The 56323-nt window shown below is 65.2% G+C and carries 50 protein-coding genes and 2 pseudogenes (1 of these 52 cut by a window edge); 24 read left to right on the top strand and 28 right to left on the bottom strand.

Features of this window, described 5'->3' with window-relative positions; genetic code table 11:
- On the top strand, window positions 1-135 hold the 3' portion of the coding sequence (locus tag AC3ITM_RS00260) for a cysteine dioxygenase family protein (protein WP_489267470.1). Its footprint begins 459 nt before the window's first position; the window shows 135 of its 594 coding nt (coding positions 460-594); its start codon lies beyond the left edge, outside the window; it ends in the stop codon at window positions 133-135.
- Window positions 136-265: 130 nt separating this feature from the next.
- A complete protein-coding gene (locus tag AC3ITM_RS00255) occupies window positions 266-1105 on the top strand; it encodes a PhzF family phenazine biosynthesis protein (RefSeq protein ID WP_489267468.1) in 840 nt (279 codons plus the stop codon).
- A gap of 46 nt (window positions 1106-1151) precedes the next feature.
- Here AC3ITM_RS00255 and AC3ITM_RS00250 read toward each other — a convergent pair whose 3' ends face one another.
- Together AC3ITM_RS00250 and AC3ITM_RS00245 are read right to left on the bottom strand one after the other, a co-directional pair.
- Entirely contained in the window at window positions 1152-4967 is a 3816-nt protein-coding gene (locus AC3ITM_RS00250; protein ID WP_489267466.1) for a LamG-like jellyroll fold domain-containing protein, read from the bottom strand.
- Window positions 4968-5172: 205 nt separating this feature from the next.
- Window positions 5173-7932: a TonB-dependent receptor gene (locus tag AC3ITM_RS00245; RefSeq protein WP_489267464.1), complete on the bottom strand. Its 2760-nt coding sequence runs from the start codon at window positions 7930-7932 to the stop codon at window positions 5173-5175.
- Between the two features lie 271 nt (window positions 7933-8203).
- On the opposite strand from AC3ITM_RS00245, the gene AC3ITM_RS00240 reads away from it, so the two are divergent.
- The gene (locus AC3ITM_RS00240) at window positions 8204-9220 is read left to right on the top strand and encodes a sugar kinase (protein ID WP_489267462.1); all 1017 of its coding nucleotides are present in this window, start codon (window positions 8204-8206) and stop codon (window positions 9218-9220) included.
- Window positions 9207-9845, top strand: a complete 639-nt coding sequence (eda, locus tag AC3ITM_RS00235; protein WP_489267460.1) for a bifunctional 4-hydroxy-2-oxoglutarate aldolase/2-dehydro-3-deoxy-phosphogluconate aldolase — start codon at window positions 9207-9209, stop codon at window positions 9843-9845. The genes AC3ITM_RS00240 and eda overlap by 14 nt, the downstream gene beginning before the upstream one ends.
- Before the next feature lie 19 nt (window positions 9846-9864).
- Here the strand turns inward: eda and AC3ITM_RS00230 are convergent, their stop codons facing one another.
- Window positions 9865-11739 carry a sigma-54-dependent Fis family transcriptional regulator gene (locus tag AC3ITM_RS00230; RefSeq protein WP_489267458.1) on the bottom strand — a complete coding sequence of 625 codons (1875 nt, stop codon included), beginning with the start codon at window positions 11737-11739 and terminating at the stop codon, window positions 9865-9867.
- 237 nt (window positions 11740-11976) lie between these two features.
- On the opposite strand from AC3ITM_RS00230, the gene adh reads away from it, so the two are divergent.
- The 4 genes from adh to AC3ITM_RS00210 all read left to right on the top strand — a co-directional run bounded on the left by adh (window position 11977) and on the right by AC3ITM_RS00210 (window position 15473).
- Window positions 11977-13506, top strand: a complete 1530-nt coding sequence (gene adh, locus AC3ITM_RS00225) for an aldehyde dehydrogenase (protein ID WP_489267456.1) — start codon at window positions 11977-11979, stop codon at window positions 13504-13506.
- 82 nt (window positions 13507-13588) lie between these two features.
- A complete protein-coding gene (adhP, locus tag AC3ITM_RS00220) occupies window positions 13589-14617 on the top strand; it encodes an alcohol dehydrogenase AdhP (protein ID WP_489267454.1) in 1029 nt (342 codons plus the stop codon).
- A gap of 147 nt (window positions 14618-14764) precedes the next feature.
- On the top strand, window positions 14765-15142 hold the full coding sequence (locus AC3ITM_RS00215) for a DUF779 domain-containing protein (RefSeq protein WP_228884803.1): 378 nt from the start codon (window positions 14765-14767) through the stop codon (window positions 15140-15142).
- Between the two features lie 49 nt (window positions 15143-15191).
- Window positions 15192-15473, top strand: coding sequence for a hypothetical protein (locus tag AC3ITM_RS00210; RefSeq protein WP_489267452.1), 282 nt, complete (start codon window positions 15192-15194; stop codon window positions 15471-15473).
- 105 nt (window positions 15474-15578) lie between these two features.
- Here AC3ITM_RS00210 and ligD read toward each other — a convergent pair whose 3' ends face one another.
- The 3 genes from ligD to AC3ITM_RS00195 all read right to left on the bottom strand — a co-directional run bounded on the left by ligD (window position 15579) and on the right by AC3ITM_RS00195 (window position 19455).
- On the bottom strand, window positions 15579-18047 hold the full coding sequence (gene ligD / locus AC3ITM_RS00205) for a DNA ligase D (RefSeq protein WP_489267450.1): 2469 nt from the start codon (window positions 18045-18047) through the stop codon (window positions 15579-15581).
- A 6-nt stretch (window positions 18048-18053) separates the two neighbouring features.
- The gene (ku, locus tag AC3ITM_RS00200; protein ID WP_489267448.1) at window positions 18054-18968 is read right to left on the bottom strand and encodes a non-homologous end joining protein Ku; all 915 of its coding nucleotides are present in this window, start codon (window positions 18966-18968) and stop codon (window positions 18054-18056) included.
- A gap of 91 nt (window positions 18969-19059) precedes the next feature.
- Complete coding sequence (locus AC3ITM_RS00195; RefSeq protein ID WP_228884807.1) at window positions 19060-19455, bottom strand: hypothetical protein; 396 nt, start codon at window positions 19453-19455, stop codon at window positions 19060-19062.
- Window positions 19456-19599: 144 nt separating this feature from the next.
- On the opposite strand from AC3ITM_RS00195, the gene AC3ITM_RS00190 reads away from it, so the two are divergent.
- Window positions 19600-19926, top strand: coding sequence for a hypothetical protein (locus AC3ITM_RS00190; RefSeq protein ID WP_489267446.1), 327 nt, complete (start codon window positions 19600-19602; stop codon window positions 19924-19926).
- 24 nt (window positions 19927-19950) lie between these two features.
- Here the strand turns inward: AC3ITM_RS00190 and AC3ITM_RS00185 are convergent, their stop codons facing one another.
- A complete protein-coding gene (locus AC3ITM_RS00185; RefSeq protein WP_489267444.1) occupies window positions 19951-22062 on the bottom strand; it encodes a TonB-dependent receptor family protein in 2112 nt (703 codons plus the stop codon).
- Between the two features lie 173 nt (window positions 22063-22235).
- Here AC3ITM_RS00185 and AC3ITM_RS00180 point away from each other — a divergent pair, with 173 nt between their 5' ends.
- From AC3ITM_RS00180 to AC3ITM_RS00170, 3 genes are all read left to right on the top strand, one after another.
- Window positions 22236-23438: an amino acid aminotransferase gene (locus AC3ITM_RS00180; RefSeq protein WP_489267442.1), complete on the top strand. Its 1203-nt coding sequence runs from the start codon at window positions 22236-22238 to the stop codon at window positions 23436-23438.
- 95 nt (window positions 23439-23533) lie between these two features.
- Entirely contained in the window at window positions 23534-24550 is a 1017-nt protein-coding gene (locus AC3ITM_RS00175) for a class 1 fructose-bisphosphatase (RefSeq protein WP_489267440.1), read from the top strand.
- Window positions 24551-24675: 125 nt separating this feature from the next.
- The gene (locus tag AC3ITM_RS00170) at window positions 24676-25386 is read left to right on the top strand and encodes a 2OG-Fe(II) oxygenase (protein WP_489267438.1); all 711 of its coding nucleotides are present in this window, start codon (window positions 24676-24678) and stop codon (window positions 25384-25386) included.
- A gap of 82 nt (window positions 25387-25468) precedes the next feature.
- On the opposite strand, the gene AC3ITM_RS00165 is transcribed toward AC3ITM_RS00170, so the two are convergent.
- On the bottom strand, window positions 25469-25825 hold the full coding sequence (locus tag AC3ITM_RS00165) for a hypothetical protein (RefSeq protein ID WP_489267436.1): 357 nt from the start codon (window positions 25823-25825) through the stop codon (window positions 25469-25471).
- 72 nt (window positions 25826-25897) lie between these two features.
- A pseudogene (locus AC3ITM_RS00160) lies at window positions 25898-26752 on the bottom strand (PA0069 family radical SAM protein); the annotation flags it as partial.
- A gap of 683 nt (window positions 26753-27435) precedes the next feature.
- On the opposite strand from AC3ITM_RS00160, the gene AC3ITM_RS00155 reads away from it, so the two are divergent.
- From AC3ITM_RS00155 to AC3ITM_RS00110, 10 genes are all read left to right on the top strand, one after another.
- On the top strand, window positions 27436-28629 hold the full coding sequence (locus AC3ITM_RS00155; RefSeq protein ID WP_489267434.1) for an acetyltransferase domain-containing protein: 1194 nt from the start codon (window positions 27436-27438) through the stop codon (window positions 28627-28629).
- A 169-nt stretch (window positions 28630-28798) separates the two neighbouring features.
- The gene (locus tag AC3ITM_RS00150) at window positions 28799-29593 is read left to right on the top strand and encodes an SDR family NAD(P)-dependent oxidoreductase (RefSeq protein ID WP_489267432.1); all 795 of its coding nucleotides are present in this window, start codon (window positions 28799-28801) and stop codon (window positions 29591-29593) included.
- A 23-nt stretch (window positions 29594-29616) separates the two neighbouring features.
- Window positions 29617-29958: a carboxymuconolactone decarboxylase family protein gene (locus AC3ITM_RS00145; RefSeq protein WP_057496160.1), complete on the top strand. Its 342-nt coding sequence runs from the start codon at window positions 29617-29619 to the stop codon at window positions 29956-29958.
- A gap of 95 nt (window positions 29959-30053) precedes the next feature.
- Entirely contained in the window at window positions 30054-30617 is a 564-nt protein-coding gene (locus AC3ITM_RS00140; RefSeq protein WP_489267430.1) for a TetR/AcrR family transcriptional regulator, read from the top strand.
- Window positions 30618-30729: 112 nt separating this feature from the next.
- Complete coding sequence (locus AC3ITM_RS00135; RefSeq protein WP_489267428.1) at window positions 30730-31413, top strand: DsbA family oxidoreductase; 684 nt, start codon at window positions 30730-30732, stop codon at window positions 31411-31413.
- 117 nt (window positions 31414-31530) lie between these two features.
- A complete protein-coding gene (locus AC3ITM_RS00130) occupies window positions 31531-32085 on the top strand; it encodes an OsmC family protein (protein ID WP_489267426.1) in 555 nt (184 codons plus the stop codon).
- A gap of 75 nt (window positions 32086-32160) precedes the next feature.
- Window positions 32161-33270 (top strand): alkene reductase, encoded by a 1110-nt coding sequence (locus tag AC3ITM_RS00125; protein WP_489267425.1) that lies wholly within the window; start codon window positions 32161-32163, stop codon window positions 33268-33270.
- Window positions 33271-33310: 40 nt separating this feature from the next.
- Window positions 33311-33640 carry a thioredoxin gene (gene trxA, locus AC3ITM_RS00120; protein ID WP_489267424.1) on the top strand — a complete coding sequence of 110 codons (330 nt, stop codon included), beginning with the start codon at window positions 33311-33313 and terminating at the stop codon, window positions 33638-33640.
- A gap of 22 nt (window positions 33641-33662) precedes the next feature.
- Window positions 33663-34061 carry a thioredoxin family protein gene (locus AC3ITM_RS00115; RefSeq protein WP_489267422.1) on the top strand — a complete coding sequence of 133 codons (399 nt, stop codon included), beginning with the start codon at window positions 33663-33665 and terminating at the stop codon, window positions 34059-34061.
- Window positions 34062-34176: 115 nt separating this feature from the next.
- Entirely contained in the window at window positions 34177-35619 is a 1443-nt protein-coding gene (locus tag AC3ITM_RS00110; protein ID WP_489267420.1) for a dihydrolipoyl dehydrogenase, read from the top strand.
- A gap of 91 nt (window positions 35620-35710) precedes the next feature.
- Here AC3ITM_RS00110 and AC3ITM_RS00105 read toward each other — a convergent pair whose 3' ends face one another.
- Both AC3ITM_RS00105 and AC3ITM_RS00100 read right to left on the bottom strand, forming a co-directional pair.
- Window positions 35711-36253 carry a HEPN domain-containing protein gene (locus AC3ITM_RS00105; RefSeq protein WP_489267418.1) on the bottom strand — a complete coding sequence of 181 codons (543 nt, stop codon included), beginning with the start codon at window positions 36251-36253 and terminating at the stop codon, window positions 35711-35713.
- A 132-nt stretch (window positions 36254-36385) separates the two neighbouring features.
- The gene (locus tag AC3ITM_RS00100) at window positions 36386-36979 is read right to left on the bottom strand and encodes a LysR substrate-binding domain-containing protein (RefSeq protein WP_489267417.1); all 594 of its coding nucleotides are present in this window, start codon (window positions 36977-36979) and stop codon (window positions 36386-36388) included.
- Between the two features lie 226 nt (window positions 36980-37205).
- Between AC3ITM_RS00100 and AC3ITM_RS00095 the strand changes: the two genes are divergently transcribed.
- On the top strand, window positions 37206-37919 hold the full coding sequence (locus AC3ITM_RS00095; RefSeq protein ID WP_489267415.1) for a hypothetical protein: 714 nt from the start codon (window positions 37206-37208) through the stop codon (window positions 37917-37919).
- Between the two features lie 25 nt (window positions 37920-37944).
- On the opposite strand, the gene AC3ITM_RS00090 is transcribed toward AC3ITM_RS00095, so the two are convergent.
- Together AC3ITM_RS00090 and AC3ITM_RS00085 are read right to left on the bottom strand one after the other, a co-directional pair.
- Window positions 37945-39072 carry a PA0069 family radical SAM protein gene (locus AC3ITM_RS00090; protein ID WP_489270143.1) on the bottom strand — a complete coding sequence of 376 codons (1128 nt, stop codon included), beginning with the start codon at window positions 39070-39072 and terminating at the stop codon, window positions 37945-37947.
- A gap of 113 nt (window positions 39073-39185) precedes the next feature.
- Entirely contained in the window at window positions 39186-39524 is a 339-nt protein-coding gene (locus AC3ITM_RS00085) for a hypothetical protein (RefSeq protein WP_489267413.1), read from the bottom strand.
- 80 nt (window positions 39525-39604) lie between these two features.
- Between AC3ITM_RS00085 and AC3ITM_RS00080 the strand changes: the two genes are divergently transcribed.
- Complete coding sequence (locus tag AC3ITM_RS00080; protein WP_350463323.1) at window positions 39605-39829, top strand: helix-turn-helix domain-containing protein; 225 nt, start codon at window positions 39605-39607, stop codon at window positions 39827-39829.
- A gap of 157 nt (window positions 39830-39986) precedes the next feature.
- Here AC3ITM_RS00080 and AC3ITM_RS00075 read toward each other — a convergent pair.
- The 15 genes and pseudogenes from AC3ITM_RS00075 to dnaA all read right to left on the bottom strand — a co-directional run.
- Window positions 39987-40223: pseudogene (locus AC3ITM_RS00075) on the bottom strand (PA0069 family radical SAM protein); the annotation flags it as partial.
- Window positions 40224-40634: 411 nt separating this feature from the next.
- Window positions 40635-41378: a pyridoxine 5'-phosphate synthase gene (locus AC3ITM_RS00070; RefSeq protein WP_489267411.1), complete on the bottom strand. Its 744-nt coding sequence runs from the start codon at window positions 41376-41378 to the stop codon at window positions 40635-40637.
- Window positions 41379-41382: 4 nt separating this feature from the next.
- Window positions 41383-41640, bottom strand: a complete 258-nt coding sequence (locus tag AC3ITM_RS00065) for a hypothetical protein (protein WP_489267409.1) — start codon at window positions 41638-41640, stop codon at window positions 41383-41385.
- Window positions 41641-41708: 68 nt separating this feature from the next.
- Window positions 41709-43169 (bottom strand): cardiolipin synthase, encoded by a 1461-nt coding sequence (gene cls / locus AC3ITM_RS00060; protein WP_489267407.1) that lies wholly within the window; start codon window positions 43167-43169, stop codon window positions 41709-41711.
- Between the two features lie 112 nt (window positions 43170-43281).
- A complete protein-coding gene (locus AC3ITM_RS00055) occupies window positions 43282-43695 on the bottom strand; it encodes an ExbD/TolR family protein (protein WP_228884822.1) in 414 nt (137 codons plus the stop codon).
- Between the two features lie 3 nt (window positions 43696-43698).
- Entirely contained in the window at window positions 43699-44124 is a 426-nt protein-coding gene (locus AC3ITM_RS00050) for an ExbD/TolR family protein (protein WP_228884823.1), read from the bottom strand.
- Window positions 44125-44181: 57 nt separating this feature from the next.
- Window positions 44182-44946, bottom strand: coding sequence for a TonB-system energizer ExbB (gene exbB, locus AC3ITM_RS00045; RefSeq protein ID WP_228884824.1), 765 nt, complete (start codon window positions 44944-44946; stop codon window positions 44182-44184).
- 85 nt (window positions 44947-45031) lie between these two features.
- Complete coding sequence (locus tag AC3ITM_RS00040) at window positions 45032-45700, bottom strand: energy transducer TonB (RefSeq protein ID WP_429000319.1); 669 nt, start codon at window positions 45698-45700, stop codon at window positions 45032-45034.
- Between the two features lie 146 nt (window positions 45701-45846).
- Entirely contained in the window at window positions 45847-47040 is a 1194-nt protein-coding gene (locus AC3ITM_RS00035) for a tetratricopeptide repeat protein (protein WP_489267404.1), read from the bottom strand.
- Between the two features lie 132 nt (window positions 47041-47172).
- A complete protein-coding gene (locus AC3ITM_RS00030) occupies window positions 47173-47979 on the bottom strand; it encodes a M48 family metallopeptidase (RefSeq protein WP_489267402.1) in 807 nt (268 codons plus the stop codon).
- Window positions 47980-48104: 125 nt separating this feature from the next.
- Window positions 48105-48956, bottom strand: coding sequence for a CPBP family intramembrane glutamic endopeptidase (locus tag AC3ITM_RS00025; RefSeq protein ID WP_489267400.1), 852 nt, complete (start codon window positions 48954-48956; stop codon window positions 48105-48107).
- 73 nt (window positions 48957-49029) lie between these two features.
- On the bottom strand, window positions 49030-51489 hold the full coding sequence (gene gyrB, locus AC3ITM_RS00020) for a DNA topoisomerase (ATP-hydrolyzing) subunit B (protein WP_489267398.1): 2460 nt from the start codon (window positions 51487-51489) through the stop codon (window positions 49030-49032).
- Between the two features lie 114 nt (window positions 51490-51603).
- Window positions 51604-52701 carry a DNA replication/repair protein RecF gene (gene recF / locus AC3ITM_RS00015; RefSeq protein ID WP_489267397.1) on the bottom strand — a complete coding sequence of 366 codons (1098 nt, stop codon included), beginning with the start codon at window positions 52699-52701 and terminating at the stop codon, window positions 51604-51606.
- 910 nt (window positions 52702-53611) lie between these two features.
- On the bottom strand, window positions 53612-54712 hold the full coding sequence (dnaN, locus tag AC3ITM_RS00010; RefSeq protein ID WP_228884830.1) for a DNA polymerase III subunit beta: 1101 nt from the start codon (window positions 54710-54712) through the stop codon (window positions 53612-53614).
- A 276-nt stretch (window positions 54713-54988) separates the two neighbouring features.
- Window positions 54989-56323, bottom strand: coding sequence for a chromosomal replication initiator protein DnaA (gene dnaA / locus AC3ITM_RS00005; protein ID WP_228884831.1), 1335 nt, complete (start codon window positions 56321-56323; stop codon window positions 54989-54991).

Here is a 56323-nt window from a genome sequence, read left to right as displayed (position 1 = left end):
ACCAGCGATGAAGAACTGGCCATCTCGGTGCATGTCTACCAGGGCGAGATGACCTGCAGCGCGGTGTTCGAGCCGGAGCAGGACGGCCACTGGTACCAGCGCCGCGTGCAGGCCCTGGAAACCGACGCCGCATAGCCCCCGGCGCTGCCCTGCGGCAGGCACACACACAGGGCGGCCACGCCACCGCATGCGTTGGCGGCCGGGCACGTATCGACGCGACCCCGTCCGGCGCGCATCATGCCGCCGATTGCCGGGAGACCCCTCGATGCCGCTTTACCCGTTCCTGCAGGTCAATGTGTTCAGCGCCGATCCCCTGCTCGGCAATCCGCTGGCGGTGGTGCTGGACGCGGCCGGCCTGGAGGACGCGCGCATGGCCGCGTTCGCGCGCTGGACCAACCTGAGCGAAACCACCTTCGTACTGCCGCCGACCGACCCGCGGGCGGACTACCGGGTGCGCATCTTCACCACGCTGGAAGAACTGCCGTTTGCCGGGCACCCGACCCTGGGCAGCTGCCATGCGTGGCTGGCCTGCGGCGGCGTGCCGCAGGGCGGGGAGATCGTGCAGGAATGCGGCATCGGCCTGGTGCGGATCCGCCGCAGCGATGCAGGGCTGGCGTTCCTGGCCCCGCCGCTGTTGCGCGCTGGGGCACTGGATGCGGCCCTGCGCGAACGCGTGCGGCGTGGGCTGGGCCTGGCAGCGGAGGCGGTGGTGGATGCGCGCTGGGCCGACAACGGCACCGGCTGGCTGGCCGTGCGCCTGCGCGACCGCGCGGCGGTGTTGGCGGTACAGCCCGACTACGCGCAACTGGAAGGGCTGAAGGTCGGCGTGTTCGGCCCGTGGCTGGCCAGCGACGGGACGGCGGCGCAGTTCGAGAGCCGCGCCTTCATCGCCGGCGATGGCGCGCCGGAGGATCCGGCCACCGGCAGCCTCAATGCGGGCATCGCACGCTGGCTGCTGGAGGAAGGGCAGGTGCCCGACCGCTATGTGATCAGCCAGGGCACCGCGCTGGGCCGCGCCGGGCGGTTGCAGGTGGAGCGGGTGGGGGAAGCGTTGTGGATCGGCGGCGACTGCGTCACCTGCATCGAGGGGACAGTGGCGTTGTAGACGGCGTCGGGACGCACGCTGCGTTCGGGGGCATGCCGACACCACCTCAGTCCAGCACCACCGCGTTGTTGCGCTGGGTCACCTCGCTGCCGCCATCGGCCAGCATCACCCGCACCCGCAGGCCGCGATGGTTGCCGGCCGGCAACGGCAGGCCCACGGTGGCGGTCTTGGGCAGCAGGTCGCGCGGCGCGGCCAGTGCGGGTACCTCGATGCGCGCCAGCTCGCGCCCGGTGGCATCTTCCAGCACTGCCGTCCCCGGCCCGGTGCCGACATGGCCCAGGCTGTGCACGGTGACCTGCAGCTGCCGCCCGTCCACGCGCACGTCGCCGCGGCCGATGCCCAGGTCCGGGCGCTGTTCCACCGGCGGCCCGGCCCGCACCAGTTCGAACTCGAACACCTGGCTGCGCCCCGGGGCGAAGCGCAGCGTGGTGGCTGCACTGCGCTCCAGGGCCAGCTCCCGCACGCTGGGCTTGCCGTCGATGCGGTCATCGCCATCGCGGTCGATGCCGCTGGTCATCCGCCATTGCCCGGCGGTGACGTTCCACGTACTCATCTGCGCATCGACCGCCCGCTTGCCCAGGTTCCAGCCGATCACTTTGAAACGTTCCGGCGAGGGCGCATGCACCAGCAGTGCCACCTGTTCGGCCGCCTCGGGCCGGTCGAAGCGCCAACTGACGGTATGCCCGGGCCAGCTCTGGTTGCGCTTGAGCGCGATGCCGCCCAGGCGCGCGCGCTGCAGGAATTCGCTGGGCGCTTCGACCCGGTCGGACCACCAGTGGCCCTCGGTGTTCATGTACTCGCGCTGCGCCTTGGCCTGGATGCCGTCGGCATGCAGGGCTTCCAGGTAGGCCTTGTCGCCGGTGGCCTGCCAGGCCATCAGGCTGGCAAAGCCGGTGTTGCCGGCATCGGCGTCGGCGATCAGGCGTGGGTTCCACTGCGCGCCACGGCCCAGCACTTCCACGTAGTTCTCGCCCAGGTTGGCCAGCGCACCCGGGCCGCCACGTTCAACGCGGTAGTCCAGCGCCTTGAGGTACCTGGCATCGCCGCTCCAGCGCCATGCGGCCCAGAAGGTGTGCATGACATCGCCAGCGCCGGAGCCCGTGTTGAGCTCGCCACCGCGGGTCTTGCCGGTGGCCCAGTGGATCTCGTTGGGCAGGGTCCAGCGGCCCTTGTCGTCGTTGTAGGCGTGGGCCAGGTAGCTGTCGGCCAGGCCGGTGACCAGCTTGCGGCTGGTCGCATCGGCGTTGTACTGGCCGACCAGGAAGGCCGGGTGCAGCGCCGGGAACGAGTACGGCTTCTGCCACTGCCAGTTCGGTTCGCGGTAGACCTTGTTGCCGCCGTACCAGTTGCTGGAGAACAGCCGCTGGCCCTGCGCGTTGGGCAGGATGATGCGCTCATCGAAGGCCTTCACCGTTTCCATCAGCCGCTCCAGGGTGAGCGGGTCGCCCCAGTTGAGGTAGAGCATGGCGCTGTTGGTGTTGATGCCCTCCTCGTAGGCATGCAGCTCATCGGTCTCGATGGTGCTCAGGCCGTTGCTGAACATGCCATTGCGGTACACCGCATCGGACAACGCGGTCAGCGAGGCGTTGAGCCGGTCCGGCTGCACGCCCATCAGCGCCAGCCCCGGCCATTGCTGGGTCAGGTCCGAATCGTCGGAGATGCCGCCGCCGAAGTCGCCGTAGGCGATCTGCCGGTGGTCGATCCACCAGTCCACGAAGCGGCGCACGTACTTGAGGTCTTCGGTCTGGGCGAACGCCCACTGCGGCACGCCCCTGGGCGCGACCGGCTGGGTGAACGGCGGTTTGCCCTGGCTGTTGTAGCTGATGTAGTTCCAGTACAGCCGGCCCAGTTCGTGGTCCGGGTCGACCCGCAGCAGGTCGGTGAGGTCGGCATACACGCGCGCATACAGGCGCTGGCGCTTGGAGGTGGTGTGTTCTTCGACCAGGAAGCCCCAGTTGTCGCGGGCCTGGTTGAAGCGGTCGGCCAGGTGTTCCTGCTTTGCCTGTTCGCGGTCCTTGTAGACCATGCGCAGCTCGGCGCCATCCAGCGAGGCGGCATTGAAGCCGGGCGCGGCCGAGGCGATCGAGATCCACAGGCTGTCGGCGGTAAGGATGCGGTCACGCAGGTCCAGCCACAGGGTGCGCTTCTCGCCAGGCCTCACCGACACCGACACGTCGATCATGTCGCGCGCCGGCCAGATCGGGTCCTTGATGCGGATATTGAGCGGGATCACGCCGTCGTGCGTGGCCGGCAGGTCCAGCGCGGGCAGGTCGATGGCCACGCCATCCAGCCCGTCATGCATGTTCTCCCAGCTGTAGGCCCAGCTGCGGATCAGCGGCTGGGCGGCCGGGGCGTCGCCCACGCCGGAGGGAATCAGCACATGCACGATCGGCAGCGGATGGGCGGGCAAGGTGTCAGCGCCGCGCCTTCGCGAACCGGCGCCCTTGGGCAGCGCCATCACCGTGCTGCGCTCGGCCACCGGGTAGCGGCCGTCGATGTAGTCGCGCAGCGTGGCGATGTTGAGGTAGTCGGGCAGGGCCTGGCTGTCGATCAGGTAGCGCTGCTTGACCGTGCCGGCGGGTTCGGGGGCATCGCTGACCTGGTAGGCCCAGATTTCCTGGATCGGCGTTTCCTGTTCGGTATTGTGGAAGTGCAGCACGCCACCGCGCTGGGCCGGAATATCGTCGACGCTGCGCACCACGCCCTGCCGGCGCTGCAGCAGGGGCGTCGCCGGCTGGCCGTCGCCGCTGGCGCTGAGCTGGCCGAACGCGGCGCCGCGTATTTCGATGCGGTTGACCGTCTGGCCATCGGGCACGGTCAGGTCCAGCTGCTGCCCGCCTTCCACATAGGTGTTCCAGTCCGGCAGCTGGAAGTAGTCGTTGCGGCCGGGCAGGCGCGAGCGGTTGTAGACGCCGGGCCAGGTGGTCTCGGCGATGCCATCGGTGGCCTTCCACATCCACTGCTTGTGGTCGCGGGTGTCGGCGAACTCGACCTTGCCGATGCTGGTGGTGGGCGTGGCCAGTACCGGCGGTGCGGCGCTGTCCCAGCCGAAGCGATGCCGCCACGCCCGCAACGGGTCTGCGGCAGCCACGGCGCTGGTGGGCGTTGCATTGCGCGCCAGCGCGGCCATGCCGGCCGGATCGAGCAGGCGGTCGTAGACGCGGATTTCGTCCAGGTCGCTGCCCCGCAGGAAGTTGTAGCGGCTCTGCACCTGGTAGGGCGCCATCACCCGGCCGGCCAGGCCGAGCTGGTCCAGCGCGGCATCGTAGTCGGCCGTGGTGTCCTGGCGTGCCACCTCCTTGCCGTCCACGTACAGGCGCACGCCATGGTCTTCATCCCAGCCGAAGGCGATGTGCTGCCAGTGCTGCGGCGCGGGATTGCGGTCCAGCGCGAACGACACCCGCGTGCGCGCCAGGTTGGCGTCGGTGACGAAGGCATCGAAGCCGTGGCCGTTCCAGTCGATGCGCAGCCAGGCCATGTCCCAGCTGCTGTGGTCGGCATAGCCCACGCGGAAGATCACGAACGGCGCTTCACCCACCGCGTAGCGCGGGCGCCAGAAGAAGCCCAGGGTGCCGCGCTGGGCCTGGATGTTGCCCGGCGCGTTCCAGGCAAGCACGCCGTCGTCTTCCCACTGGATCGCCGCCCCGCGCGCGCCATCGGGCACGCGTTTGACCTTGTCGAGGAAGTTGGGGACCGCATCGCCCTGCGCGGTGTCGGCGTTGAAGCCGGCGTCGGCGGAAACGTGGAACAGCAGCTGCGGCGCGTCCCCTGCCCAGGCGCCGGCGCTGCCCCCCAGCAGCAGCAACAGCAGGCTGGCAGAAAGGCGGGTGCGGCGGGGCGAACGGACAACGTGCAGCGGCATGGCAGGTTCCTTTCAACGGCTCAGCGGTGCAACGGTGGCGCAGGGAGCCGGAGGGAATGCGATGCCGGTGCGCTGGGTGCAGGCACGCAGCCTCCCCGCCACGTGCCAGGCACGCAACGCACGCTAGCAAAGCCGCCGCTCCCCAACATCTTGCGACGCAACAGCGGCGGCGCGATTGCCCGCGCCGCCGCGTGCTGGTGGCAGGTCAGAACTTGTAGCGCGCGCCGAGCATGAACTGCCGGCCGGTTTCGGTGTACTGCAGCGGCAGGCGACCGGTAGCCGGCGAGTACACCCACTCGTCGCTGGCTTCGTTGGTCAGGTTCATGCCTTCCAGGCTCAGCTCCAGCTTGTCGTTGATCGCGTAGCGGATCGAGGCATCGATGAAGGTGGTGCCGGTCATGCCGTGATAGCCGTCCAGGTTGAAGCCGGCTTCGGTACCGGTCACCTGGGTCAGGTAATCGTCGCGGTTGGTGGCCGACACGCGCCCGGAGAACACCTTGCCTTCATAGAACAGCGTCGCGTTCCAGGAATTGCGCGACAGGCCGGTGAGATCGGCCTTCAGCACCGGCTGGCCGCTGGAGTTGATGTACTGGATCTGCGAGTCGACCCAGGTGTAGTTCAGCTGCACGCCCAGGTTGGACCAGTTGCCGGGCAGGAAGGTGAACGGCTGGGTGTAGTTGACCTCCACGCCCTTGAGCTTGCCACCCGGGGTGTTCACCGGCTTGGTATAGGTGAAGTCGCTGTCCGGGCTGGCGCCGGTACCGATCAGCAGCGCATCGGGCAGGCCGCTGAAGCTGTACGGATGGGTCTCGCGCGTGGTCTGGATGAAGGTGTCGATGTCCTTGTAGAACAGCCCGACACCGGCCATGGCGCCTTCGGCGAAATACCATTCGAAGCCGAGGTCCACGTTGGTGGCGCGGATCGGGTCGAGGTCCGGGTTGCCGGTGGCGATGGTGCGCGCCGCGCCGGCCACGGCCACGGTGGAACCCGGGGTCAGGTTGCCCAGGCCCGGACGGCTCATCACCTTGGCCGCGCCCAGGCGGATCAGGAAGTCCGGGGTGATTTCGGCCACCAGGTTGAACGAGGGCAGGGTGTCGTCGTAGGTGCGGCTGGCGGTGGTGGACACCGTGGTGGTGGTCAGCGTGGACAGGCCGGTGGCGGTCTGCTTGGTGCGCACATAGCGCACGCCGAAGTTGCCCGAGAACGGGATGCTGCCCAGCTCAGTGGAGAACTCACCCATCAAATAGCCGCCGCGGTCCTCTTCTTCCACGCTGCGCACGTTGTTGGCGCGCGGGGCGACGGCGAAGGTGCCGGTGTTGCTGTAGATGTCGAACTGGTCGGCGATGGCGTCCAGGTTCGGCACCACCCAGTTGTTGGGGCTGCCGGTGATGCCCTTCAGGCCTTCCTGCTGGGTCATGTTCCCCGGCACGATCTTGCTGCCGTTGGGGAAGTTGGGCACGGCCAGTTCGCTGGCGCGGCGCAGCTCGACGGTCTTGAACGTGTAGTCCTTGGCCAGCACGCCACCCTTCAGGCGGAAGCCGGGACTGATGTTCCAGTTGAAGTCGATCTGGCCGGTGTCGAAGTCGTTGTCCACGTACTGCGGGCGCAGGCGGATTTCGGCCAGCTCCCAGCCCGCCGGGTTGGTCGGGTCGATGCCGTAGTTCAGCGTCGGCGCACGGCTGTTGCCGCGGTAGTCGTAGCTGTACCCGTCGACGTCGTACTTGTCCATGATGATGGTGGTCTGCACCGGGTTCTCGTGCTTGGAGCGCGAGATGCCGACCTTGCCGGACAGGGTGAACGCATCGCCGAAACGGTGCTGGCCGTTCAGCGCGATCTGCTTGAATTCGGTGCTCCACTCGTCATGGCGGTTTTCGGTGCGGATGTCGACGTTGTCGAACTCGCCGTAGACCAGCGCGTTGTCTTCGATGACGCCGTTCTTGACGACCATCGCCGGCTTGCCGACCAGGCGCGGGGTGGTGCTGGTGCCGCGGCTGAAGGAGATCGCCTCGATGTAGTGCTCGTCGCGCTCGGCGTCGATCTTGGAGTACAGCGCGTCCAGCGAGATCTCGGTGGCGTCGGTGGGCTTCCACTGCAGGGTGCCGGTCACGCCCAGGCGCTTCTGCTCGTGTTCCATCTGCACATAGCGCGGGAAGCGCGGGTGGTAGACGTTGGCGCCGCGCGCGGCCGTGAACGGCGAGGAGGCGCTGAAGTTGTTGTTGCTCGTACCGTTGGCCCAACGCCCGGTGTTGGAGCCTTCTTCCAGCGCCTGGCGCTCGGAGTAGGCCACCGACAACAACGCACCAAAGGTGCCGTCGGCGAAGGTGTTGGAGATCAGCGCGGCCACGCGCGGGTCGGCCTTCTCGGCCATGGCGTTGTAGCTGGCCTGGCCGCTGGCGGCAAAGGTGAAGCCGTCGTAGTCGAACGGGCGCCCGGTGCGCAGGTCCACGGTGGCGCCCAGCGAGCCTTCCTCGACGTCGGCCGAGGCGGTCTTGCGCACCAGCAGCTGCGAGAACAGGTCCGAGGCGAACACGTTGAAGTCGAAGCCACGGCCGCGGTTGGTGCCGCCGCTCTGGTCGCCGGCGCCCACGGTGGTCAGCGCCTCCATGCCGTTGATGCGCACCCGGGTGAAATCCGGGCCCAGGCCGCGCACCGAAATGTTGCGGCCTTCGCCGGCTTCACGGGTGATCACCACGCCGGGGATGCGCTGCAGCGACTCGGCCAGGTTCAGGTCGGGGAACTTGCCGATATCTTCGGCGACAATGGCATCGACCACGCCGGCTTCGCCGCGCTTGATGTCCAGTGCCTTCTCCACGCTGGCGCGGTAGCCGGTGACGGTGACCGTATCCAGATCGGTGGCGGCAGTGGCCGGGGCGTCCTGGGCCAGCGCGGTACCGCTCAGCGCCAGGCCGATCGACAGGGTGAGCAAGGTAACCGGTGTCTTTTTCCGCATGTTTCGAGATTGCATGTTTTCCCTCTCCCAAGGTGCTACATGAAACAGCTATCCGGCGACATGTCAGTGCAATGACACCGCTGGTCAGGGCGGACGTTAACAGCCCCTTGGAAACGGAGCATCTTGCACCGCAGCAGATTTTCAATGTCCCGTAGACGCTTGCAGGACAATGGCTTCGACAATCGGGCCAGGTACAGGGGAGGCGCTGCGGGGCTAGAATGACACCGCTGGTCAATAGATTCGGCCGTGGCCACCCGGGACACGGCCTCCACAAGGATCCACCACCATGAGTCGTGTCGTCTGTTTCGGAGAATTGTTGCTGCGCATGAGCGCACCGGGCCGCGAGCTGCTGCTGCAGACCCCGCAGCTGGCGGTGCATGCCGGTGGCGCGGAGGCCAATGTCGGGGTCTCGCTGGCCCACCTCGGGCATGAGGTGGCCATGGTCAGCACGCTGCCGGACAACCCGCTGGGCCGGTTCGTCGGCGGGCAGCTGCGCCAGTACGGCGTGGATACCGGCCACGTGCAGGTGCGTCCGGGCCGGATGGGCCTGTACTTCCTCACCACCGGGGCGGTGCAGCGCGCCAGTGAAGTGGTCTACGACCGCGCCGATTCGGCCTTCGCCAGCGGCAGCGCGGCCGACTACGACTGGGACACGCTGCTGGATGGTGCGCAGTGGCTGCACCTGTCCGGGGTCAGCCCGGCGCTCAACCCGGCGATGGCCGAGGCCACCCTGGTGGCGGCGCGCGCGGCCTGCGCGCGCGGGGTGCGGGTGTCGTTCGATGGCAACTTCCGCCCATCGCTGTGGGCACGCTGGCAGGGCGATGCCGCGCGCATCCTGCGCGAATTGTTCGACTGCGCGCACGTGCTGTTCGCCGACTACCGCGATATCGGCGTGGTGCTGGGCGGCAGCTTCGAGCAGGCTTCCCTGCACGAACGGGTCGATGCGGCCGCTGCGCAGGCGTTTGCCGCGTTCCCGCGCCTGCAGTGGATGGCCTGCACCCAACGCACTCCGCACAGCGTGGACAACCATGCGCTCGGCGCGATGCTGCTGGGCCGCGACGGCACCCGCGCGCTGGCCCCCACCCGCGAGATGGTCGGCATCGTCGACCGCATCGGCGGCGGCGATGCCTTCGCCGCCGGCGTCCTGCATGGCATGATGCGCGGCTTCGCACCGGAGGCGATCGTGCGCTTTGGCCTGGCCGCCGCCTGTCTCAAGCATTCGATTCCGGGCGACTTCAACCCTGTCGGCGAAGCCGACGTGATGGCCCTGACGGGCGAGGAGCGATTCGATGTCCGGCGCTGATCCGCGTGTACGCGCAGTCCTGAAACTGGCCCCGGTGATTCCGGTGTTCACCCCGGAGAGCGTGGAGGACGCGGTGCAGGTGGCGCGCGCCCTGTTCAACGGCGGCCTGCCGGTGATCGAAGTCACCCTGCGCACGCCGATGGCGATGGACGCCATCGGCGCCATGGTCGAAGCGGTGCCCGACGCCGTGATCGGTGCCGGCACCGTGCTGACCGCCGCGCAGATGGAACAGGTCAAGCGGGCCGGGGGGCGTTTTGCGGTGTCGCCCGGGGCCACCGCGCGGCTGTATGCCGCCGCGCGCGATACCGACCTGCCGTTCCTGCCCGGCGTGGCGACCTCCTCCGAACTGATGGCCGGCCTGGAGCATGGCCTGGACACCTTCAAGTTCTTCCCGGCGGTGCAGGCCGGCGGCACGGCGATGCTGTCGGCGTGGAACGGCCCGTTCGGCGATGTGCGGTTCTGCCCGACCGGTGGCATCAGCGCGCAGACCGCGCGCGATTTCCTGCACCTGCCCAACGTGCTGTGCGTGGGCGGCTCGTGGCTGACCACGCGCGCGCTGCTGCAGGCCCGCGACTGGGCCGGCATCGAGCAGCTGGCGCGCGATTCGGCGGCGCTGGTCGGCTGAGCCGGCACGGCCTGCCGCGTCAGTGGCGGCGGGCCGTGGCGCCGACGCGGCGATACAGCGTGCTGCGGCTGATGCCCAGCGCGCGCGCCGCCTGGGCGACGTTGCCTTTGCTGGCGCGCAGCGCAGCGCGCATCGCCGCTTCCTCCATCGCTTCCAGGCCTTCTGCGATGGACGGCATGGCGGCTGCGGGCGGGGCCTGCAGATAGGCCGGCAGCATGCCGCGCTGGATCACCTCGCCAGGCTCGCTGAGCGCCACCAGCGTGCGCAGGCACGAGCACAGCTGCCGCACATTCCCCGGCCACCCGTACGCGGCCAATGCTGCCAGCGCAGCGGCATCGAGTTGTCGGCCCTGGCCAAGCCGGTCCCACAGCCCCCGCACCAGCGCCGCACGGTCGGCATGCTCGCGCAATGCCGGCAGGCGCACGCCATGGTCGGCGATGCGGTAGTAAAGGTCGCTGCGGAACTGGCCGGCCGCCATGGCCTGGTCGAGATCGCGGTGGGTGGCGCAGATCAGGGCGAAATCCAGCTGTACCGGCTTGCCGCCGCCCAGTGGTGACAGTGTGCGCTCCTGCAGCACGCGCAGCAGGCGCGGCTGCAGCGCCAACGGCATGTCGCCGATCTCATCCAGGAACAGCACGCCGCCCTGGGCCTGACGCAACAGGCCGGTGTTGCCGCTCTTGCGCGCACCGGTGAAGGCGCCTTCCTCGTAGCCGAACAACTCCGCTTCGATCAGGCCTTCGGGCAGGGCGGCGCAGTTGACCGCGACGAAGGGCTTGTCGGCGCGCGCGCTACGCCGATGCAGTTCGCGCGCGAAGACCTCCTTGCCGGTGCCCGTCTCGCCCTGCAGCAGCACCGGCAACTGCGCGTCCAGCACGCGGCAGGCACGCTCCAGCACCTGCTGCTGCGCCGCGTCGAACAGCGGCGTGGCATCGGCCCGCATGGTGGCGGGGCCTCGCACCGGTGCCACTGCCGGGGACCGCGCCGCCGAGCGTCCCGTGCCACCACTGGCCGCCCCCAGCTGCCCGTATAGCGCGCGCCCCTGGCGGTCGATCAGTGCGCCATCGTCGTGCAACCGCGACAGCGGGCCATCGAACAGCGCCTCGTAGGGCGCCCGACCGATGTCGCCATGGTCCAGCCCGAACAACGCCAGCCCGGCCCGGTTGGCCGCGACCAGGCGGCCATTGCGGAAGCCCAGCACGCCCTCGCGCGCGGTACCGAGCAGGCCGGCGTCATGGTGCAGGCGGACCACCTCGCAATCGCCCAGCCCGGCCTCGAAGTAGCGGTGTTCGATATGCGCCACCGCCTGCCTGGCCAGCACGCGCGCATGCAGGTGCTGCTGGCGCGCATCACCGGAGATGTCGAGCACGCCGACACGCTGGCCATACGGATCGAAGATCGGTGTTGCCGAGCAGGTCAGGATTCCGTGCGGGGCGAAGTAGTGCTCGCCGCCGCGCACCTCCACCGAGCGGCCTTCGACGATCGCGGTGCCGATCGCATTGGTGCCCACCGTGGTTTCGTCCCAGCGCACGCCCGGCATCAGCGCCACGCGGCCGGCCTTGTCGAGGAAGCCCGGGTTGCCTTCGGCATCGAGGATCCAGCCGGCCTCGTCGGTGAGCAGGACGATGCTGCCGGTGGCGGCGATGTCGGCCGCCAGGCCGTCCAGCTCCGGCCGGGCCAGCCGCCACAGCGTTTCCTGGCGCTGGCGCAGTTCGCGCAGGCGCGCGTCCGGCAGCGGCTCGACCTCCGGCTGCGCGTCCACCGACAGCCCGCCGCGCCGGCAGCGCTGCCACGACTGCAGGATGGTGTCGGGAACGATGCCGACCGGCGCGGCACCCCGCTCGAAGAACGAGCGGCGCGCGTTGCCGACACGGTGCTGGAGCGGAAGCTGGGACACCTGGATTCTCCAGTGTCGCAATCTGCGACAGTTGTAGCGGGGCCTGTTCCGATAAACACCACACCCGGGGCCACCACGCAATGACCGGCCGTTGTGCGCCGCATCAGTTTGCGCGAGCGCACCCAATCCCCGTACCGGGCCACGCCATGCGGCACTGCACCACAGCAAACTTGGCACCGTCCTTGCGGCAGGGAACAGACCCCTACGGGGCTCGTCCCGCCATCCGGAGCTGCACACATGAATGCCGTCACGTCCGCCAAGCCGCATGCCACCGATCCACAGTCCATCTTCAAGCCGCGCTACGGCAATTACATCGGCGGGGAGTGGGTGGCCCCGCGCAGCGGGCAGTATTTCGAGAACACCACACCGGTGACCGGCAAGGTATTCACCGAAGTGGCCCGCTCCAATGCCGAGGACATCGAGGCCGCCCTCGACGCCGCCCACGCCACCAGGGCCGCCTGGGGCCAGACTTCCACCACCGAGCGCGCCAACATCCTCAACCGGATCGCCGACCGCATCGAGGAGAACCTGGAACTGCTCGCCCATGCCGAGACCTGGGACAACGGCAAACCGATCCGCGAAACGCTCAACGCCGATGTACCGCTGATGGCCGACCACTTCCGCTATTTCGCCGGCGCGGTACGCGCGCAGGAAGGCAGCCTGTCGGAGATCGACAAGGACACCATCGCCTACCACTTCCATGAACCGCTCGGCGTGGTCGGGCAGATCATCCCGTGGAACTTCCCGATGCTGATGGCGGCCTGGAAACTGGCGCCCGCGCTGGCCGCCGGCAACTGCGTGGTACTCAAGCCGGCCGAACAGACCCCGGCCTCGATCCTGGTGCTGATGGAAGTCATCGGCGACCTGCTGCCCAAGGGCGTGCTCAACGTGGTCAACGGCTTCGGCGTGGAGGCCGGCAAGCCGCTGGCGTCCAACCCGCGCATCGCCAAGATCGCCTTCACCGGCGAGACCACCACCGGCCGGCTGATCATGCAGTACGCCAGCCAGAACCTGATCCCGGTGACGCTGGAACTGGGCGGCAAGTCGCCCAACATCTTCTTCGCCGATGTGATGGCCGAGGACGATGATTTCCTCGACAAGGCGGTGGAGGGCTTTGTGCTGTTCGCCTTCAACCAGGGCGAGGTGTGCACCTGCCCGTCGCGCGCGCTGATCCAGGAATCGATCTACGAAGAATTCATGGCGCGCGCGCTCAAGCGCGTGGCCGCGATCAAGCAGGGCAACCCGCTGGATCCGGACACCATGATCGGCGCGCAGGCCTCTTCCGAGCAGCTGGAGAAGATCCTGTCCTACTTCGACATCGGCAGGCAGGAAGGCGCGCAGGTGCTGATCGGCGGCGAACAGGCCACGCTGGAGGGCGACCTGGCCGGCGGCTTCTACGTCAAGCCCACCGTGTTCAAGGGCCACAACAGGATGCGCGTGTTCCAGGAGGAAATCTTCGGGCCGGTGGTCTCGGTGACCACGTTCAAGACCGAGGAAGAAGCACTGGAGCTCGCCAACGACACGCTGTACGGCCTGGGTGCCGGCGTGTGGAGCCGCGACGCTTCGCGCCTGTACCGCATGGGCCGCGGCATCCAGGCCGGGCGGGTGTGGACCAATTGCTACCACGCCTATCCGGCGCATGCCGCCTTCGGGGGTTACAAGCAGTCGGGCATCGGCCGCGAGAACCACAAGATGATGCTCGACCACTACCAGCAGACCAAGAACCTGCTGGTCAGCTACTCGCCGAAGAAGCTGGGCTTTTTCTGAACGCCGGGTTTGATCCCGATCATGGCGCCGTCATGGGGCTGGCGCCACTGTGTGGTCATTGGTATTCCACGGAGATACACGCATGAACAAGACCATGAAGGCCGCGGTCGTCCGCGAGTTCGGCAAGCCGTTGCGCATCGAGGAGGTGGCGGTGCCGCGCCCCGGGCCGGGCGACATCCTGGTGAAGATCGAAGCCTGTGGCGTCTGCCACACCGACCTGCATGCGGTGGGCGGTGACTGGCCGGTCAAGCCGAATCCGCCGTTCATCCCCGGCCACGAAGGCGTCGGCCACGTGGTGGCGGTGGGCGCGGGCGTCAGCCATATCCGCGAAGGCGACCGCGTCGGCATTCCGTGGCTGTATTCGGCGTGCGGCCACTGCGAACACTGCCTGGGCGGCTGGGAAACGCTGTGCGAAACCCAGCAGAACACCGGTTACTCGGTGAACGGCGGCTTTGCCGAGTACGCGCTGGCCAATGCCGACTATGTGGGCCTGCTGCCCAAGGGCGTGGGGTTCATCGAAATCGCGCCGATCCTGTGCGCCGGCGTCACCGTCTACAAAGGCCTGAAGGTCACCGATACCAAGCCCGGCCAATGGGTGGTGATTTCCGGCATCGGTGGGCTGGGCCACATGGCGGTGCAGTACGCCAAGGCGATGGGGTTGAACGTGGCGGCGGTGGATATCGACGATGGCAAGCTCGCCCTGGCCGAACGGCTCGGCGCGACGATCACCGTCAACGCGCGCAACACCGATCCGGCCGCGTTCCTGAAGAAGGAGATCGGCGGTGCGCATGGCGCGCTGGTCACCGCGGTCTCGCCGAAGGCCTTCGAACAGGCGCTGGGCATGGTCCGCCGCGGCGGTACGGTCTCGCTCAACGGCCTGCCGCCGGGCAACTTCCCGCTGGACATCTTCGGCATGGTGCTCAACGGCATCACCGTGCGCGGTTCGATCGTCGGCACCCGGCTGGACCTGCAGGAATCGCTGGAGTTCGCCGAACAGGGCAAGGTGGCCGCCACGGTCACCCGCGATTCGCTGGAGAACATCAACGAGATCTTCGCGCGCATGCAGGCCGGCAAGATCGAAGGCCGCGTGGTGCTGGATCTCAACGCGTAAACACCGCACGTTGCCGTCCTGCGCCGCTTCTCCTCTCCCGGTGGCCGCAGGACGGCAACGCCGGTTGTTGTCTGTCCACGTGCCCCCTTGCCAAGGGGGCTACCTGGAACCCTCATCCTGTTGGCCTGCCTCCCCGGACTCACCGCCATGACCGACATCCCGCTCCAGGTAATGGCCACCCTGCCGGCGCTGCAGCTGATCGAGAAGCTGCAGGCCCGCCATGGCGACCTGCTGTTCCACCAGTCCGGCGGCTGCTGCGACGGTTCCTCGCCAATGTGTTTCGCGCAGGGCGACTTCATCATTGGCGACCGCGACGTTCGGCTGGGCGAGATCGGCGGCGCGCCGTTCTACATCAGTCCTTCGCAGTTCCAGTACTGGAAGCACACCCAGCTGATCATCGACCTGGTACCGGGGCGCGGCGGCATGTTCTCGCTGGAGAACGGCGAGGGCGTGCGCTTCCTGGTGCGCTCGCGGCTGTTCAGCGAGGCCGAGTTCGCCCAGCTCAAGGACGCCGGCAAGGTCTGAACCGCCGCAAGCGTCCATAATGGGCACCGTCCCGTTGCCCAGGATCGCCATGTCCGCGTTGTCGCTTGCCAAGACCGTCGTGTTGTCCGTGCTGTGCGTGGTGGTGGCGTTGTTCGTGCTCGGCATGGTCAGCGGCGCCGCCGGCTGGATCGCGCCGTGGCTCGGGCTGGGCGGCGACGGCCAGGCACGGCTGGCCTGGGACCTGGGCTGGACCATCGCCGGCGGAGTGGCTGCCACCGCCTTTGCCGCCCGCTATGCGCCGGCCTGGCCGTACCTGCACGGCGGCGTGGTGTGGGCGGTGATCGCGGCCGCCTCGGTCTACGCGGCCTGAGACCTGGGCAGCGACTTCCCGTTCTGGTTCGTGGTGGTGCTGCTGGTATCGCTGCCGTTCCAGGCGGCGGGCATCTGGTTGGGATCGCGGTACCGGGCGAGGTGATCAGCTGCCGGGCAGCACCTGCTGCACCTGGTCGATGCCCTCCCACGGATCCTGCTTCAACCGCTGCGCACGCTGCAGTGCCTTGGCCAGCGGGAACGCGGCGGCGGCGCGTATCCGCGCCAGCTCTTCCCAGCGCAACGGTACCGCCACGCCGGCACCGGGCCGCGCACGCAGCGACCACGAGCAGACACTGGTGGCGCCACGCGCGTTGCGCAGCCAGTCGATGAAGATCACCCCGTTGCGCTTGGCCTTGCTCATCGTGGCCACGTAACGCTGCGGCGCCTGTTCGGCCATCGCCTGGGCGAAGGCCTCGCAGAAGTCCTTGGCCTGCGCCCAGTCGGCCTTGGGCTGCAACGGCACCACCACGTGGATGCCTTTGCCGCCGGACAGCCGCACGAAGCTGCGCAGCCCGGTTTCCAGCAGCCGGTCGCGGACATCGCGCGCGGCCGTCTTGACCTGCGCCCAGCTGACGCCCGGCCCAGGATCCAGGTCGAACACCAGCCGGTCCGGGTGCTCGGGGTCGGCCACGGTTGCTCCCCAGGGATGCAGCTCCAGGGTGTTCATCTGCACCAGCTGCAGCAGGCCTTCGGCGTCATCGATATACAGGTAGTCCTCGCGCCCGCTCTTCTGCTCCAGCGGTATCGCCTTCACCGCATCGCCCAGGCCGTTGCCGTGGTGCTTCTGGAAGAAGCAGGGTTTGTCCACGCCGTCGGGGCAGCGCAGCAGCGACAACGGCCGGCGCGCCACCTCGGGCAGGATCCAGCGCGCCATCTGCCGGTAGTAGTCTGCGACCTCGCCCTTGGTGATCTTCGCCTTGGCGAACACCACGCGTTCGGGATGGGTGATGGTCACGGCGTTCGCTTCGGGCGCAGCCGCTGGCTTCTTCCGGCCGCTCGCGCTGGCCGGCGCGACCGCAGCGGCTGCGCCCAGGTCCCCCGGCTGTTTGTCCTCGCGCAGGCGCTTGAAGCTGGCCTGGCGCAGCAGGCCTTCCTTCGCCCAGCCACGGAAGGCGACCTCGGCCACCAGCACCGGCTTCACCCAGTGCACGCTGCGCGCGTTGAACGGCACGTGCGACGGCAGCGCAACGACGGCATCCTTCACCATCAACGGGGCGAGCTGCCTGCTCAGCGCGCCCAACGCGGCGTCATCGAATCCGGTGCCGACGCGGCCGACATAGCGCAGCCCGCCCTTGTCCGGCGTGGCCATCAGCAGCGAGCCGAAGCCGCTGCGCGATCCCTTGGGATCGGTGTGGCCGACGATCAGGAACTCATCGGTGTTCTCGTGCTTGACCTTGATCCAGTCGCGGGAGCGCGCGTTGGCGTAGGCGGCGTCCACGCGTTTGCTGATGATGCCTTCGAAGCCGGCCTCACCGCTGGCGGCAAATACCGCCGGGCCGTGGTCGCGTACGTGGTCGCTGTAGGCCAGGGTGCCCACCGTGCTGCCGAGCAGATCCTTGAGTAACGCCTTGCGTTCCAGCAGCGGCGCATGGCTGATGTCCACCCCGGCGATGCCCGGCATGTCGAACACCACGTAGCGCAGCGGTTGTTTGGCGGTGCCGTCGATCACCTTCTGCAACGCGGTGAAATCGCTGTGGCCCTGCGCGTCCAGCACCACCAGCTCGCCGTCCAGGCGCAGGTCGCGCACCGGCAGCCGCTGGATGGCCTGGACCACTTCGGGGAAGTCGTCCGTCCGGTTCAAGCCACCGCGCGAGCGCAGACCGACCTGGCCGTCGGTGACGTCGGCCAGCAGGCGGTAGCCATCCCACTTGATCTCGTGCAGCCACCCGTCGCCGTCGGGCGCGGTGGCCCGGTGGTCGGTCAGTTGCGGCTTGAAGCCGGGGGGATAGGGCCGGTCCCGTGCGTCCTGCAACGCCAGTGCACGCTTGCGCCAGCGCGCGTCGGCCTTGCGCGCGGCCGGAGGAGTGCTGCGCTTGCCTGCCCTGGGCTTGGCGGGCGCTGCATCGAGCAGGTCATCGGCCTCGGCATCGCGCGCCTCTTCATCATCGCGCTTGATCAGCAGCCACTGGCGCTGTTTGCCCTTCATCGCGGTGCGCACCAGCTTCCAGCCTCCCGTGAGCCGTTCGCCATGCAGGACCAGGTCGAGCTTGCCGGCGGCGATCGCTTCCAGCGGATCGCCGTCGCAGGCCCAGGTACCATGGTCGTAGACATCGACGTGGCCGGCGCCATAGTGCCCCTCGGGAATGTCGCCGGCGAAGGTCGCATAGGACAGCGGATGGTCTTCCACCTCCACCGCCAGGCGCTTCTCGCCGGCGCGCAGCGACGGTCCCTTCGGTACGGCCCAGCTCTTGAGCACGCCATCGGCTTCCAGGCGGAAATCGTAGTGGCGTGAACTGGCATGGTGCAGCTGCACCACGAAGATCGGGCGGCGCGCCGGTGCGCCATGGCGCTCGGCGTCGGGTTCGGGGGTGCCGTCGAAACGGCGTTTGCGGCGGTATTCCTGCAGCGACATCGGCGCCTACCCGGCCTTGCGCGTGGCGGCGCGCTTGGTGGTTTTCTTGGCCGCCTTCTTGCCGACCTTCTTTGCCGCGACCGGCTTGGCCTTGCGGTCGGTGCTTTTCCTGGCCGGCGTTCGCTTCTTGGCGTCCAGGCTCTTCTGCAGCAGGGACATGAAATCGACCACGTTGGTGGCATCGTGCTCGCGTGGCGCCGGTTCCTCCTCCACCCTGGTGGTGCCGCCCTTGGCCTTGATCCGCTTCTTCAGCAGCGCCTGCAGGCGTTCGCGGAACTCGTCGTGATAATCCTCCGGCGTCCACGTGCCGGACATCGAGTCGATCAGCTGTTCGGCCATCGCCGTTTCCTTGCTGCTGATGCGGTATTGCGCCAGCGTACCGGTGGGAAGCTTGTAGTCTTCCGGGTCCACCAGTTCCTGCGGGTAACGCAGGATCATCAGCACCAGGGCATCGCCGTGGGGCATCACCGCGCACAGGTATTCGCGGGTACGCACCACCACCCGCGCGATGCCGACCTTGCCGGTCTTGCGCAGCGTCTCGCGCAGCAGGACGTAGCCCTTCTCGGCCTTCTTGGCCGGCACCAGCAGATAGGGTTTTTCGTAGTAGCGCGGATCGATGCTGGCCGCGTCGACGAAGGTCTCCACCTCGACCGCTTCATGGCTTTCCGGCGCGGCCGAACGGATGTCGTCTTCTTCCAGCACGACATAGCTGCCCTTGTCGTACTCGTAGGCCTTGACGATCTCTTTCCAGGGCACTTCCTCGCCGGTATCGGCGTTGACCCGTTCGAAGCGGATCGGCTTGCGGTCGCGCGAATCGAGCATGCGGAACTGCAGGTCCACCTTGCGCTCGCCGGACATCAGCGAGACCGGGACATTGAGCAGCCCGAATGACAGGGTACCGGTCCAGATCGGTCGGGCCATGGTCGGGCCGCTCCAACGCAGAAGGGAGGGCAGCTGTACCGCGGGCCACGTGAAACAGCCGTGTCCGCCCTGTGCAGGCGCCCTTTACACGCTACTGCAGCAGCCCATGCACGGCCGCAGCCGGCATGTGGTCCAGCGCCAGCCAGGCGTCCTCGACGACGCTGCGCGCCTGAGGCCAGCCCAACCGCGACTGCCCGCGCATCTGCTCCCAGTGTTCGGCCAATTCGCCATCGGTGTCATCGTTGCCACGCGGCCAGTCCGCGTAGTGGGTGGTCAGCGCGAACGCATAGGCCGGGTACAGATCGCGCCAGCTATGCCGGCTGTGGCTGCGGCGTTGCTCATAGTCGCTGCGCATGTACTGCAGGTAATCCTGTGCCACTGCCTGCGGTTCGGCGGCGCGATCGCGCCGGGCGCTGCGGCCGCTGCGTTCGGGCTGCAGGTAGGCGTTGAACAGCGCCGGTACGGCGCGGCGGTCCAGGCGGGGCATGGCATGACTCCGGCAGCAGCAGGGGCAGGCAGGAATAGCCCCGCCGCCGTTAGCCAGCCGTGACAGATCCGTTCAGTTCAAGGGATTCGCAGCAACTTCACCATCGCCGCGCTGTAGTGGTGCTCCCGCTCCGGAGAGACTCCCATGACCCGAGACCCCCTGCGCGAAGCCACCCCCCCGGTGCCCGGCGAACAGCGCGCCAAACACGACCTGCAGGACGCCGAGGACCGCGGTGCCGGCATGTCCACGCCGGACGATCCGGACCACCTGCCGGTGGTGGCCGGACCGTCGCATGGCTCCCGCGACCGCAAGGACCTCACCGGCACGCCGCTCCCGGGCGGCCGGGAAAGCGAGCACCAGCGTCGCCAGCGCAAGGAGCACGCCAGCGACAACCAGGACGAGGCGTTGGAAGAGACCTTCCCGGCCAGCGACCCGACCTCGCCGTTCGTGCCGGCCAGGGTGCCGCGCTAGCTCGGTAGACACCGCCACCGCGCCTTACGGCATCCACTGCCATTGCACGCCCACGCTGAGCCGGCGGTCCGGGCCGGGCTCGAAGTACCGCTGGTTGCCGTCGTTGACGATCACCGAGCCGATGTAGCGCTGGTCCAGCACGTTGTCCAGCCGCGCGAAGGCGCGCAGGGTGCCCTGCGTGGTGCGCCAGCGCCGCGCCGCCTCCAGGTTGAGCAGGGCATAGCCCGGGGCCGATTCGGTGGCCAGGTCGTTGACCACGGTATCGCTGCTGGCCACCAGTTCGGCCGCCCACTGCCACGGCCCCGGCCGGTACTGCAGGCGGGCGTTCCATTGCTGCTGCGGCACCCCGGGCAGGCGGGCGCCGGCACGCACCATGCCGCCGGGCAGCGGATAGGCATCGCGCACGGTCGCCTCGATCCGGGTATAGGCCAAGGCCAGGTCGGCCTGTGCGCCCAGCGGTTGCAGGTAGTTGGCTTCCAGGCCCTGGCGGCGGGTACGGCCGATAGTCCGGTAGGTGGCGCGGCCACCGCTGTTGCTGGCCACCGCCAGTTCGTCATCGGTGTCGGCGCGGAACAGCGCGGCCTCGATCCGAGCACCGCCGGCCTGCCATTTGCTGCCCACCTCCAGGCTGCGGCTGCGCGCGGCCGACAGGTCCAGCGCCAGCCCGGCCTGGCCGTCGGCGCGGTAGCCCAGTTCGTTGAAGGTGGGGGTCTCAAAGCCACGCCCGGCCGAGGCATACAGCCGCCAGGCCTCGCTGGCGCGGAATACCACCCCGGCCACCGGAGTGGTGGCTTCATAGCGGCGCGCACCGCTGTCATCGGGATTGCGCGCGGTGAGGTAGTGGTCGCTGGAGCGGAACCGCACCGTGCTGTGGCGCAGCCCGAGCAGCAGCGACCAGCGTGGCGCCCACTGCCACCAGGCCTGGGCGAACTGGTCCAGGTTCTCGACCCGGTCGCGCTGATCGCGCCGCAGCCGGCCGCGGACGCCCAGCGCATCGCCGACGAAGTTCTCGTAACCGCGGCGATCCTGCTGCTGTCGGTCGGCATTGGTGCCGATCGTCAGCTCCAGCGGTCGCCCGGCCCAGTCGCCTTGCCAGGCCCAGCGCGCGTCCACCCCGCCATAGCCGCCATCCAGATCGATCACCCCGCCGGCATGCAGCGGGTTGGCCTGCGGCGCCGGCGGGATCGCCAGGTACTGCTCCACGCTGCGCTGGCCGGCGTAGCCCATCGCGCGCCAGGTCTGCGCGCCGTCGGTGCGGGTGAACACCAGCCCGGCCTGGGCCTGGCGCACCGATTTGCGGGTGTTGTACTGGGTGGCTACCGCCGTGGCCTGGCGCGGGTTGTCGCGCACCTGGGCACGGGTCAGGCCGAGCGGGTCCTGCGCGTCGGGCGCATCCAGGTAATTCAGCACCAGCTCCAGCTGGCCGCCGCCCAGATCGGTGCCCAGCCGCGCGTTGACCGATTCGCGGCGGGCGCGGCTGTGCGCACGCCAGCCGTCGGTGCGGAAATGGTTGGCGGCCAGGTTGTAGCGCAGCGGCCCCTGCTGGCCGCGCAGCTGCGCGCCGGCGGTGAGCGTGTTGTCAGCGCCGGTATCCAGCCGCAGCCGCCATGGGTCGCCCGCGGCGCCCGCGGCGCTCCATACCTGCACCACCCCGCCGGAGGAATTGCCGTACACCGCCGAGAACGGCCCGCGCAGCACTTCCACCCGCTGCGCGGCGAGCAGGCTGGCGTGCGACAGCTGGCCCTGGCCGTCGGGCATGGTCGCCGGCACCCCGTCGACCAGCACCCGCACCCCGCGCACGCCAAAGGTGGACCGCGCGCCAAAGCCGCGGATCGACAGCTGGGTGTCCTGAGCGTAATTCTGCCGGTCGCGCGCCACCACCCCGGCAATGCCCGACAGCGCCTCGGCGATCTGCGCCTGCCGGCCATTGCCTTCATCGTCCAGCCAGACCGTGGTGATGGAGGCGGGCAGATCCGCGTCGGCCAGCTGCCGTACCCGCGCGGCCTGTACCTGCACCGCCGGCAACCGCGCCACCGCCGCCGGTGCAGCGGCAGCGTCCTGGGCCTGTGCCAGGTTCGGCAGCAACACGGCCGAAAACAGCGCACTGCGGCGGGCCAAGCGGGTCAGGCAACGCATGCGGGCAGAAGTCCTTGGGCGGAAGTGGGCCGGACGCCATGGTACGGAGGCGAACGTGACGGCGGGCGCCACGCGCGCGGCGTGGCTTTGTTAGGATGGCTTGGTTTTGGCTGATTCTGCCGCAACCTGCGTCGCGCCATCCTCCCCCTTCCGTCATCCGAATGAGTACCGCCGTGTCCTTCTTTGCAAATGTGGAACTGGTCCCAGGCGACCCGATCCTGGGCCTGACCGAGGCGTACAACGCCGACAGCCGCTCGACCAAGGTCAACCTGGGCGTGGGCATCTACTACGACGAGAGCGGCCGCATTCCGCTGCTGGCCGCCGTCAAGCAGATCGAACAGCAGCTGGCCAACGAAGCCAAACCGCGCGGCTACCTGCCGATCGACGGCCTGCCGGCCTACACCCAGGCCACCCGCGAGCTGGTGTTCGGCAAGGATTCGCCGCTGCTGGCCGCCGGCCGCGTGGCCACCTCGCAGACCATCGGCGGCAGCGGTGCGCTGCGCGTGGGCGCGGACCTGCTGCACAGGCTGCTGCCGCACGCCACCATCGCCATCAGCAACCCGAGCTGGGAAAACCACCGCGCGGTGTTCGGCGCGGCCGGCTTTGAGGTGGTGGAATACAGCTACTTCGACCCGGCCACGCACGGCGTGGACTTCGCGGCGATGCTGGCCGACCTGGGCAAGCTGCAGCCGGGCACCGTGGTGCTGCTGCACGCCTGCTGCCACAACCCCACCGGCGCGGACCTGACCGTGGCGCAGTGGAAGCAGGTGGCCGAGCTGTTGAAGGACCGCCAGCTGTTCCCGTTCATCGACATGGCCTACCAGGGCTTCGACAAGGGCATCGACGAAGACGGCGCGGCGGTGCGCATCATCGCCGAGGCCGGCATCGACAGCTTCGTGGTCGCCAACTCGTACTCCAAGTCGTTCTCGCTGTACGGCGAGCGCGTCGGCGCGCTGTCGGTGGTGGCCCCCGATGCCAACGCCGCCAAGGCCGTGCAGTCGCAGGTCAAGCGCATCATCCGCACCATCTACTCCAGCCCGTCCAACCACGGCGCTGCGCTGGTGGCCGGCGTGCTCAACAGCACCGAGCTGCGCCAGGTGTGGGAAGCCGAGCTGGCCCAGATGCGCAAGCGCATCCACGCCCTGCGCCACGGCCTGGTGGAGAACCTGGTCGCCGCCGGCGCACCGCAGTTCGCCTTCATCAACGACCAGGCCGGCATGTTCTCGTACTCCGGCCTGAGCCGTGCGCAGGTGGACCGCCTGCGCGACGAGTACGGCATCTACGCGGTCGGCACCGGCCGCATCTGCGTGGCCGCGTTGAACCAGGGCAACCTGGAATACGTGGCCAAGGCCGTGGCGACCGTCGCCAAGGGCTGATCGTCGCAACCGCAACACCCGGGACGGCCGCACTTGTGCGGCCGTTCTGCTTTTTGGCGACAATACCGACCCCATTGCCCAGGCAGCCAGATCCCATGTCCCGTTCGTCGCTTACCCGGTACCTGATCGAAGAGCAGCACGCAGGCCGCATCAATGCCGATCTGCGCCAGCTGATCGCCGTCGTTGCCCGCGCCTGCACCAGCATCTCCATCGCCGTCAGCAAGGGCGCACTGGGTGGCGTGCTGGGCGAAGCCGGCACCGGCAACGTACAGGGCGAAGCGCAGAAGAAGCTGGATGTGATCAGCAACGAGATCCTGCTCGAAGCCAACGCCTGGGGCGGCCACCTGGCCGCCTGCGCCTCCGAAGAGATGGACCACTGCCAGCCGGTGCCGGACACCTACCCACGCGGCGACTTCCTGCTGCTGTTCGATCCCCTCGATGGCAGCTCCAACATCGACGTCAACGTCTCGGTCGGCACCATCTTCTCGGTGCTGCGCTGCCCGCCGGGCACCGAACAGCCCAACGATGCCAGCTTCCTGCAGCCGGGCACCGCCCAGGTCGCGGCCGGCTACTGCATCTACGGCCCCAGCACGCAGATGGTGCTCACCGTCGGCCACGGCACGCACGCCTTCACCCTGGACCGCGAGAAGGGCGAGTTCGTGCTGACCACCCCGGACATGCAGATCCCGGCCGACACCCAGGAGTTCGCCATCAACATGTCCAACCAGCGCCATTGGGAAACCCCGATGCAGGGCTACGTGCAGGACCTGCTGGCCGGCAAGGAAGGCGCGCGTGGCAAGAACTTCAACATGCGCTGGATCGCCAGCATGGTCGCCGACGTGCACCGCATCCTGACCCGCGGCGGCATCTTCATCTATCCGTGGGACAAGAAGGATCCGTCCAAGGCCGGCAAGCTGCGCCTGATGTACGAAGCCAACCCGATGGGCCTGCTGGTCGAACAGGCCGGCGGCGCGGCCACCACCGGCCGCGAACGCATCCTGGACATCCAGCCGGACCAGTTGCACCAGCGCGTGCCGGTTTTCCTCGGCTCGCGCAACGAAGTGGAGCAGGCCACCCGCTACCACCGCGAGCACGACGACGCGCAGGGCTGAACATCGGTCACGGGACCGGTGCGATGCCGGTCCCACTTCGGCGCAACAGGAATCCAACGTGGCAACGGCGTGACAGCGGCCACAACAGCGGTCACCATCGGGGCCAGATGCCCACGGATGCCCCCATGACAGCCGACCCGCCGCGCGACTTCATCGAAGTAATCCACAACGCCGTCCCCGCCGAAACCTGTGCCGCCATCCAGGCCAGGATGCGATCGAGCGCACAACTGCAACCGGGCGAAGTTGGCAGTGGTGTGTTCCCGGAACTCAAGCACAGCAAGGATCTCCGGATCAGCGGCCAGCCCGAGTGGCGCCAAGTGGAAACCCAGCTGCAGCAGGCCGTTTTCAGCGGCATTCTGAGTTATCTACGTCGTTATCCACAGGCACTGATCTCGCCGCTGATGTTGCAGGTGCAAGACAGCGACGGTAGGCCACGTCGATTGGCTGCAGAGGATTTCGCAGGCATGGACGATGCATCCCTGTCCGAACTGGCCCGTACCTGCCTGCGCCCCGGTGCCATCAATCTGCAATGGTATGCAGCGGGCGAGGGCGGCTACCCGTACTGGCACTGCGAGCTGTATCCGCGCGATCCGGCCGGCGAGACCCTGCACCGCCACCTGCTGTGGACGCTCTACCTCAACGATGATTTCGCCGAAGGCGAAACCGAGTTCCTGTTCCAGCAGCGCAAGATCGCCCCACGCACCGGCAGCCTGCTGATCGCCCCGACGGCATTCACCCACACCCACCGCGGCAACCGCCCGGTCGGCGGCGACAAGTTCATCGCCACCAGCTGGGTGTTGTTCCAGAACGCGCAGACGTTGTTTGGGAGCAACTGACGTGGACATTCCGCTGCGCCGGGCAGCGCACAGGTAGTGCCGGCCGCTGGCCGGCTCCCCGGCAAACTTCGACCGGGCGCGCTCAGCGCGACGCCGTAACCGCCACCACCAATGCGACGGCCACGGCGATCAGCACCGGCACCAGCACGGCCAGCGCAATGCGGCCGCCCTTGGCCAGCTTCTTTTCATGGCTGAGCAGTGCCGCCGCATCGAGATAGCTGTGGGTGTCGTCGCGGTCCCTGATGATCCCCTGCGCACGCAGCTGGTCGACCGTGGACTGCAACGATGGGTCCAGCGTAGCGCGCGCGATCGCCGTCTCGGGTGAGAGAGCGTGCTGGTCGTTGAACTGGGCCAGCGCCCTGCGCCGCTGCTCCTGCACCACCGCGATGATCGTCGCATTGACCGCCGTGGTGACGGCGGTGGTCGCACCTGCATTCATGCCCTTCTCCCCTGGTGCCCCTCATGGGCATGGCCGATTGTTGGCCGGCGCCGGGGGCCACGTCCAGTGGAATCAGAACAGGCTGCCCTGCGGCGAATCCACCCGCGCCGGCAGCGGCCGCAGGAACCGGGTGCAGTCCAGCTTGGGCCAGTGGCTGTTCTGCGCGTCGAACCCAAGCCGTTTGCGGGCCAGCTTGAAGCGGTTGGAGAGCAGGTCGGCGTAGACGCCCTCGCCGCGCATGCGGCTGCCGAATTCGCTGTTGTAGTCCTTGCCGCCGCGCAGCTGGTTGATGGTGCTCATCACGTGCGCGGCGCGGTCGGGGTGGTGGGTGTCCAGCCAGTCGCGGAACAGCGGGGCCACCTCCAGCGGCAGGCGCAGCAGCACGTAGCCGGCACTGGATGCGCCGGCATCGCGCGCCGCTTCGAGCACCGCTTCCAGTTCGGCGTCGTTGATCCACGGGATCACCGGCGCGACCATCACCCCGACCGGAATGCCGGCATCGCGCAGGCGATGCATCGCGCGCAGCCGGGCGTGCGGGGCCGAGGCGCGCGGTTCCAGGCGGGCCGACAGGTGCGGGTCCAGCGAGGTCACCGAGAAGTGCACGCTGACCAGGTTCTGTTCGGCCAGCGGCGCGAGCAGGTCGATGTCGCGCTCGACCAGCGCGTTCTTGGTGATCAGCGAAAACGGGTGGCGGGTTTCCAGCATCACTTCGATCAGCTGGCGGGTCAGCTTGAGCTTGCGCTCGATCGGCTGGTAGGCGTCGGTATTGATGCCCAGCGCGATCGGCTGCGGCACGTAGCCGGGGCGCGAGAACTCCTTGCGCAGCAGCTGCGGCGCGTTGGTCTTGGCGAACAGCTTGGTTTCGAAGTCCAGTCCCGGCGACAGGTTGAGGTAGGCGTGCGAAGGACGGGCGAAGCAGTACGAACAGCAGCACTATATGTGTTTGCGGAAATGTGTTCATTGCAGCACCGGCAAGCACGTCAGTACCTCTAGCCTAGCGGGCCGCGAGAGGAACATTGCCTCGTAGCTCGGGGCAGTGAGGGGCAGGTTGGCGTCAGCAGTGAGCTACAAACTGTGCTTAGTGCCAGAGCCATCGAGGTTAGACTGATGCTCGCGCGCAGCGAGGAGGGCCAAGGCCGCGACTATCGGCCAGCCGCAAGCGTATCCCGTCGGGACCTCAATGACGTCGTCGGGGCCCTGCGAGACAGAGAGGGCCGGCCGGCAACAAAATGATCAAACAAGGAATCTGAGACGCCGGCTTACAAGACCAGCGCGGTGCGACGTTGCTATTCGCCTCATGTCCGCTTCTGACCGACAGCGGGCGCCTGGTCGCACGCACCATCATGCTCAGAAACTCACCAATGGCCAGCTGTTAGGCAGCAGGCTGACGTCCTGAACCAAAGCAGTCCGCGGCGTCTCGTTCCCCGGTGTCACTAGGCGGCAAACGTGGGCGATTAGCTCTCCATCTACACAACGAGGGAACGTCAAGAGCGGTCAACGTTTGCGGCATTTAGGGCTACGTTATAACATCTCACCCCATGGCACGGTGCCGTCACCGTGCGCGTAGCGAAAGCTTTCGGCCTGCTGGTGTGGAGATCGTTGGAGAAGAAATGTCTGTCATGCCCAATTCAAGCCTAGAGGGTCTCCATTCTTCTGTGGGTGTTCGGCAGCGCACTTTCCGCCTACAGAGCATCGATACGCTGCGCGGCTTCGTCATGGTCGTCATGTTGCTCGATCACCTCCGCGAGACCTGGTTCCTACACGTACCGGTTGCAGATCCCATAGACGCCAACACAGCGATGCCACTGCTGTATCTGGCTCGCTTGGCCGCCAGCCTCTGCGCACCAATCTTCGTTGCGCTGACCGGCATTTCGGCCTACTTGTTCAGCACGAAGCACACGCTCGCCGAGACACGGATGTACCTAGTCAAACGCGGTCTGGTGCTGATGGCGCTAGAAGTCCTTTTTATCTCCGAGCTTTACTGGGGCGTCGCTAGCCCCACGTTCTGGCTCCAGGTGATCTGGTGTATCGGTGTCTGCATGATCGTCCTGGCCATGCTGATCGGCTTACCGCGGAAGCTTCTGCTATTGGCCGGGCTAACCGTGGTCTGCGGGCACAACTTGCTTGATGTCGTTCGTCTGGAACAGGGCCAGCCGTTATTCACCTTTTGGGCGCTGATGCACCAGCGCGATGTGATCGAGCTGCCTTTCGGCTTCGTTGGCAAGACGACGTATCCGGTTCTGCCGTGGATCGGAGTCATTGTCCTAGGGTACGTGATGGGTCCCTGGTTCCATCCGAGCGTTGATACCGCAACCAGAACGCGACGCCTGCTTGCACTTGGTGGCGTGATGCTGCTCGCCTTTTTCCTGCTGCGCTCTTGGAATGGCTACGGCGATACGCCTTGGTTTGTTGTCGAGGGCGACCTCATGCGCACGACGATGAGCTACCTGGCTCTGACCAAGTATCCGCCTTCACTCCTGTTCCTGTTGCTCACCCTAGGAGTGGGGGCCTTGCTACTGGCAGGGGCTGAGCGCCTGCGCGAAGGACGCCTGACAGCCACGCTGGCGGTCTTTGGCGCTGCGCCCATGTTCTTCTATCTGGTCCACTTGACCGTGCTACGGCTGCTCTATCACTCGGCCTTGGCGATATGGGGACCCACGCAGGGAAGTGTCTTCGGTGTGCAGAACTACGGTTGGGTGCTCGTTTGGTATGTGGCGCTGATCATCCCGCTCTACCTCCCCACGGCCTGGTTCTCCAGATTCAAGGCGGCGCGGCGCGATATCACCTGGTTGAAATACTTCTGAGCAGCAGCTTTCAGTGATTTCTGGACCCCAGTGGCGCCTGCTTTCCCGAGCACCCAAAGCGCCCCCCCTTTTAGCTGAACGACCTGAATGAAACGGGCCACGGCGCCTGTTGACTCCTCAAAGAACCGGGCGTAGCCTACCTACTAGTCGGATGTCTAATGGGCATGTAATGAACACGAACGAATTCTCAGGTCGCAAGCTCTTGGTTGTAGGTGGCACCAGCGGAATCGGGCTGGAGGTTGCACAGATGGTCGCCCAGCAGGGCGGTGCGGTGGTGGTCGTGGGCAATCGCCCCGAAAAGGCGGAGGCTGCACGGCAGCAGCTTGCAGCTGTAGCCGGTGAGGACAAAGCGTCGGCGCTCGCCGCAGATCTGTCGAACCCGGAAAGCGTGCAGACGTTGCTTGCAAAGCTGGCCGCGGAACACAGTGACATTGACCTACTCCTCAACACGGCAGGCATCTTCTATCCAAAGGCGTTCTTGGAGCACTCAATTGAGGACTACAACAACTTCCTCGATCTGAACCGCTCGCTGTTCTTTATCACCCAGCAGATTGCAGCCTCGCTGGTCGCGCAGAAGAAGCCGGGCTCCATCGTAAACGTCACTGCTGTGGCGGCACGCCAAGCGATCGAGACGGTAACAGCCCCTGCTTACTCGATGGCCAAGATGGGGTTGGATGCAATGACCAGGCACGTTGCTGCAGAGCTGGCGGAGCACGGCATCCGCGTGAACGCAGTCAGCCCCGGCATGGTGGAAACCAAGATCTTTGAGCGCTTCATCCCCGGCGAGCAACTCACTGGGGCTTTGGATGCATTCAAGAGCTTCCACCCACTGGGTCGCAATGGCACACCGCGCGACGTTGCGGAGACCGTCATCTTCCTGCTTTCTGACAAGGCTTCCTGGGTTACCGGCGCGGTCTGGGACGTAGACGGCGGCGTCATGGCTGCTCGCAAGCTCGGCAATTAAATCAACATACAAAGGTGATCGAAATGGAAAAGAAGTGGACCGAAGAGCTGAAGTCGCTCATCAAGCGTGTCAGTGGCTTCAACAAGGCTAATGCCCCTGTGGCCAGCGCCTTCCATAAGCTGGAGCTCGCCACCCGTGAGGGCAACGTGCTGGACGCCAAGACCCATGAGCTGATCTCGCTCGCGGTGGCTGTGACCACCCGTTGCGATGGGTGTATCGCTGCACATGCCGGCGCGGCTAAGAAGGCCGGGGCGACCAAGGAAGAAATTGCGGCTGCCCTGGGCACCGCCATCGCACTCAATGCCGGCGCCGCCTATGTCTACTCCTCGCGCGCTCTTGAGGCGTATGACGAGATTGGTGCGTAAACCGCAGCCCAACGACGGCAATGAGGTTGTCGTTGGGTATTGACGAACTACCATGTGGTAGGTAGAGTTGATCTCATCAAAGTGGAGGTATCGAGATGGCCGTTGGCACACGCGACGCCCTGGTTCACACGGCTGAAAACCTGATGCGAACCCGCGGCTACAGCGCCTTCAGTTACGCGGACCTCGCTGAGGTTGTCGGCATTCGCAAGGCAAGCATCCATCACCATTTCCCGACCAAAGAAGACTTGGGCGGGGCAATCGTGGAGGACTACATTGAACGTGTCCGCACCGAGTTCGATCGTGTTGAGGTTCAGCACAGCGATGTGGTTGCCCGCCTTGAAGCCTTCTTCCAGATCTTTAAATCTGGTGACGACGGCAAGTTGCTCCCTCTATGCGGGGCGCTGGCTGCAGAGATGTCCGCGTTGCCACCGAGCATGCAGCAATTGACTCAGCGGTTCTTTGAGATGCAGCTGACCTGGCTCAGCCGGATGCTTGAGCAAGGCATCAAGCTCAAGCAAATCCCCAAAGGCAGTGGCGCCAGGCAGAAAGCATTCCTGCTTCTCAGTGTTCTGGAGGGCTCCAGCTTCATCAACTGGGCCACCAAAGACGCCGACTCGTTGCAGCCAAGTGTCATCAGGCTCATCGTCGAAAACGCCTGACCTTATCGCGGTGCTGCCCTCAAGCAGTGAGGGCTCGCACGGCATTTTTTACAGATGCTTAGCCTACCGACTGAATGGTAGTTCGCATCTACTCGGATTAATGGAGAGCTTCATGAAAACGGTCAAGGTGGACATCTGGTCGGACTACGTCTGCCCGTGGTGCTGGATTGCGAAGAAACGCTTTGAAAAGGCGGTTGTCTCGCTCGCAGGGCAGGTCCCGGTTGAGGTGACTCACAAGGCCTATCGCCTTGCGCGAGGGGTCAAGCCCATGGACTACAAGACCGCGTTGTATCAGAAGCTGGGCGGTCCGGCGGGCGCAGATCGGATGATGGCGGCCGTCAGCACGAATGGCATCTTGGAAGGCCTCGTCTACAACTTCGACACCATGCGTTTCGGTGATACGACGGTTGCGCATGCGCTGGTCAAGAGTATCCGCTCCCCGGTGGTGGCCCAGCTGCTGAGCGAGCGCATCTATAAAGCAGCGACCACCGATGGCATAGACATCTTTGACCAGGACGTGCTGGCCACGCTTGCCAAAGAGGTCGGCGTGACGGACACCTTGTTCGAGTTCGACTCTGAGCGCATCGCCGCTGAGATCGGACGCGATGAAATGGATGCAAACCAGATCGCCAATGGCGTGCCGTTGTTCTTGTTCAACAACAAGGTGTTTGTCTCCGGTGCTCGAGAAGTGGACGTATTTGAGCGCGCCATCCTTGAAGCGGCCCGTGAGATGCCGGCTCCAATGAGTGTCGCCGGCGAAGGCGAAAGCTGCGGCATCGATGGCTGCGCGCACTGATTCCTTGACCGTCAAAGCAACAGATCTGTTCAGCCAAAACCCAATTCGGTCACGCCCCGGCCTTTAGCGCCCGGATGACCCACCGCGCGTGAGCGCACTCAGAAAGGAACTACGAAAATGACCAACAAGCCCAATGGTATCGACGTCGCCGCTCTTCAGGAATTTGCCAAAGGCGTCGCTGAAGACGCATCCAAGCGTAACGCCCGCTTCAACGTAAAGACGAAGTGGGACGGACAGACCCGTTCTGTCGCCACGGTCAACCACTACTCCATGGCCGGGGTGAAGTACGAGCGCCACTTCGAGATTGCTGCCGATGAGCCGAATGAGCTGCTCGGTCAGAACTCGGCTCCCAATCCGCAGGAGCTCCTGATGGCAGCCCTCAATGCCTGCTTGACCGTGGGCTACGTGGTGAACGCAGCCGCCATGGGCATCACCGTCCATAGCCTGGAGATCGAGACGGATGGCGAACTGGACCTGCGTGGCTTCCTCGGTTTGGACGAAAGCGTCAACCCAGGCTACGACGAGGTCACCTACGTGGTCCGTCTGAACACGGACGCTTCGCGCGAACGCTTGGAAGAACTGCACGCGGTGGTGACGAAGACCTCGGTGAACCTGGCCAACTTCTCCAAGGCGATCCGCATGGTGTCCAAACTGGAAGTCGTTGAAGGCTGAGCCATCAGCTGGTCGGATCCTGCCTAACAACAAGCAGCCCCAATGCGGGGCTGCACACCCATTAGAGATGCCGCTATGAACAAGCTCTTTACCACCTTTGACATGTCCGGCCTGCCGTTGGCAAACCGAGTCGTCATGGCACCGATGACCCGCACGCGCACGCCTGAGAACACCCCAAGCGAGCTGACTGCGCTCTATTACGGTCAACGCGCATCGGCCGGCCTCATCATCACTGAGGGCCTTCCGGTCTCCGACGAGGGTCGTGGATACCTTTACACCCCAGGTCTTTACACCGATGAGCAGACCGAAGGCTGGCGTAAAGTCACCGATGCGGTGCATGCCAACGGCGGCAAGATCTTTGCACAGCTTTGGCACGTCGGTCGGCTGTCACACGTCTCGCTACAGCCGGGCAACGTCGCGCCGGTGTCGTCGGGTGACGTGCCGGCGACCACCACGATGGTCTATGCGTGGGTCGAGCCTGGCAAGGAAGGCCCGGTGCTCCCGAGCAAGCCACGCGCACTGACCACCGATGAGGTCAAGCGTGTCATTCAGGACTTCGCCTCGTCTGCGCGTCGTGCCATGGATGCTGGCTTCGATGGCGTCGAACTGATGGCCGCCAACGCGTTCCTGTTCGACCAGTTCTTGAGCAGCAAGCTCAACACGCGCACCGACCAGTATGGTGGGTCGATCGAGAACCGTCAGCGTCTGCTGCTGGAAACCATCGACGCGGTCGCGGCTGAAATTGGCGGCGACAAGGTAGGTGTTCGCGTGTCCCCGTTTGGTCGCATCTACGACATGGAGGCCTTCGAAGGCGAGGCTGAAGCGTGGGCGAGCATGGCCCCGGCTCTTAACGAGCGGACCTTGGCGTTCGTGCATCTGAACTACCAGACCACGATCTCGGCAGCGGGCACGCCGGCTGGCTTTGGCGCCGCGTTCCGAAAGGCGTATCAGGGCACGCTGATCGGTGCCGGTGGTTTTACCCAGGAACTGGCCGAAGCAGAACTGGCCAAGGGTGAGCTCGACCTGATTGCGTTCGGCACCAACTTCATCTCCAACCCCGACCTGGTAGAGCGGATGAAGAACGGCTGGCCGCTGGCAAAGCCTGATCCGTCCACCTTCTACGGCGTGATCGGAGCCAAGGGTTACACGGACTATCCGACCTACGACGGCGCCGCAGCCGTCTAATCAACCACCCCGCACGTGCGGGCCACAGATGAGGTGTGAGATGGCAACCCGTAACACGACCACCTTCGACTTTGAGTCCGATGTGATCCAAAGCAAAACACCGGTGCTGGTGGACTTCTGGGCACCGTGGTGCCCGCCTTGCCGGGCCATCGCTCCTTCCTTGGAGGAGATATCCGATGAGCTTGAAGGCAGGCTCCAGGTGATCAAGGTCGATATCGATCAGAACCCCGAGCTGGCACGGCAGTTCGGGGTGCGATCCATCCCCGCGCTGAAAGTCTTTGTGGACGGCAAGGTCGCCAAGGAAATTGTTGGCGCGATGCCCAAGCAGGCTCTGCACGAGCAGATTGCCCCGTTCGTTAAGGGCGAGTAAGCCATAACCATGCGGGCGCCCAATGCGGCGCCCACGTAGCAAAGAAGGTGAAGCGATGAACACGTCCGTGCCTTCATGGGCTGGAAAGGTAGAAGAGGTGGATGCCGTGGGATTCAACCGCTCTGCGCGCTCCACAAACAGTCCTCTCCTGCTCTACATAGGGGCGCCGTGGTGTCCTCCCTGCAAGACGATGGAGCCTGCTTTTGCTGCCGCCGCCGAGGCAATGGGCGCAAGGGCCCGATTCCTCAAGGTGAATGCAGCGACGGATCCGCAGCTGTTGGACTCGTTGAAGGTCGCTGCTGTGCCGATGCTCCTGATGTATGACGACCAAGGCCGCGAAGTTGGGCGACTCTTGGGATCGTTGTCTGCAACGCGTATCGCTCTCTGGGCTCAGAAGCGACTCGATAGCGCGGGCGAATAGGCGAGAACCAGAATCTACCAACTGCTCGAATCGGCTCTCCCCAAGGGAAGGCTGGTTCAGTCTCCGTCGATCGTGCTGCAGGCATCTGCACTGCACTGGCGAAAAGAGGTCTCAGATGACTCGTATCAAGGTTGATGTTGCCATCATTGGCGCCGGCAGTGCTGGCATGACGGCGTACCGCGCGGCCAAAGCGCATACCGACAGCATCGTGGTGATTGAAGGTGGTGTCTACGGAACCACTTGTGCCAGGGTTGGCTGCATGCCCAGCAAGCTGCTTATCAGTGCCGCAGATGCTGCCCATACGCTAAAGCTTGCACCAAACTTTGGTGTCATGCCGGTCATGGTCAAAGTTGATGGAAGGGCAGTGATGAATCGGGTGCGCAAAGAGCGCGACCGCTTCGTGGGCTTCGTCGTGGAGTCAGTCGATGCATGGCCGGAGGAACACCGGCTTCGTGGCAGGGCGAAGTTCCTTTCCCCTCATGAGCTTCTGGTCGGGTCATCTACCATCGTGGAAGCCGATCGCATCGTTGTAGCGACAGGGTCCAGTCCCTTCGTTCCGGAGGCATGGCGTGAGGCACTGGGCGACAGGCTTCTTGTGAACGATGACGTTTTTGAGTGGACTGACCTGCCCAGCTCAGTGGCCGTTGTTGGCAGCGGGGTCATCGGCCTTGAGTTGGCACAGGCTCTGCATCGCCTTGGAGTGACGGTTCGCCTTTACGGTCGCAGTCGGTTCATCGGGCCGCTGAGCGACCCAGTGGTTGCGGCGGAGGCCACGCGCATCTTCTCCGAAGAGGTTCCTGTAAGCCTGGGCGCAAAGGTCACACCCTCGCTCACCGAGGATGGTCGAGTATTAGTGGTCTCCGAGAATTCTGTGGGTGTTCGCAGTACCGAGACGTTCGACTACCTGATTGCGGCGACAGGTCGTAAGCCGAACATGCTCGGAATCGGCCTGGATACTGCCGGTATTGCTTTGGACAGCTACGGGCTGCCCATTGTCGACCGCGCTACCGGCCAGAGCACCTGCCCTCACATCTTTGTTGCCGGGGATGCCAATGGGATGGCCGATATCCTTCATGAGGCCGCCGACGACGGCCGCATCGCAGGCGACAACGCGGGCCGCTTTCCAAACGTGCGCCCACGACCGCGCAGGGCGCCTCTGGGGATCGTGTTTTCCAACCCCCAGATCGCGATGGCGGGCGCCACGTTCCGACAGTTGACCGAGAGTGGCGCCGCCTTTGAGGTTGGAGAGGCATCGTTCGCTGATCAGGGGCGCAGCCGGGTCATGCTGGAGAACCACGGAGTAGTCCGTGTCTACGCCGACAGCGCCACAGGAACCTTCTTGGGTGCAGAGATGGTCGGCCCATCGGCCGAACACATTGGGCATCTACTCTCGTGGAGCGTTCAGCGAAGGGATACGGTCCAACAGATGATCGACAGCCCCTTCTATCATCCCGTTGTCGAAGAAGGCGTGCGGACAGCGTTGAGGCTACTGCACCGGAACTTAGATCTGCCCCTTCAAGCCCCAGAAACCTGCTTGGATTGCGTGCCAGGCGCGTGACCAAGAATAACCGCTCCATCCATCACCACATCTTTGCCACGAAGCATCTGGATGAATGCAGCAACGCCGCGTGTGGATGACTTCGGGGGCACTAGAGCTGGCGGTCCAAGGCCGCGTCCGTCGCCGCGACTAGTTGCCGGATGAAGTGAATGTGCCGGCGCAGATCGTCCCGTGACACCGCATGCTTGGCAGGCGACCCGGCAGCCGGTCGGCCCGACCGGTGGGCAATGTCACCACGCTTCTTGGCCAGGGCATTTAGCTCTGAGCGCGCCGCGGCCACCTCGGTCTGATTCCAGTGCCAGCCCTCCGTGATGTCAAGCCCCAGATACTTCTGGAACATAGGCCTGACTCGATCGGTGCTTGGCGTGTGGAAGGTCTTGAGGTCGTTGGTTAGGCTGTTCTGCATGAATCTCGCCAGGTCGGATTCCCCTTTCCCGATCAATGCATCGACTGCCTCCATAAGTCGATCCTCGAAGTAGGTTTCGAGCGCCGCCAAGGCCATGACCAAGCTAGCCCTTTTCAGGACTTCATTCTCTGGCGGTGGCGGCAAGGTGTTGAGACGATCAAAGTGGTTGACTAGGTCGACAGCGTCTTGGATCGCGTGGTCAAAGGTCAGGCTGGCTTTGGACGGCATTGGGGTACCCTTTTCCCGGATTGTTGCACCCGCTTCGAGCTGTCAACAACTGCCCGGATGTGAAGAATGGCCAATGCCGCGTCATTTTTCTGTCTATGGAGGGAAGCGGACATGCGGCTACATCCGTGCGTTTTAATCGTGGAGTCGCGTCCTCGTGTCGCAAGCCGTATCTGCAGCTCCGCGCTTGCCAACTTCCGCTAGCAACCATTGCGCGAACGTATTCACTGGGCCCGCAGTTAGGCCGATCGGTTCGGGCAGCACCAGGCAGAATGTCTTGGACACCGCCTCACTTTGCGGCCATGGCGCAACCAGTCGGCCTTGCGCCAGCTCTGCCTCCACATAGAGACGTGGCACCAAGGCGACTCCGAGGCCTGCAAGCGCTGCTTCAATCAGCATCGCATGAAGGTCGTAGCGTGCACCCACCGCTGCGTTAGCGAGAGCGATACCGACGTTCTCGGCATAACACTGCCAAGCATCGGGACTCTGTCGTCTGTGCAGCCGGGGCAGTTGGTCCAGCGTGACGCGAGCCATTGCGCCCTTGATGAGCGCGGGATGGCACACCGGTACCAGCACTTCCTGCAGTAGCGGGTAAGTGCGCATACCTGTCCAGGCTGGGTGCTCGAAGTGCACAGCGGCGTCGAATCCACTGCCGGCAAGCGCGAACGGGTCAGTGCGCTCGGAAAGGTGCACGGTGATGTTCGGGTGCGCGCGGGTAAACGCGGGCACGCGTCTTCACTCGCTGGCGGAGAGCTCGGGGGTTGCTTAGCCACCACCTCATGCTCCCGCGACGTTCTTCCGTATTGATCTCGGTAACCGTGGGTACTCGTTTGATCTGAGCGAGTTGGTCAATGCTGTGAAAGATCGGACTCAGGGACTCTCGATTGAGGAGGCTCTCTTCTTGCTTGCTGGTATCCACCGGCCCCGGCCAACTTCGGTCATTGAGGAAGAGGCAATGGAGGGGATGCGCAAGCATCCACTAGGTTCAATGTTCGGTGTTCAGCAGCACGATTCCGATGGCCATGTTCGATTCCGTTCTCCGGGAACGGACATGCGAAACATTGATCCTGCCGCTTTGGAGCATGCTATCGCGAGGCAGGAGGGGATCTATCGAGAGACTGTAGTGCGGGGCCGGATCGCTGTCGTTGTATACCAGTTGGCCAGCAAGCACTCAGTATCACTGGACGAGGTCTTCCCTCTCTGCCGGAAAAGCCCATTCGTTCCTCCTGATCTCACGGAGACCTTTTCCAAGGGCATTCTGGCGTTTCTGCATGGTGATATGACGTCGGCCTTGTTCATCCTGACTCCGCTGCTGGAGGCCTCGCTGATCTATGTCCTGAAAGGACATGACGTCGATGTTGTTCGTCACGATGAGGATTCTGGAACCCAAGAGGACATGAGCATTACGCAGTTGTACAAGAATCATCGCGGTGAGCTGGAGGCCATCTTCAGCGCGTCCGTGATTGATGACATTGAGCGAGTGTTCCTTACTCGCTCCGGCCCGGGGCTTCGTCACGCCATCGCGCACGGAACGACAAGCGATGGCCAAGCCTACTCCGGCGATTCCATCTATGCTTGCTGGCTGATGTGGCATCTTTGCCTGGTCCCACTATTCAAAGACCGCTTTGAAGCTCGCGGCAGCGGCTCTGAGCCGGATGCTACAGATTGAGGCCTTCATACCGAATTTCTCAGATCTAGAAGAGCTGCCCCTGGGGAGACTTTTCCTGAGGGGGTTGGAAGAGATGGGTGGCCAGCGCCGGCAGCCTGGTGAATCCGAGCTCACGATGCTTCTTCTCAAACCGTTTGCGGATCAGGTCGGCCACCGGGCCCGTCCCGGACATCCTGGTGCCGAAGCTGGCGTCGTACTCCTTTCCACCATGCATCTGCCGCATCAGGCTAAGCACGTGCTGGGCTCGATCCGGGTAGTGCAGCTCGAGCCACTCTCTCCAGATGTCCTTGATCTCGTTGGGCAGCCTGAGAAGCACGTAGCCTGCAGCCCTCGCGCCGTGCTCGTAGGCGGCCTGAAGGATAGCTTCCAGATCCTGGTCGGTGATCATGGGGATGACGGGCGCGATAAGGACGCCTACCGGCACTCCGGCCTCCTGCAGCTGCTTCATTGCTCGCAGCCTGGCGTGGGGAGCGGCGGCTCGCGGCTCGAGTTTTGCCGATAGCTTCCTATCGAGCGTGGTGACTGAGAAGTAGACCGTTACCAGCCGATCTTTGGCCATCGAGGCCAGCAAGTCGATGTCCTTGGTGATCAGGGCGCTCTTGGTGACGAGGCTCACCGGATGCTTTGCGTCAGCAAGCACCTCTAGGCATTGGCGTGTAATTTGGTAGTTCCTTTCAATCGGCTGATAGCCGTCGGTGTTGATCCCCAACGCAATCGGGGCGCACTTATAGTTCGACTTGCTGATCTCTGCACTGAGTCGTTCAGGCGCGTTCGTCTTTGCAAAGAGGCGAGTCTCGAAGTCCAAGCCAGGTGAGAGGCTGAGATAGGAATGAGAAGGGCGTGCAAAGCAATAGACGCACCCATGCTCGCACCCGCGGTACGGATTGACCGATGCGCTGAAGCCGACGTCAGGTGACGAGTTGCGGCTGATGACCGTCCGCGCTCGCTCTTCCTGTACCTGAGTTCGCAATCGCGGCTCGTCTTCCATCCCCTGATAGACGGACTCCCACCCATCATCAACCCCCACGGTTGCTGTGGTATCGAAGCGGCTTGAGACGCGCGATGCGGCACCTCTACCTTTGATGGGAACTTGTGCCTTTCGGGCATCCTGTTCCATAGCGCCAACCCGGGAAGGACAGGCGGTTAGTATTATTGCTAACCACAGCCACCGCAATACCCAGAGATTCAGTTAGCTGTAGGCCGTTCGGGCATCTATATAGAACGTTCTACCCAGGCTTATCCACAGCTATGATTTGCGGTAGACCTTCATTGGTAGCGTTCGCCGGCGAGTGCCTTCGCTTCGGCCAGGAAGGTTTGCATCAATGCACGCGATCGGCGTGTTGCTGCGGGCAGGGGAATGCCCAGCTGTGCGCATAGCGAAGTCGCGTACGCCATCTGTGCACCGGTGGGCGGCTTGATATCCCAATCAGTGAGTTGAGGGATGAGCTTTGACAGCTCTTCTGCTAGGCGGTACTCGAAGCTTCTGGCCTGCCCCTCCTCTTCCTGCATTCGACGCACTTGCCTGACGACTTGCTCCCTGCCCAGGGGAGAGAAGGGAAGTTCAAGAGTGAACTCCAGTTCCGGACATACGAGGTAAAAGTTCATGAGAGAGACGTCCAGTACTTATAAATAGACTACCTTTATAGGCGTAGTCTTTAAAGTACTGGAACCACAAGCTTCTTCGTATGGTCGAGCATACGAATCAAGCAAAACTTGCAGATGTGATCCGTGCGCATCGCGTTGCTCTTGGGCTCAGTCAAGAAGGCTTTGCGGACCACATCGAGATGCATCGCGCCTACTACAGCAAGATCGAACGCGGCGAGAAGAACGTCACTCTCGCCACGTTGGAGCGCGTGGCCGATGGGTTGGGCACGTCGATGTCTGCCTTGTTACTCGCCGCAGGGCTCTAACTCACTTTGCAATACACGAGCGTTGACTAACTCGTCCGGGAACGACGAGTTGGCCGGCGCTTTGCACGCATTTCTGTCCAGCTGATGTGTTCACTATTTCCGCCTTAACTGATTGATCTATAGGCATTTACTCATTGAACAATCAGGGGGTATTGATACCGTGCTCGCAACCGCGATACGGGTTCACCGATTGGCTGAAGCCCACGTCGGGCGACTTGTTGCGGCTGATGATGCTGCGCGCGGTTTCGGCGCGTACTTCGGTGCGCAGGCGCGGGGCGGCGAATTCCTCGCCGTCGTCGGCCTCCCAGCCATCGTCCACCGCTTCGCTGACGGTGACCTCGAAGCGGCCCGCCAGGTGCGTGGTGGAACCCCGGCCTTTGATTGCGATACCCATGATCAGAGGCTAGCGGCGCGGCGTCGCAGGGATTGCGACGTCCGGCTGCGGCAGGGGGCTGGCGAGGGCGTGTGCATGGTTAGTAGTATTACTAACCACGGGCGGCAAGGGAAGCGGAATCGAGGCTATCACTGGCGTTGCGGGGCCGGCGGGCGGTTTGGCCCCCAGAGTTGTCCACAGGCTGGGTTGGCGCGGGATGGCGGCCGCGATCGAGATCATGGGGAGCCCGCCAGCGGCCGGCACTGCCCTTGGCGCGCTGTGGGGCGAACCGGCCAACGGTCGGTTCCTACCGGGGCTTTTGGCCGCCGGCCGGCGCAGAGCGGGGTCGGCGCCACGGCTTCGGTGGTGGGCATCGACCGTGGGGGCGATGCACTGTCCCCGGTAGGCATCGACCGTTGGTCGATGCACGCCTTACAGCAGGCGCAGGTAGCCCTTCACGGTGGCGTCCAGGCCGGCATACAGTGCTTCGCTGATCAGGGCATGGCCGATGGAGACTTCCAGCACCTGCGGTACGGCGGCCAGGAACTGGCGCAGGTTGTGCTGCGACAGGTCATGCCCGGCATTGACCCCCAGCCCGGCGGCCTGGGCGCGGCGGGCGGCGTCGGCGAACAAGGCCAGCATGGCGTCGGCATCGCCGGCGGCGTGGGCCTCGGCATAGGGGCCGGTGTACAGCTCGATGCGGTCGGCACCGATCGCCGCTGCCTGGGCCAGGTCCGGGTTGCCGGCGTCGACAAACAGGCTGACCCGGCAGCCATACGTCTTCAGCTCGGCGATCAGCGGGCGCAGCCGTTCGGCGTCGCGGGCGAAGTCGAAGCCGTGGTCGGAGGTGAGCTGGCCGTCGCCATCGGGCACCAGCGTGGCCTGTGCCGGGCGGGTCTGCGCGCACAGCGGCAGCAGGCCGGGATAGCCCTGCCGCGGCGGCGCGAACGGGTTGCCCTCGATATTGAACTCGACACCGCGCGCGGCGGTCAGCGCCGCCAGCGCCAGCACGTCCTCGGCATGGATATGCCGGCGGTCCGGGCGTGGATGCACGGTGATGCCGTGCGCACCGGCATCCAGGCAGGCACGCGCGGCCTGCAGCACATCCGGGTCGGCACCACCGCGCGAGTTGCGCAGCACGGCGATCTTGTTGACGTTGACGCTGAGCTGGGTCATGGGATTACGGTGTGTCGGAGTCGTCTTGGGCCGGTTGCTGGCGGGCCTGCGCCTGCTCGCGCAGGCGGCGCAGCTCGGCCGGGTCGATCACGCTGGAGATATCGCGCTGCAGGTTGCCAAAGCGCGCCAGGTATAGGCCACGTACCCAGATCAGCAGGAACACCAGCGTGCCCAGCAACGACAGCAGCATCAGCCCCATGTGCGGGGTCTTCATCGCCAGGCCGAAACAGCCCAGCGCCAGCAGCAGGAACAGCCAGTACATTGTCTTTCTCCCCGTGGACCGGGGCAGTGTAGCGCCGCAGCCCCTGCCGGTTCCACGTGGGCGCGGGACTACAGCAGCGGCGAGGCTAGCCGCGCGAACGCCTCGGGCACGCGGTGCCGCCACAGCGAACGCTGGCGCTCGTTGTGCACCCGCACCGAGGCATCGAATTCGGCCGCCAGGATCTGCTCCAGCGCGGCCACCCGATCGGCATCGACCAGCATCATCGACAGCTCGAAATTGAGCCGGAAGCTGCGGTGATCGAAGTTGGCGCTGCCGACGATGCAGACATCGTGATCGGCGATGAAGGCCTTGGTATGCAGCATGCGCGGGCCGTACTCGTAGATCTTGACCCCGGCCTGCAGCAGCTCGTCGAAGTAGGAGCGCGCGGCCTGGGTGACGAACCAGGAATCGCTCATCTTCGGCACCAGCAGGCGCACGTCCAGCCCGCCCAGGGCGGCCGAGGTCAGCGCCATGCGCGCCGCTTCGCCGGGGACGAAGTAGGGCGTGACCAACCAGACCCGTTCGCGCGCTTCGTGGATGGCGGCCACCTGCAGGCGGTGGATGGTCTCCCAGGAGGAATCCGGGCCGGACACCAGGACCTGGGCGTGGATGCGGCCCTCCTGGCGGCTGGGCACGTCGTGCGGCCACAGCGGGGCGATCTCCAGGCGCGCCGGTTCCTGCCCGGTGGCGTAGATCCAGTCTTCGACGAACACCAGTTGCAGGCTGCGCACCACGTGCCCGGTCAGGCGCATGTGCAGGTCGCGGTAGGCATCGGGGCGGCGGCTCTCGTCTTCCTCGTCGGTGATGTTGATCCCGCCGGTGAAGGCCACGCGGCCGTCGATGACCACCAGCTTGCGGTGGGTGCGCATGTTCATCCACGGACGCTTGAACGGCTTGAGCAGCTGCCGCGGATGGAACCAGGCCACTTCGCCACCGGCGTCCAGCAGGGGTTGCAGGAAGCGTTGGCGGATCAGCGACGAACCCACCGCGTCGAGCAGCAGACGCACCCGCACGCCGGCGCGGGCGCGCTCGACCAGTGCATCGCGCAGCGCGGTGCCGGCGTGGTCGGGGTTGAAGATGTAGTACTCCACATGCACGTGGTCCTGCGCCTGCGCCACCGCCGCGAGCAGGGCGCGGTAGGTGGCCGCGCCGTCCACCAGCCATTCCACCTCGGTGGCCGAGGATGGGGCCAGCCCGGTGGTGGCCTGGGCGATCTTGGCCAGCTCGGTGCAGTCGGCATCGGGCGGGCATACGCTGCTGTAGTGCTCCATGCCCGAACGCGCGCGGCCGCGACGCAGGCGCTGCCGTTTTACCTTCTGCGGGCCGAGCAGGTAGTAGATGAAAAGGCCGAGATAGGGCAGGGCGGCCAGCGACAGGATCCAGCTCAGCGTCGCCACCGGTTCGCGCTTCTGCAGCATGATCCAGCCGGTCAGCCACAGCAGGTAGAGCAGGTAGGCGATGACCAGCAGCGGGCGCAGGTGCGGCACGGCGTCCAGCCAGTCGGTCAGGGCGAAGTAGGTGGTGGGCATGCGCCGATGATAGCGGTCCGGGTGGCCCGGGGTGGGCATGAGGCCCAGGCAAAAAAAACGCCCCTGTTTCCAGGGGCGTTTTCCAGTCGCGTCATGACTGCAGTCTTGCTGATTACTGCTGTACGAAGCCGATCTTCTTCATCTGGGCATTCTTCGCGGCAGCCAACACCTTGGCCATCACGTCGTACTCCGAGTCCGGGCTGGCGTCGATGCGCAGTTCCGGCTGGTTGGTCGGGTCCTTCTGGACCTCCTGCTCCATCCGCTGCTGCAACTCGGCGGTTGCGACCGGGCTGTTGTTCCACGAGACCTGGTTGCTGGCGTCGATCTTGAGTTCGATCGGCGGCGGCGGCTCGACCAGCTGCGGCGGTGGGTTGAGCACGCGCTGCGGCAGGTCCACGGCGATCGGGTAGGTCATGATCGGCGCGGTGACGATGAAGATGATCAGCAGCACCAGCATCACGTCCACGAGGGGCGTGACGTTGATGTCGGCCATGGGGCCTTTGTTACCACCGGTACTGAACGCCATGGCTTACTGCCCCTTCTCTTTGGTGGCAACGAAGCCAACGTCGAGCATGCCCTGTTCCTGCGCAATCTTGGTCATCTCGTTGATGACCCGCATCTTGGTGGTGCGGTCACCACGCAGATTGAGCGGCGGCTGCGGGGTCTGCTGGGCGGCGGTCGCCAAGCGCGACTCGAGCGTCTGCTTGTTGATTTCCTCGTCGTTCCAGTAGATCGAGCCGTCTTCCTTGACTGCCAGGGTGATCGGGCCCGAACGCTTTTCAGCGTCTTCCGGGCTCTGCACCAGGTTGGCCTCCGGCAGATCCACCTTGACCTTGTGGGACATCAGAGGCGCCGTGATGATGAAGATGATCAGCAGCACCAGCATCACGTCCACGAGGGGCGTAACGTTGATGTCGGCCATGGGGCCGCCGCTGTTACCACTACTGAAAGCCATAACGGGCTCCGTCTAGATCGTGTTGACTACGTTCTCGCTGGGTAAAGCGCGTCGCAATTAGCGGACGCGCGAACCGGTGGCGAAGAAGTCGTGCAGGTCGTGAGCGAACGTATCGAACTTGCTGATCGTGGCGCTGTTGATCTTGCTGAAGAAGTTGAAGGCGAACACGGCCGGGATAGCCACGAACAGACCGATGGCGGTCATGATCAGTGCTTCACCCACCGGGCCTGCAACGGCGTCGATCGAGGCGGAACCGGTGGCACCGATCTTGATCAGCGCGCCGTAGATGCCCCACACGGTACCCAGCAGACCGACGAACGGAGCGGTTGCGCCGACGGTGGCCAGCAGGGTCATGCCCGACTGCAGGTTGTTGCTTTCGCGGGTGACGGCCTGGCGCAGGGCGCGGTCGACGAACTCCGAACGGCTCAGGTTCTCACCCAGGCCACCACCGGTGGCGCCGCCTTCGGCACGCTGGTGATGGGCAGCTGCCTGGGCAGCGTCCAGGGCGATCTTGGAGAACGGCTCGGAAGCGGGCTGTTCTTCCATGGCGCGGATGGCGTCCTGGGCGTTCGGGGTATCCCAGAACAGGCTCACGACCTTGTCGGCAGCGCTCTTCAGGCGGGTAGCACGGAAGATGTTGATGACGGTCCAGTACCAGGACATGGCCGACATGATGATCAGGGTCAGCAGCACGACCCAGGAGACGGCGAAATCACCCGGCTTGGTGGTCATTTCGTGGATCAAGTGCTCGAAGCCCATCTGCGAGAGGGCGTTCGACGGGTTGCCCCCAGCAGCAGCGGCGATGAAGAGTTCCTGCAGCATGACGCTTACCTTTGTTGTGTGTGGTGATGAATGGTGTTGCTTGAAATAACCGACGGAACGGTGGCCGGCAGGCCACCGACGACCATCAGTTCAGCGCAAAGTTGACCGGGACGCGAACGCGACCTGCGACCTTCTTCCCGCCCGACTCCGCAGAACGGAAGCTCCACTTGCGAGCTGCTTCCATTGCGGCGCGGTCGAGGTCACGGTTACGGCTGGACCGTTCGACCGACACATTGGTGACGTTGCCATTGGCATCGACATCAATGATCAGGATCACTTCACCCTGGATACCTGCGCGGAATGCTGCCGGCGGGTAACGCGGGGGGTTCATGTTCTTCGAGGAAATGTCGACGCTGGCCTCGATCTGGCTCGGCGGCGCCGGCGGTGAGGGCGGCGACGGCGGCGTAACGATGTCGTTGGCGCGCGGCTGCGGCACATCGACGATCGGCGGCTGCGGCGGCGGTGGTACCGGCGACGGCTTCGGCGGCGACAGATTCTTCACCGGCGGAGGCGGCGTATCGGTCGGCGGCGGCGGCGGCGGCGGCGGTGGGGGCGGCGGCGGAGCGTCGACCAGGGTCACCATGATGTTGCGTTCTTTCTCCGCAGCGGCCTTGGGGGCCACGGCCGGGATCAGAAGCATCATGAAGGCGGCGAGATGCAGTGCGATTACAAAAGCGATACCCACGATTCGCGGCCAGCTGAAGCCGGTGTCATCGCGTTGTTCGTACCTGTGAACGACTAGTTGTTCCGTCATGCGCCAAGAGCTCATTAGTGGGGCCGGGATACCCGGGGACAGGTAGCCCATGATCAGCGGTGCATGACACCGCAGGAACCTCCAAGCTTATACCAATCCTGAGCGCCTGCGCATCACTGTGGCAGGCGTTCAGGCGTTATTCCTACTTACTTCAGGTTGATGATTTTCTTGGCATCGGCCTGGTTCTTCACACCCTTCGCCAGCGCCTGCTGGGCGGCCTGCTTGGCCTCCGGGATGCGTCCTTCGGCATGCAAAACGCGTGCCAAATTCAAGTAGGTTTCACCGTCCTTGGAGAGCGGGGCGGCCTTCTGCCACGCTTCGACTGCCTTCGGCACCTGGTCGGAGTAGTAGTAGGACTGGGCCAGCGCCAGGTAAACCTGGTAGTCCGGCTTCAGGATGCCCTTCTCCAACCCTTCGTTGATGACCGCGATGACGTCCTTTTCCTTGTTCTCGGTATTGGCGTAGATCGAGTACAGCTGCTTGTACTCGCGCTCTTCGGTGAGCTGGCCCGCCGCACGCAGCTTGTCCATCACCGCGGCGGCCTTGTCCATCTGGTCGGCCTGCATGTACATGCTGGCCAGGTTCAGCTGGGCTTTCTTGTCGTTGGGGGTGCGCGCCACGATCGCTTCGGCCTGCTTGACCGCTTCACCGGTCTGGCCGGCCTCGGCCATGGCGGCCATCAGCAGCTGGTTCCAGCTGTCCTTGGGCTCGGCAGCGCCGGCGATGGCCTGCTGCAGCACCGGGATGGCGTCGGCATAGCGCTGGGTCTGGTACAGGGCCTGGCCCTTGATCACCAGTTCTTCGGGCTTGGACGACTTGGTTTCGGCGAAGTACTTGTCCAGGGTGGCAAGGCCGGGGGCGGTCTCGTCATCCTGCAGCTGCAGCTGGGCCAGCATCAACATCGACTGGTAGTGGCCGTTGTTGTCCAGGCCGTTGAACTCCAGCACCTGCTGCAGGTACTTCTTGGCAGCGGCGTTGTCTTCGGTCTGGTAGGCGGCCTGCGAGGCCAGCTGGGCGGCCAGCGACTTGTCGTAGGTGTTGGCGGCGCTGTTGGCCAGGATCTCGTCGCCCAGGGCGCGGGTCTCCGGGAACTTCTGCTCGTTGTAGCTGTCAATCAGCTTCTGCAGCTTGCTGCCGAGCTTGGGCGAGGCCTTGACGCTGGGCTCCTGGCGGGTCGCGTTGGGGTACAGCGCTTCGGCCTTGGCCTGCTGCTTGCCACCGCGGTTGCCACGTTCGGCCGAGCGCGAGGACTGGGCGAACGCATCGGTGACCATGGCGCCACCGACTGCGGTCGCGATGAGGACGGAAAGGACGGCTTGCTTGTGGTTGCTGAAAATCATCTTTCACCTCGATCGAACCGCCGCGGCGGCATCAAAACGGACTGTCAGAAAAATCTGAGCCGCCAAACGTATCAGAAACTCATGGCGTGAGAAATCGTTTCCGATGCTGCAATACAGCATCCTTTGGTCGCATCAGCCGCACCTGGGCTTGCGGCCGGCGGCCTGGGCCTGCTGGTAGACCCCACTCAGCGCAGGCGCGTCGCGCTGCAGTTCGCGGATCCGGTTGGCCGGGTCGGGGTGGGTGGACAGCCATTGCGGGGACCGCCCGCCGCTGGCGGCCATCATGTTCTGCCACAGGTTGACCGCCTGGGCCGGGTCGAACCCGGCTTCGGCCATCAGCCGCTGCCCGACCACATCGGCCTCGCTTTCCTGGGTGCGCGAGCCGGGCAGCAGGAAGGCGGTCTGCGCGGTCATGCCGCCGAGCTGGTTGACCGTGCCGGCGGCGCCATCGCCATAGGCGGCGCCAGCCAGCGCGCCCAGCACGGCCAGGCCGGTCTGCGCGCCCATCTGGCGGGTCAGGCGTTCCTCGTGGTGGCGCGAGATCACATGGCCGATTTCATGGCCGATCACCGCCGCCAGCTGGTCCTGGTTCTTGGCCACGGTGAGGATCCCGGTGTTGACCCCGACCTTGCCGCCGGGCAGCGCAAAGGCATTGGGTTCCTTGTCGACGAACACCGCCGTTTCCCACCGGACGCCACGGTATTGCGGTGGCAGCTGCGCGACCAGCGCATTGACCACGCACTGCACGTAGCCGTTCTGGCGGCCGTCGGTACTGACTTTTTCCTTCTGCTTGGTCTGGGTGAACGCTTGGGCGCCCAGCTGGTCCAGTTCGGCCTGCGACACACCGCCGACCATCTGCCGGCGCCCGGTGGGCGAAGTGGTGGTGGCGCAGGCACTGACCAGCAGCGCAATGGCAACACCCAACAGAACTGGTTTCATCGCAAGTCCCCCTTGTTCATATCTGCAGTGTGGAACGACGGTGCGTAAAATTTTGTTGTCGTTCCCGTCAACAATGGGCGACGTTCAGGCACGTGCGTGGCAGGTGATGGCCCACGCGCGGCCGCTCAATGCAGGCCCAGGAATACCAGCGCCCCCAGGGCGATGGCATTGTTCAGCGCGTGCGCCACGATCGGCGCCCACAGGGTGCCGGTGCGCTGGTACAACCAGGCGAACGCCGCCCCCATGCTGCCGTAGACCAGCCACAACTGGGCGATTTCCCAGGGGCCGTTGGCGCTGGTGCCGGGAATTTCATGGACCAGGGCGAACGCCAAGCTGCTCAGCAGCATGCCCAGCAGCGGGCGGCCGGCCTGCCACAGGCGCCCGAACAGGACGCGGCGGAACAGCAGTTCCTCGTAGGCCGGGGCCAGCACGATGGCGAACACGGCCAGGAACCAGGGGAAGCGGGCCAGGGCCTGTTCCATCAGGGCCAGGTTGGTCGGGACCGGTTCGATGCCGGCCTGCTTGGCCAGGAAGGCGATCAGGTTGCTGCCGATCACCACGCAGGTGGCCACCAGCAGGGTCCAGCCCCAGGTGGAGCGGCGCCTGAGCGCCTGCAGGGACGTGCTGCGTTCACCGGGCGTGGCGCGCCGGCGCAGGAAGTACAGCAGCAGCGCGGCACCGCCAGTGGCGACGACGGCCATCAGGATCTGCGCCAGTGCCCCGGGTTGACCCAGTTGCTGGGCGAGGGCCGTAGGATCCACCGTGCCGCCAGCGCGCTTGGCTGCGGTGGCAACCACCGCACCGCGGTAGGCACCCCAGACCAGGCCGCTGACCAGGCTCAGCCCGAACAGGGTGACGATGGCGATGCCCAGGTCGATGAAGAATCCGGCCACTGCCGAACCTGACCGGGGGCCGGGCGCAGCAGGCGACAACGGGGGCAGCGGAGGCGTCATGGACGCCGGAGCGGTTGCGGACATCGGATTCCTGGCATCGGGGGACGGATGCCGGCCAGGTTGCAGGTCGCAACCGGCCGGCCCTGACCCGATTGTGTCAGATATCCAGGTTGGCGACCTTCAGCGCGTTGTCCTCGATGAAATCGCGGCGCGGTTCCACCACATCGCCCATCAAGGTGCTGAAGATCTCGTCGGCTGCCACCGCATCTTCGATGCGGACCTGCAGCAGGCGGCGGGTATCGGGGTTCACCGTGGTATCCCACAGCTGTTCCGGATTCATTTCACCCAGGCCCTTGAAGCGCTGGATCTGGCGGCCCTTCTTGGCTTCTTCCAGCAACCAGTTGCGCGCCTCGGCAAAGCTGCCGATCTCCACCGACTTGGCGCCACGGCTGATCTTGGCGCCGGCGCGAACCAGGCCATACAGCAGCAGCGAGGACTGGTGCAGGGCACGCAGTTCGCCGCTTTCAAAGGCCGACAGCGGCAACACCTGGATCATCTCTTCGCCCATGTGGCGACGGGTGACCAGCAACGCGGCGGGGCGCTGCTCGGTGGGCTCCTGCAGTTCCAGGCTGAAACGCGGGGAGCCCAGGCTGCCCTGGTTCAATCGCTTGGCCAGCGCGGCCAGGCCCTCATCGGCACCGGCGCGACGCAGGTGCTCCAGGTCCATCGGGGTGAAATCGACCAGGGCTTCCAGCACCTGGCGGTCGTAGCGGTGGCCGTTGCGGGCAATGGTTTCCTGCGCCGAGGCGTAGGAGAGCAGCAGTTTTTCCAGGGCGACGCCTTCAATGCCCGGCTCGCCATCGGCCGGAATCAGCGAGGCGTTTTCCACCGCGCTGCTGGCCAGGTAGGCGTCCAGCGCCGGGTCGTCCTTCAGGTACAGCTCCTGCTTGCCCTGCTTGATCTTGTACAGCGGCGGCAGGCCGATGTAGATATGGCCGCGCTCGATCAGTTCGGGCATCTGCCGGTAGAAGAAGGTCAACAGCAGCGTACGGATGTGCGCGCCGTCGACGTCGGCGTCGGTCATGATGATGATGCGGTGGTAGCGCAGCTTGTCCGGGTTGTATTCATCGCGGCCGATGCCGGTGCCCAGCGCGGTGATCAGCGTACCGACCTGGTCCGAGGCGAGCATGCGGTCGAAGCGGGCGCGTTCCACGTTGAGGATCTTGCCGCGCAGCGGCAGCACCGCCTGGTTCTTGCGGTTGCGGCCCTGCTTGGCCGAGCCGCCTGCCGAGTCACCCTCGACGATGAACAGTTCGGACAGTGCCGGGTCTTTTTCCTGGCAGTCGGCCAGCTTGCCGGGCAGGCCGGCGATGTCCAGCGCGCCCTTGCGGCGGGTCAGGTCGCGGGCCTTGCGCGCCGCTTCGCGCGCACGCGCCGCATCGACGATCTTGCCGGCGATCGCCTTGGCTTCGTTCGGGTTTTCCTGCAGGAATTCTTCCAGGCGCTGGCCAAAGGCGCTTTCCACCGCCGGGCGCACGTCCGAGCTGACCAGCTTTTCCTTGGTCTGGCTGGAGAAGCTGGGGTCGGGCACCTTTACCGACAGCACCGCGATCATGCCTTCGCGCATGTCATCGCCGGTCAGGTTGATCTTGGCCTGCTTGGCGATGCCGTTCTGTTCGATGTAGTTGTTCAGTACGCGGGTCAGCGCGCCGCGGAAGCCGGCCAGATGGGTGCCACCGTCCTTCTGCGGGATGTTGTTGGTGAAGCAGTACATCGTTTCCTGGTAGGAATCGGTCCACTGCAGCGCCACTTCCACGGTAATGCCGTTGGACTCGCCGGTCACCGAGATCACGTTCGGATGCAGCGGGGTCTTCAGCTGTGCCAGATGCTCGACGAAGCTGCGGATGCCGCCTTCGTAATGGAAGTCGTCGCGGCGGCCATCGCCGCGCTCATCGACCAGCACGATCTTGACGCCGGAGTTCAGGAAGGACAGCTCGCGCAGGCGGCGGGCCAGGATCTCGTAATGGAATTCCACGTTGTCGTGGAAGGCCTTCACCGACGGCCAGAAGCGCAGGGTAGTGCCGCGCTTGGTGCTGGCTTCGACCTGCTTCAGCGGGTACACCGCCGCGCCGTCGGCGTATTCCTGCTGGTAATGGAAACCGCCCTGGTAGATGTCCAGCACCAGCTTCTGCGACAGCGCGTTGACCACGCTGACGCCCACGCCGTGCAGGCCACCGGAGACCTTGTAGCTGTTGTCATCGAACTTGCCGCCGGCGTGCAGGACGGTCATCACCACTTCGGCAGCGGAGACCTCGCGGTCGAGCTTCTTGCTCATCTGCTCGTGCTTGCCGGTGGGGATGCCGCGGCCGTTGTCCGACACCGACACCGAGCCGTCGGCGTGGATCATGACCGACACGTTGTCGGCGTGACCAGCCAGGGCTTCGTCGATGGAGTTGTCGACCACCTCGAACACCATGTGGTGCAGACCGGTGCCGTCATGGACGTCGCCGATGTACATGCCAGGACGCTTGCGGACCGCCTCCAGACCTTCCAGGGCCGTGATGCTGTTGGCGTCGTAGTTGCCGTTGTTTGCCGGGGTGTTCAGTTCTTCAGTCATTGCGCTTGCCATAGGCTCCGCAGGTCGGGCCACCGCGTTGCGGCGGGGCGCCGAGTAATAAGGGGTTGCGACCGCAATTATACCAGTCGGGCATGGGCAGCCCCTGGGGGTCCACTATGGCACAGGTTGGACCTGCCCATGTTCCACGTGGAACCGGGTGATATCGGTAGCCGTGCCGAGTGCTGCCGGAATCTCGGTGGCGGTGATGAAGATCTGCGCCGGCCCGGCCTTCAGCCGTTCCAGCACCCGCGCCTGATGGTTGCGGTCCAGTTCCGAGGACAGGTCATCCAGGGCGATCACCGGCCATTCCCCGCGCTGCTCGGCATAGTCCTCGGCCTGGGCCAGCAGGCAGGTAAGCGCGGTGAGCTTGGCCTGGCCGCGCGACAGCGCATCACGGCCGGGAATACTGGCAAAGCCCACGCTCCAGTCGGCGCGATGCGGGCCCACCGAGGTATAGCCGGCCATGCGGTCGCGGTCGCGCGCCAGCAACAGCGCGTCGGACAACGAGAACTCCTGTTTGCGCCAGCCCGGGCTGAGTGTCAGCGACTGGATGCCCAGATTCGGTGCGAGCACATCGGCCAGATCGATGGTGCGCTGCTGCAGCCGCTCCAGATAGTGTTGGCGCCGGGTCGTCAGCGGCTCACCGGCCTCGGCCAGCTCGTGGTCCCAGGCATCCAGTGCCTGCGGATGCCCGCCCTGCTTGAGCAGCGCATTGCGCTGCTTCAGCGCCCGCGAATAGCGCCGCCACAACGCCAGGAAGTCTGGTTCCACGTGGAACAAGCCCCAATCGAGGAAGCGCCGGCGCGGTTCGCCGCCGCCACTGACCAGGGCGTGGCTGCCCGGCTCGAAGGTCACTACGGCCAGGGCCGCACACAGGTTACCCAGCTGGGCGACACCTTCTCCGTCCAGCCGGCCCTTCCATTCCTGGCCGCTGTGACGAAGGCCGGCCTTGCGCCGCGTGGAACTGACCGCACCTTCGCGCTGTTCGTCCCACTCCACGAATACTTCCAGCGCCTCCTGGCCCTGCCGTACCAGGCCATCGCGCACCCGGCCGCGGAAACTGCGCCCATAGGCCATCACGTGCAGGGCCTCCAGTACGCTGGTCTTGCCGGCACCGTTGTCACCGGTGATCAGGTTGATGCCCGGTTGTGGCGCAAGTTCGACGCTGTCGAAACGACGGACCTGGTGCAGGGAAAGACGGCGGATATGCATGCGTACGATCACGGCCGCGCTGGGCGGCAGACGGGTAGGGGCAATCGATCAGCTTACTGCATCGCGCCGGTTTCACGGGCGTGGTGGGTAAACACCGCCGCTGGTAGCGGTAGCGTCGCCATCGGGACGAGCGCGGCCTGATCGATGGATTCCAGCCGCCGGGAGACCTGCGAATTCCTTGAAATCTGCGGGCCGCGCAGGGCTGCAGCCCTGCAGATTTCAAGGAAAAACGGGCGAATTCACCGGCAACCAGGCCCGTTCACAGTCGATGGGCGGAAAATTCTTGAAATCTGCACGGCAGGGCAGCGCACCTGCTTTCAGATCTCGCGAAATCCAAGGGGGCCACATTCCGCTATCCACAGGGGGTCTGTATGACTTATGCACAACCCATGTACTGGCTGTGGATAAAAAGGCAGAAATTTCCGGCCAGAAAGATATCCACAGGATCACCCCCAGGCCCAGGCCCCCTTCTACAGGGGGTTTCGCCCCCTATTTTCTCTTCAAATTCAACAAGATAAGGTACTTTTCAACCGATTCTGGCCCTACCACCACCACCTAGCTTTAGATTTATATACAGTTTTTAAAGCATAGAGCTGCGATCCAGAGGCCGAAAGAAGCGCACATTCCAGCCGGGCACCGGGCGTCGGATCGGATCTGTTCATACCGTGCGTTCCACGCTCTTCGCAGGCCGCAGCTGCTGGAAACAGACCCCGGCCAGACTTCACGGTAAGGCAGCAGGAAACCAAGGATCGACAAAGTGGAATGACGGATGGCCGGGCACCGGGAATCATCGCGCTTGGCTGACGGCAGGCAATGCTCCACGTGGAACACCGGGCTCAGGAAAAAGAAAACCCGGCACAAGGCCGGGTCTCCTGAACACTGCGGTTCCACGTGGAACCACCGCAAACCGTCACAGCCGCAGCGGCATCACCACATGACGCGACTTCTCGCTGCTGGCTTCACGCACCAGGGCCGAGGAGTTCGAATCGCGCAGCTGGATCACCACGTACTCATCGCGCAACGCCGACAGCGCGTCCAGCAGGTAATTCACGTTGAAGCCGATGGCCAGATCGCTGACCGTGGTATCGGCCTCGATCTCTTCCTGGGCTTCTTCCTGCTCGGGGTTGTGCGCGCTGATCTTCAGGTTGCCCGGCGAGACTTCCACGCGGATGCCGCGGTATTTCTCGTTGGACAGGATCGCGGCGCGCTGCAGCGAGGCACGCAGGGCTTCGCGATCGACCTTCACTTCGCGGTCGGCGCCAATCGGGATCACCGCTTCGTAATCCGGGAAACGGCCGTCGATCAGCTTCGAGGTGAAGGTCACATCGTCGCGCTTGACCCGCACGTGGCTGCGGCCGACTTCCAGCTCGATCTCACGATCGCCGCTTTCCAGCAGACGCTGCAGTTCGGTCACGCCCTTGCGCGGCACGATGATCTGGCGCTTGGCACCGCTGGCCTTTTCAAGCTCGGTCTCGCACAGCGCCAGGCGGTGGCCATCGGTGGCCACGGTCCGCAGGGCATCGCCGCGCAGATCGAACAGCAGGCCATTGAGGTAGTAGCGCACGTCCTGCTGGGCCATCGCGAACGCGGTGCGTTCGATCAGTTCCTTCAGCGTGGCTTCGCCGATCGCCACGCGTTCGGTGGCTTCGACCTCGTCCACCGACGGGAAGTCGTTGGCCGGCAGGGTTGCCAGGGTGAAACGGCTACGCCCGGCCTGCACGGTGATCTTGTCACCGGTCTGCGAGACGGTGATCCGGCTGCCATCGGGCAGGGCACGGATGATCTCGAACAGTTTGCGGGCGGGGATGGTGGTCTCGCCGTCCTGGGCATCTTCCACCGCGATCCGCGACACCATTTCCACTTCCAGGTCGGTGCCGGTCAGCGAAAGCTGTCCGTTCTGGACCTGGACCAGGAAATTAGCCAGAACCGGCAGGGTCTGGCGGCGTTCGACCACGTTGACGACTTGTGCCAACGGCTTGAGAAAGGCTTCGCGCTGCAGTGTGAAACGCATGTGGTTCCGTGCCCCTATGCTTTAAAAAAATGTGGAATAAATCAAAAGCCTGGTGGTGCTGGTAGCGCCAGAATCGCTGGAAAACACAGCTAAGCCTTTGTAAATAAAAGAGTTTCAACCCTCGAAACCCTCTGCATTACTAGCCCCGAGAGGGTGGGGAAACGTGTGGATAACTTTACCGCCAAATCGGCCGGCTTTCTTATCCACACCCTGTCCCCTGCTTGCTACCGGATTCTGCACCGTTTTATGCGATGACGCCTTAGCGGCGTACATGCATCATTCGCTCAACTTCCGGATCAGCTTGTCCCAGTCTTCCCGCAACTTGCCGTCGGCTTCCATCAACGTCCGGATCTGCCGGCAGGCGTGCAGCACCGTGGTGTGGTCCCGGCCGGCAAAGGCATCGCCGATTTCCGGCAGGCTGTGCTCGGTCAGTTCCTTGGTCAGCGCCATGGCTACCTGGCGCGGACGGGCCAGCGACCGGGTCCGACGCTTGGACAGCAGATCCTTGATCTGCAGCCCGTAGTAGTCGGCCACGGTTTTCTGGATGTTGGGAATGCTGATCGCCTGCTGCTGGGCGCGCAGCAGGTCGCGCAGGGTTTCCTGGGCGAAATCGGTGGTGATCGCACGGCCGGTGAAATTGGCGCGTGCGGCCAGGGTATTCAACGCACCTTCGAGATCGCGGACATTGGAGCGCATCTTCTTGGCAATCAGGAACGCCACATCGTCGGGGATATCGGTGCCACGCTCACGCGCCTTGGCCAGCACGATCGCGGCGCGGGTCTCGAAGTCCGGCGGCTCGATCGCCACCGACAGGCCCCAGGCCAGCCGCGACTTCAGCCGTGCTTCCAGGCCCTCGACTTCGCGCGGGTACCGGTCGCAGGTGAGGATGATCTGCTGCTTGCCGTCGAACAGGGCGTTGAAGGTATGGAAGAACTCTTCCTGGGTACGGTCCTTGCCGGCGAAGAACTGGATGTCATCGATCAGCAGCGCGTCCACCTGCTGGAACTGGCGCTTGAACTGATCCATGGTCTTTTCCTGCAACGCACGGATCATCGCGCTGAAGAACTGCTCCGAGCGCAGGTACAGCACCTTGGCGGCCGGGTTGGCCTGGCGCATCGCATTGCCGGCGGCAAACATCAGGTGGGTCTTGCCCAGGCCGGTGCCGCCGTACAGCAGCAACGGGTTGTGGGCACGGTCGCCGGGCTTCTGCGCCGCCTGGAACGCCGCGGCCAGGCCCAGCTGGTTGCTGCGGCCTTCCACGAAGTTGGCGAAGGTGTAGTGCGAATCCAGGTTGCCGGCGAACGGCACCAGCGGCTCGGCCGCTGCCGCCGGGGTGGAAAAGCCCGAAATCGGCGTGATCTGGGCTTCCACCGGGCGCGGACGCGAGCCGATTTCAAGGAAAACATCGCCGAAACCGGCGAAATGCGCCAGCAGCTCCTTGATGCGCGGCAGGTACAGCTCGCGCACCTGGTCGACGATGAAGGCATTTGGCGCATACAGCACCAGGCTGTCCGCGCGCAGATCTGCCTGCAGCGGCTTCAACCAGGTGTGAACATCCTCGGGCGGAAACTCCGCCTCAAGGCGTTCGAGACAACGGGACCAGGCATCCAT

The organism is Stenotrophomonas sp. KH_029 (assembly GCF_057839765.1).
This window is presented reverse-complemented; position numbering and strand designations above follow the sequence as displayed.

Bases quoted from the DNA above. Each gene is read 5' to 3' on its own strand.
- AC3ITM_RS00255 (WP_489267468.1), top strand. From the start codon at position 266: ATGCCGCTTTACCCGTTCCTGCAGGTCAATGTGTTCAGCGCCGATCCC.
- AC3ITM_RS00250 (WP_489267466.1), bottom strand. From the start codon at position 4,967: ATGCCGCTGCACGTTGTCCGTTCGCCCCGCCGCACCCGCCTTTCTGCC.
- AC3ITM_RS00245 (WP_489267464.1), bottom strand. From the start codon at position 7,932: ATGCAATCTCGAAACATGCGGAAAAAGACACCGGTTACCTTGCTCACC.
- AC3ITM_RS00240 (WP_489267462.1), top strand. From the start codon at position 8,204: ATGAGTCGTGTCGTCTGTTTCGGAGAATTGTTGCTGCGCATGAGCGCA.
- eda (WP_489267460.1), top strand. From the start codon at position 9,207: ATGTCCGGCGCTGATCCGCGTGTACGCGCAGTCCTGAAACTGGCCCCG.
- adh (WP_489267456.1), top strand. From the start codon at position 11,977: ATGAATGCCGTCACGTCCGCCAAGCCGCATGCCACCGATCCACAGTCC.
- adhP (WP_489267454.1), top strand. From the start codon at position 13,589: ATGAACAAGACCATGAAGGCCGCGGTCGTCCGCGAGTTCGGCAAGCCG.
- AC3ITM_RS00215 (WP_228884803.1), top strand. From the start codon at position 14,765: ATGACCGACATCCCGCTCCAGGTAATGGCCACCCTGCCGGCGCTGCAG.
- AC3ITM_RS00210 (WP_489267452.1), top strand. From the start codon at position 15,192: ATGTCCGCGTTGTCGCTTGCCAAGACCGTCGTGTTGTCCGTGCTGTGC.
- ligD (WP_489267450.1), bottom strand. From the start codon at position 18,047: ATGTCGCTGCAGGAATACCGCCGCAAACGCCGTTTCGACGGCACCCCC.
- ku (WP_489267448.1), bottom strand. From the start codon at position 18,968: ATGGCCCGACCGATCTGGACCGGTACCCTGTCATTCGGGCTGCTCAAT.
- AC3ITM_RS00195 (WP_228884807.1), bottom strand. From the start codon at position 19,455: ATGCCCCGCCTGGACCGCCGCGCCGTACCGGCGCTGTTCAACGCCTAC.
- AC3ITM_RS00190 (WP_489267446.1), top strand. From the start codon at position 19,600: ATGACCCGAGACCCCCTGCGCGAAGCCACCCCCCCGGTGCCCGGCGAA.
- AC3ITM_RS00185 (WP_489267444.1), bottom strand. From the start codon at position 22,062: ATGCGTTGCCTGACCCGCTTGGCCCGCCGCAGTGCGCTGTTTTCGGCC.
- AC3ITM_RS00175 (WP_489267440.1), top strand. From the start codon at position 23,534: ATGTCCCGTTCGTCGCTTACCCGGTACCTGATCGAAGAGCAGCACGCA.
- AC3ITM_RS00170 (WP_489267438.1), top strand. From the start codon at position 24,676: ATGACAGCCGACCCGCCGCGCGACTTCATCGAAGTAATCCACAACGCC.
- AC3ITM_RS00165 (WP_489267436.1), bottom strand. From the start codon at position 25,825: ATGAATGCAGGTGCGACCACCGCCGTCACCACGGCGGTCAATGCGACG.
- AC3ITM_RS00155 (WP_489267434.1), top strand. From the start codon at position 27,436: ATGTCTGTCATGCCCAATTCAAGCCTAGAGGGTCTCCATTCTTCTGTG.
- AC3ITM_RS00150 (WP_489267432.1), top strand. From the start codon at position 28,799: ATGAACACGAACGAATTCTCAGGTCGCAAGCTCTTGGTTGTAGGTGGC.
- AC3ITM_RS00145 (WP_057496160.1), top strand. From the start codon at position 29,617: ATGGAAAAGAAGTGGACCGAAGAGCTGAAGTCGCTCATCAAGCGTGTC.
- AC3ITM_RS00140 (WP_489267430.1), top strand. From the start codon at position 30,054: ATGGCCGTTGGCACACGCGACGCCCTGGTTCACACGGCTGAAAACCTG.
- AC3ITM_RS00135 (WP_489267428.1), top strand. From the start codon at position 30,730: ATGAAAACGGTCAAGGTGGACATCTGGTCGGACTACGTCTGCCCGTGG.
- AC3ITM_RS00130 (WP_489267426.1), top strand. From the start codon at position 31,531: ATGACCAACAAGCCCAATGGTATCGACGTCGCCGCTCTTCAGGAATTT.
- AC3ITM_RS00125 (WP_489267425.1), top strand. From the start codon at position 32,161: ATGAACAAGCTCTTTACCACCTTTGACATGTCCGGCCTGCCGTTGGCA.
- trxA (WP_489267424.1), top strand. From the start codon at position 33,311: ATGGCAACCCGTAACACGACCACCTTCGACTTTGAGTCCGATGTGATC.
- AC3ITM_RS00115 (WP_489267422.1), top strand. From the start codon at position 33,663: ATGCGGCGCCCACGTAGCAAAGAAGGTGAAGCGATGAACACGTCCGTG.
- AC3ITM_RS00110 (WP_489267420.1), top strand. From the start codon at position 34,177: ATGACTCGTATCAAGGTTGATGTTGCCATCATTGGCGCCGGCAGTGCT.
- AC3ITM_RS00105 (WP_489267418.1), bottom strand. From the start codon at position 36,253: ATGCCGTCCAAAGCCAGCCTGACCTTTGACCACGCGATCCAAGACGCT.
- AC3ITM_RS00095 (WP_489267415.1), top strand. From the start codon at position 37,206: ATGGAGGGGATGCGCAAGCATCCACTAGGTTCAATGTTCGGTGTTCAG.
- AC3ITM_RS00085 (WP_489267413.1), bottom strand. From the start codon at position 39,524: ATGAACTTTTACCTCGTATGTCCGGAACTGGAGTTCACTCTTGAACTT.
- AC3ITM_RS00080 (WP_350463323.1), top strand. From the start codon at position 39,605: ATGGTCGAGCATACGAATCAAGCAAAACTTGCAGATGTGATCCGTGCG.
- AC3ITM_RS00070 (WP_489267411.1), bottom strand. From the start codon at position 41,378: ATGACCCAGCTCAGCGTCAACGTCAACAAGATCGCCGTGCTGCGCAAC.
- AC3ITM_RS00065 (WP_489267409.1), bottom strand. From the start codon at position 41,640: ATGTACTGGCTGTTCCTGCTGCTGGCGCTGGGCTGTTTCGGCCTGGCG.
- cls (WP_489267407.1), bottom strand. From the start codon at position 43,169: ATGCCCACCACCTACTTCGCCCTGACCGACTGGCTGGACGCCGTGCCG.
- AC3ITM_RS00055 (WP_228884822.1), bottom strand. From the start codon at position 43,695: ATGGCGTTCAGTACCGGTGGTAACAAAGGCCCCATGGCCGACATCAAC.
- AC3ITM_RS00050 (WP_228884823.1), bottom strand. From the start codon at position 44,124: ATGGCTTTCAGTAGTGGTAACAGCGGCGGCCCCATGGCCGACATCAAC.
- exbB (WP_228884824.1), bottom strand. From the start codon at position 44,946: ATGCTGCAGGAACTCTTCATCGCCGCTGCTGCTGGGGGCAACCCGTCG.
- AC3ITM_RS00040 (WP_429000319.1), bottom strand. From the start codon at position 45,700: ATGACGGAACAACTAGTCGTTCACAGGTACGAACAACGCGATGACACC.
- AC3ITM_RS00035 (WP_489267404.1), bottom strand. From the start codon at position 47,040: ATGATTTTCAGCAACCACAAGCAAGCCGTCCTTTCCGTCCTCATCGCG.
- AC3ITM_RS00030 (WP_489267402.1), bottom strand. From the start codon at position 47,979: ATGAAACCAGTTCTGTTGGGTGTTGCCATTGCGCTGCTGGTCAGTGCC.
- AC3ITM_RS00025 (WP_489267400.1), bottom strand. From the start codon at position 48,956: ATGTCCGCAACCGCTCCGGCGTCCATGACGCCTCCGCTGCCCCCGTTG.
- gyrB (WP_489267398.1), bottom strand. From the start codon at position 51,489: ATGACTGAAGAACTGAACACCCCGGCAAACAACGGCAACTACGACGCC.
- recF (WP_489267397.1), bottom strand. From the start codon at position 52,701: ATGCATATCCGCCGTCTTTCCCTGCACCAGGTCCGTCGTTTCGACAGC.
- dnaN (WP_228884830.1), bottom strand. From the start codon at position 54,712: ATGCGTTTCACACTGCAGCGCGAAGCCTTTCTCAAGCCGTTGGCACAA.
- dnaA (WP_228884831.1), bottom strand. From the start codon at position 56,323: ATGGATGCCTGGTCCCGTTGTCTCGAACGCCTTGAGGCGGAGTTTCCG.